Source organism: Legionella cincinnatiensis (assembly GCF_900452415.1).
Taxonomy (GTDB): domain Bacteria; phylum Pseudomonadota; class Gammaproteobacteria; order Legionellales; family Legionellaceae; genus Legionella; species Legionella cincinnatiensis.
Genome location: NZ_UGNX01000001.1, coordinates 3632134 through 3689804 on the forward strand (window position 1 = coordinate 3632134; position 57671 = coordinate 3689804).

Sequence of the window (57671 nt, forward strand, 5' to 3'; positions counted from 1 at the left end):
CAAGATTTTTGGAATGCGCTTTCCCAAGGTAAATCAGGCATCACGCCAATAGAACAAGTGGACTGCACGGGTATGCGCTTCAACTTAGGCGCAGAAGTTAAAAATTGCAACATTAACACTTATTTTCAGCCTAAAGAACTTGATTGGCTGGATCGTTTTGCTCAATTTGCCTTAATCGCTGCACAGGACGCAATAGAGGATGCTAAAATAGAAAACCAAATTGCAAATGCACGGACCGCTATTGTAACAGGCTCCAGTGTAGGCGGCAGGAATACCGAGGAAAAAGCATATTACCGCATATATGGCCAAAAAAATACACGCATACACCCTAATTGTATTCCTAATTCGATGACAAATGCAGGCGCAAGTCACATTGCATTAAAATTTAATATCACAGGACCCGTTTTTACAATATCAACTGCATGCGCCTCCTCAACACAAGCAATTGGCCATGCATTTTGGCTTATTCGTCAAGGGATAGTCTGCCGCGCAATTGCTGGAGGTAGTGAGGCCCCCTTCACTGAGGTCCACCTTCGTGCTTGGGATTCTTTACGGGTTGTTTCATCGGATACATGCAGACCTTTTTCCAATAATCGTTCGGGAATGATTTTAGGAGAGGGAGGAGCTATGATTATTTTAGAATCCTTAGAATCGGCTGAACGCCGTGGGGCACCAATCTATGCAGAAATTATTGGCTTTGGAATGTCCTCTGATGCCTCGCATTTAACCAAGCCTAACTCACTAGGACAGTGTCAGGCTATTTTAAATGCCTTACATGACGCTAATCTTGCGCCAGAAGCGGTAAACTATATTAATGCACACGGCACTGGCACCATTTTAAATGATGAAGTGGAATCAAAAACAATTAATACCATCTTTCCAAAAGCTAAAAATCATTTATTGGTAAGTTCGACTAAAAGCTCGCATGGACATCTATTAGGTGCTACCGGTGCTCTTGAGACAATTGCCACTGTTTTGTCACTAAAACACAAAACCATTCCACCCACGATAAATTTCTTAGAGAAAGCTAATGACTGTGATTTACCTTTAGTGACGAATCAAGCTTATCAACATGAAATTGATTATGCCTTGTGTTCTTCTTTTGCGTTTGGTGGATTAAATGCCGTACTCGCTTTACGTCATTATAGCTCTAGTTAGTATCCATTCTGACAAATATTTACTTTTAGCTCTTATTCACCGTATCATACATAGTATTAGTTTTAAGGAGTAATCAAATGATTTATATATGGATAGCCCGTCTGTTTTAGATAAATTGAATTATACCGATTTTGGATAGGAAGAAACTAGTATTATCAACTGAACAAAAAATGCTAGATGTACGTGATGTTTAAAAATGGAAAAACTCAATGCAAGATTTTATTTCAATCGTTGATACGCTACAAGGACATGTAAAAGATTATCCTAATTGTATCGCCATCAAATTTTTAACACAAAAAGGTTATGAAACAATAACTTATAGTCAGCTTGATCAACAAGCACGTAGTTTAGCTCATCGATTACAGAGCCATGCTCCCTATCATGATGAGCGTGCGGTTATTCTGTTACCCCCTGGATTAAAATATATTGTTGCTTTTTTTGCATGCTTGTATGCTGGTGTGATTGCTGTTCCTGTATATCCACCGAAGAGGAATCAGCATAAAAGTCGAGTGCTTTCTATTCTTAAAGATTCACATGCCAAATTTGTAATTACGAATCAATTTTTCGTCAGTGAGTTTTTAGATTATACAGTTATTGATGTTGACTCAACCAATGAAGAGACAATTGAAAAGTATCTTTTTGAGCCTATTGAGCAAAATAAAATTGCTTTTTTGCAATATACATCAGGCTCTACAAATACCCCTAAGGGTGTATTTATAAATCATGGAAATCTCATCGCAAATATAAAAACGATAGTAAACATACACCCTTCTCATGGTAATGATAGTAACAAGGTTTGTTCATGGCTGCCCCCCTATCATGATATGGGTTTAATTGGATGTATTCTCACTCCCTTGTATAAGAGAGTTGAGCTTATTTTAATGGCACCCGCCTATTTTTTGCATTCACCCATATGTTGGCTGGAAGTAATTACTCAAGAACAAATCACTACAACCTGTGTGCCTAATTTTGCTTTTGATTACTGTGTATCCAAAATAACAGACACTCAAATGAAGCAACTAAATCTAAGTAGCTTGCAATGTATTTATAATGGATCTGAACCTATTCAATTCGATTCAGTGCAGCAATTTATTAATAAATTTTCTGCAGCAGGTCTTTCTCCACAAGCAATACATTCATGCTATGGTCTTGCTGAAGCAACTTTAATGTTAACTGCAAAACAGTTTAGTAACGCGAATAACTCCTTAAAACTTGTCAAATCTGATTTTGAATTAGGCAAAATATCTATTTCACTTGAAGAATCATATGAGTCCACTGTGCGAGTAATAAATTGTGGTAATTGTCAATCCGATCATTCTATACGTATTGTAAATCCTAATACCTTAACTGAATTGCCTGAAAGAACTCTTGGTGAAATTTGGGCAAGTGGGCCAAGCATTGCCAAAGGCTATTGGAATAAAGCAGAACTCACAAAAAACACTTTTGAAAACCAATTACCTAATAATCCTGAGATCTTTTATTTAAGAACAGGCGACCTAGGTTTTATCAACCAAGGTGAGTTATATGTGACAGGAAGAATTAAAGACTTAATTATAATTTGTGGCAAAAATTATTACCCACAAGATATTGAACAAGCAATTACTCAAAGTGATCCTGTATTTGATACACAAAGTGCAGCTGCATTCACAGTAGAAATTCAAGAGAAACAAGAACTCATTGTCATCCAAGAAATTAGGCGCGACGCGATGAGCACTATACAGCCTGAATTACTATTTGCTGAAATCCAAGCTCTTTTATTGGATCAATTTGGATTAGTGCCCTACTCTATCGTGTTAGTGAAACCGTACTCATTGCCTAAAACATCAAGTGGAAAAATTCAACGTTGGCTTGCTCGCAAGGCGTTTCTTGATAAAACTTTAAAAAATATTGCTTACTGGAATAAGAATTCTAGAAATCAAACAGGCACTATTTTTCTGAACTCCTCTACAACTGAAATAAAAAAATGGCTGAATGATTGGATGATGAGGCGCCTTAATATGGAATTAACCGATCATGATTACGAAAAGTCTGTCACTGCCTTAGGGATTAATTCAATTGCTGCAGTCGAATTATCCAATGATTTACAGACTAAAATAGGTCAAAAATTTGAATTATTGCCTCTGTTTGAACAATATACTTTAAATCAACTCATCACCTTTTTGTCAGATAGCTCTCCCATTAACGATTTAAAATGGAATCAAAACAATAAAATCGCAGAGTCCTTAATTGACAGCTCATTAATCAATCAGTTCTCCAAAAACAATGAATCAATTAAGCTAATTGATCCTCCATTAACGTTTGGATTACGAAATTTAATCCAAAACCCTGATTTGAATTTAGACGATGATTTTATTGGAGCTTTAAAAAACATTTACTTTAATGTTAATGAAGGTATATCAAGTAATACTACGGTAATTGATGGAAAAGCCTATATTAATTATTCGGGATATAACTATTTAGGTTTATCTGGTGATCCAAGTATTACTGAAACGGTTATTGCTGCTGTAAGAGAATGGGGGACCTCTGTTTCTGCCAGCCGCTTGGTTTCTGGTGAAAAATCACTTCATGGAAGATTAGAAAAGGCTATTGCTGATTTAATTGGTGCTGAAGATTGCCTCGTATTTCCTTCCGGGTATTCAACCAATGTTTCAGTGATTACACATTTGTTTGGTAAACACGATCTTATTATTCATGATGAGCTTGCCCATAACAGTATAATCCAAGCTGCATTATTTTCTGGAGCAGAGCGTATTGCCTTTCCGCATAATAATTATCAATTTCTCTTTGATTTTCTTGAAAAATATCGTGATCGTTATAGAAAAGTGTTAATTGTAACAGAAGGGATCTTTAGCATGGATGGAGATATTGCTGATGCTCCCAAACTTATTGCCATTAAAAAACAATTTAATGCTTTTTTAATGATCGATGAAGCACATTCTATGGGCGTATTAGGGAAAACAGGTAAAGGTATTCGTGAATATTATCATTTAGATGCTAAAGATGTGGATATTTGGATGGGGACACTCAGTAAATCATTTGCCAGTTGTGGTGGTTACATTGCAGGGACGCATGAATTAATTGAAAATCTTAAGTATACTGCCGCAGGATTTGTTTATTCAGCAGGTATAACTCCTGCAAATACAGCTGCTGCTTTGGCTGCAATTGAGGTTATGAAAAAAGAACCACAACGAATAGACTTGCTTCGTGACAGGCATACTCTGTTATTGTCTTTATTAAAAGAACAAAACATTCCCACAGGGTTAAGCAATAATACCCCAATTATTCCAATTATTGTTGGCAACGATTTAGCAGCAATACAGTTAAGTCATTACTTAAAAGAAAATCATATCTTAGCTTTACCTATTATTTATCCTGCAGTAGAAAAGAATTTGGCGCGGATACGATTATTTGTGAATTGTTTACATACCGATGAACAAATTTATAAAACCGTTAATTTATTGAGGGAAAAGATTCTAAAAGTAAAATTAAAAAAGAGCGCTGCGCAAATAGCATAATTTACTTGTTAAATTAATATCAGTTCGAGATATGAAAGCAAATCATTATCTCTACACGTTTTGTTTGCGTCGTCACTAACATGTTGTGGCTTTAAGATCTGATTCTGTCCCCACGCAATTTAAAAAAAAGGATCCCAGTCACTATTTAGGACGGTTCAACCTAAGGAGGGGCAAAATGCCCCATCGCTAAGGCTTGGTATATTTCTATTAAGGCTTCGAGACAGCGCTTTGCGCTTCCTCAGCCCGAACGATCCAAGTGGAGAATAAATAAAAATCATTTTTTAGTTTAAATTTCGTGGGCATATCTCAGTTCAAGACTTGATCCATCCCCACGAAATTTAAAAATAAGGAGCCACTCCCTATTTAAAGCCGTTCAGCCTGAGGAGGGGCAAAATGCCCCGTCTCGAAGGCCTGATATAAGGCTTAGCGATAGCGCTTTGCACTTCCTCAGCCTGAACGATCCAAGTGGGGAATAAATCAAAATCATTTTTTAGTTTAAATTTTGTGGACATATCTCAGTGCGAGACTTGATCCATCCCCACGAAATTTAAAAATAAGGAGCCACTCCCTATTTAAAGCCGTTCAGCCTGAGGAGGGGCAAAATGCCCCATCTCGAAGGCCTGATATATAAGACTTAGCGACAGCGCTTTGCGCTTCCTTAGCCCGAACGATCTAAGTGGAGATCATTTTTAGAACCGTTCAGCCTGAGGAGGGGCAAATGCCCCGTCTCGAAGGCTTGGTATTAAGGCTTAGCGACAGCGCTATGCGCTTCCTCAGTCCGAACGATCAAGTAGAGATCATTTTTTAGAACTGTTCGGCCTGAGGAGGAGCAAATGCCTCGTCTCGAAGGCCTGGCATAAGGCTTAGCGACAGCGCTTTGCGCTTCCTCAGCCCGAACGATCCAAATAGAGAATAGCTCAAAATCATTTTTCGCCTAAGTACGCATTGGACGTATCATCAAGCTTAAGACTTAAGGGCATTATTTTTACCTATATATCCGTCATCTCACTACCATTGACCTAAGCCACTTGTAGTCGTCCTCGTGCAAGCGCATAGATGTCAACTTGAGGAAAAATCGACTATGGAAGGTGACGTTTAGAACGCATGTGCATGGATGGTTACTATGTAAAACAGAGTTAATAATAAGCTCTTAGCGATGTTGCAACTAAAAAAGCAATTAATGCATACAAAAATCCAAATACCATGTCAATAATGTAATGAAATCTTCCATAAATGGTACTAATTATCAATCCTATTCCAAAAGGTAAAATGTAATAAAATAAGGCCGGTCTTCAATACAAGCAATAATTCGTACCAAGCCCTGGCAATGAATGCACACCGAAACGTCAATGTTAAATACTCGTTTCAGCCGCATCGTCCAACTCATTTTCAAACGATGTGATTCATCCTCACCTGAAACATCTTTGGCTGTTGACTTGCTTTTCTTTTGTTTCGCCTCACTTGTTACCGTCGCTCGATAAGCACTATTCGGTGCAAAAACACCATAAAAACGCGTCAAATGCATTCGCGGTTTCGGAACTAATGCCACTAAACGCACAATAAAATCTAACGGCTCAAATACCACATGTGTTGTACCATTTTTATAAGGCGTCTTCAGTTCATAACGAATCTTACCATCCGGTAGAAATTTCATTCGTTGGGTGGATACTGCAGGCCTTGTTATGTATCGGCACAAACGTTCAACCTTATCTCGCTGATACGATTTCACACTAACCCCTGCGTGCAGGGAAAATCCGCTTGATTTTGCCAAAGACTTACCGAAAATTGATTCCACTTCCTCACCACTTGGCAAGGTCTTGAATATTATTATCTTCCTGCCTTGATAGGGAGCAATCGCAATGCGATAGCTAATCGAACTTCTCTTGAAGGAAATTGATGACATCTTCTTCAAAACCATCCAGAATCAAACCACCCTCCAACCCTCTTTCCAAATAACCTGCTCGTTCAAGTAGGCGTGCCATGCGCTCTATAATCCGCTGAAGCAATAAACTCATCTCCTCAGATGAGGGACTATAATCTCGTGAAATTGGCAAATCGTTCCTTCAGAATCTACCTCATATACGCCAGCTCACTGATGACTAAACTGGATAAAATATTGTTGAGCAGACTGTTGTTTTTTTCAGTAGAAGTGTTGGAGCGATTTCGATTTACTTGCTTTTTGGAAAATGAATTGATGAAATTGACTGTACTTGAATCTTCTTCATAGGTTAGAGCTAAGTTGTTGACTCATTGTATATTCCTTGCTGTATTTTATATTGATGTTGATTTATGTGACAATGAAATCAATCAGGCCAATATATCAACATAATTGCCAGTGTATGGATAATATAATGTTGAGACCCGTCGATTCTTTTCCTTGAGTCAATGGCAGTACCCCAACCATCACAATATGAAGACGAATTGATCAATTTATAAGCTATAATAAAGATGTAGGATATTATTGAAATATAATCAGGTCACTATATGCCACTAAATAGCTTAGAGGAATTTAGACTAATATTATCAAAAGAAAATAAATCAGATTCCGAAATTAATGAATTAAAGGAAATATTGAACAACAGTAATCATCCTTGGGTTAATTACACCCATGAGAATGGAAATAATCTTCTTCATGAGGCTTGTTCTTTAGATAACAAAATAATAGTAAATAGCTTATTAGAGTTTTCATCAGAAGAAGTAAAAGATAAACTAATTAATAAAATAAATAATGCCGGTTTCAAACCTATTCATTATGCATGTGCGTGGTCTTCTCTCGATATTGTATCTAATTTAATTAAAAATAACGCGAATCCTAAAGAAAAAGCTAAAGATGGAACTCCTGCTTATTATTATGCACATGAAACTGGCAATGTGATTGTGTTAAATTATTTGCTAAATGATCTTCCATGGAATGAAGATGAAGAATTATTTTTTAAGCAAGGGGATTTAATCAATAAATTTAAAGATAAATCAATGGATTCGGAGTTTGCATGTAACGCATTATGTTTAGCACATGCTGTGCATAATGAAAAAAATAACAAAGAAAATTATATTAAAAAATTGCTCCTGGCTTCAATAAAGGGAGAATATAAAATTACTTTATCTGATAAATACAATGGAAGTCCCAAAAAAGGAGAAATTTTAATCTACACAGAAGGTAATACTATTTTCTATCAGTTGCTTAATAAAAAGGGGACGAAAATAGAGGGTTCTTTTACACATGAGAATATTAATAAAGATAATATTGATGAATTTAAAAAAATAGTTATGAATTATCTGTATGAACAAAAAATACTTAATCCACCCAGCAACATAGGCCAACGTTTGTCTCTCTATCAATTATATTCAGATGATTATAATCTTGGTAAAAATACAGGAAACATTGCTACGAAAGAGTTATATGTGTCAAATAAAGAAGCTCTTAATACTGCTCCAGAAGCAATTGAAGTATTTAAAAGTTTAGCTAATTTAATGTCAAATAATTGTGAAAATGGCAACATCATAGGACTTAGATTTAATGTACCTACAAAAAATTGTCTTCATATTGTATCGTTAAGAAAAATTAATACGGATAAGGGTGAGAAATACCAAGTTTTTGATCCTAATGATGGTTATCATAAAGCAGTTAACAAAGAAGAACTTTACTTAGAAATTAATAAGGTAATGCAGAGATATTATTATAGTAATAATAATGGTGGGGCAAGTTTTACTTTTAATGTTAGCAACTTAACTAAACGTGCAAAAGGCTTAAATTTAGTCCAAGAAAACAAAGAAAATTATGATAAAAAAACGAAGCATTTGATTTTTCCGGAAGGTGAATTAAAGAATAAAATTCATGAAATACATCGGGATGAACGATTTAATTTCAGAATGTTTCTGAATTTATATAATAATTATAAAAAACATGATAGAGAGAACGAGTTTATAGAGAGTTTAAAAAGCGACTTAGAATGGGTATTAAAATCATTGATAAACAAACCAATTAAAAACTGGAATGAAGTTTATGAATTAATCAAAAAGATGGTAGGAGTGGATGAAATAAAGAAATATTCACAGGATTTAATCCTTGAATCTAGTAGAGCCAAGAATTTAGAATGTTTAAAGGATTATTTAACTTTAATAGAGAATAAGGACGATCTTTTAAATATTTATAAGAAATTTTGCTCCAAAATATTTACTCTTAACACCTGTTTGTATATTCATATTGATGATATTTCTGAATTTGAACCAGTTATAATTCTTTTTAAAAATAAAATAAGTGAGCTCATACAGGATGATAATGAGATAGAAGAGAGTATTAATAAAATAAAAGACACGATTGAAACCATATATAAAAACGTTGAAATTGAGTTCGGAGATGAACTTGATGATGAAGTATCTCAATATCTTAATAAGATGAGAGAATTATTGCTTCAAGTCCAGCCTCAGCCAAAAATAAACCTTAATGCAGAAGAACAATTACCCCAAGTTCAGACTCAAATAAACCCTGAAAATGAAAGTCATTTAAACACATCCTCTATATTTAATTCAAAGTTATCTGAAATAAATAAGATCCGGAAAACGATTAATAATGATCCAAGTCTTTCTGATTTAGAAAAAGATTTTATAAATAAATTTTATACTGAATTAAAGAAGGTCATTGATAATGGTTTAAAAAATAAACATTTGGTTGATAATATCGAAAAGAACATACAGACTTGCCTAGATCAAACAGTAGATGAATCAAAAAAAATACCAAGGACAAGTGGATTTCTTGGATTTATAAATAAAATATTTGAAGTTTTAGGCCGAGAAAAACCTTTTACTAGTGATAATAAAAAAATAATTGACAAAATCAACGATATAAAATCTGCACTGCAACAAACAAAAACTGAGAGCACCTCATCAGACGATCATCAAATCCAGCAAGAGAATACGTTAAATTAAATGGATTCTAAGTCTAAGTAAACATTTTAATAACCGCTTGGTTCCATAAGTTAGGTTGTTCTAAGTTAGATAAATGCCCTGCATTAGGTAAAATGACTAATTGGCCTGGGACTAAGATCATAGCTTTTGCCGCCATCTGAACAATGTCATATAGGAAAATCTTTTATATCATCATCATATGATTCTTGTGCATCAGATAAGGATAATTTTGAATAAACCTCAAGCGAGGCGCAGTTTTCATGGCCTGAATAGGGTGGAATTAATGCATCATCAATGCCTTTTGTCTTACCAATCATTCAATTCAATAAGACTTGGGTTGAGTTATACTCTCTCGCCACATGCTCACGGGCTTGGTGAATTAATTTGCGAATCTCTTGATGCAGCATGGATGATCACTACCATTGACCTAAGCCACTTGTAGTCGTCCTCGTGCACGCGCATAGGTGTCAACTTGAGGAAAAACGGACTATGGAAGGTGACGTTTAGAACGCATGTGCATGGATGGTTACTATGTAAAACAGAGTTAATAATAAGCTCTTAGCGATGTTGCCACTAAAAAAGCAATTAATGCATACAAAAATCCAAATACCATGTCAATAACGTAATGAAATCTTCCATAAATGGTACTAATTATCAATCCTATTCCAAAAGGTAAAATGTAATAAAATAAGGGCGTATGCAAATACCCTGTTGTTAACAAAATCGCAGAAGCGACTCCTGTATGGCCACTAGGAAACGCAGTACCTGCAGCTGAGCCATCCTGTAATAACTTATGCGTTACTCTAAAGATAATACCTTGGCTGCGTCGATCCTTAATTTTTTCAAAAATGTTACGAGGTCCGCACGCTGGAATCATGCTGTGAGTGATGTAACATGAAAAAAGTAACCATAGAATAACAAATTGACACTCATAGAATGCTACAAACTCTTGTCTAAGATAAAAAAATAACGGCACTCCATAAATAAATAAATAAAAAAATAAATAGCATAAATGAAGAAACTCCGAGAGCAAGAGCGAGTTTCCCCGATTATTATGATGAAAATTCATCACCCACAGACAATATTTTTTCTCAAAACGGATGAACTGCTCATCATAATGAATTTTATTAAATGCAGACGTAAGGATCTCTGTTTCTCTATAAAATAAGGGCAACAGCATTAAAGGAAACCAATCGTATACAACTTTTAAAATGCTTGAATCAATCACTTTTAAAAACGGAAAAATTTCCCATAAAATAATCATGCAGTTTATAAAGATATAAAAATGACGTAATTTTTTTTGTTTTGGGTTCGCTATTACTAAAATAAAAGTTGCAAGAGTCGTATAAATAATCACCAGAAGAGCTATCACTAACATAACTTAACCCTAATTGAATGATCTAACATTCTTAATTACCCCATTTGCCACAATTACGCCGATTTATGTTTACTCGCATGATAAATCGTCAAAAAAATTGTTTGTATTATAGTAAGTGTTGACAAAGAAATTAAAAGAATTAATAAAACCCCTGCCCAATAAGAACTAAACAAAGAGGTAATCAAAATCCCAATCATGAAAAAAAGCATTTCTCCACGATTCATAACACGCCAGATTAGTGTTTCATTATCATCAGATACTGCTCCACGATGATTGGCATAAGCCACTATAAACGAAGGTAAAATGACCACAAAGGAAGTAATACAGATTAACTGATCTAAACTCAAATAGAAGGCTTGAATATCGCAAAAGAAATAAGAAAAAATAATTGCGAAATCGACAAATCGATCAATTGTCCCATCAACAAATGCCCCTAAACTCGATGCTTTATTCCGAGCACGTGCAACTGAGCCATCAATCACATCAAAAATACCCGCTAAAAGAAAAAGCAAAATAGCAATAACATAACAATGAAAATAAGAACAAAAAACGGCAACTGCCGCTAATATTAAAGAATTTATTGTATAAAATCCCGCAGGAAAAGGACTATATTTTGCAAAAAACTTACCAAGAAGCATTGAAGCTTTTTGCCAGACCCGTGATTTTTCTTTTATCATGATTAAATCCAATTAAACATATAAAATGATTCGGTTTTATAATAACACGAGAAATAACCATCCTATTTAGCTGTATGATAATAACAAACAATTATACAACCGTCATCTTGTAGGGCAGCACAGATTGCTTGGAAACAATTTATTTTCAAGCTGCTATTTCATTAACTATTTATGATTGTTAACTTATTTGATATTAATACTAAATTGTATAATGTGTAACGAGCATAATTCAAATGAATAAAAAAACAATATTAATTACAGGCGCAAGTCGTGGTATAGGTAAGCAATTAGCAATTCAATATGCCTCTGCAGATGTCAACTTAATTCTGGTTGCAAGAGATCTTAAAAAACTGACGCCTGTTGCTCAATATTGCCAAGAGCAAGGAGCTAATACTATTTATGAAAGCATTAATGTCCAAGATGCCGTTTTGTTAAAAAAATTCATTATTGATGTCGATAATAGAACACCTATTGATTTAGTGATTGCTAATGCAGGAGTCTCTTCAACATTACAAGCTAATTGGCAACCTGAAAAAGAGGAGGACGTTAACCAGGTACTGGCCATTAATTTGCAAGGGACTATGAATACAGTGAATCCATTGATTCCTGGAATGATAGCTCGAAAAAAAGGCCAAATCGCCTTGATGAGCTCCATAGCGGGTTTACGTGGATTACCTCAGTCTCCGAGTTACTGTGCCAGCAAAGCAGCGCTTCATATTTATGGTCAATCTTTACGTGCTTGGCTTATTCGCTATCAAATCCATGTTAATGTGATTTGCCCTGGTTATGTAAAAACAGATATGTCGGATCAGCTTACCGGCCTTAAACCATTCTTAGTTTCATGCGAAAAAGCTGGAAGAATTATTCAAAAAGGTTTACTAAAAAATAAAGCATCTATTGCCTTTCCCTTACCGTTACATTTGCTCATTAAATTATCGCAATTACTTCCCTCAAGACCAGTGAATGCGATTTTAAATCGATTTGAATCCTATATTAATTAACGTGAGTTCGCCGTCAAGGCATGGAAATGCCTTGACGGCGCTAATCGAACGTTATCTCCAAGCTATTGTAATAAATGTTCCATAAATACATCCAGTTTTTCAAAATGCTCAGCCCACGTTGGTGGCGTATAATCAGATAATCGCTGTAATTGAGAAAAACGTTGTTCGCTATTCTCATGAGTATAAGCCTTAATCGTGTTTAACCATGTTAATCCATCTAAGGGATCAATATATTCTGGGATATCTCTGGCTATTTCTTTAAAAACTTGGAGATTACTTGCAATGACAGGTACTTTTAAGGATAACGCTTCAGCTAAGGGCATGCCATAGCCCTCTGCAAAAGTTGGGAACAATAAGGCACGCGCATGACATAAATAATTTACCAATTCATTATCATTTACGAGAATTTCAAGAACAAACTCACGTAAAATCTCACATCTTTCTAAATAATCAACAATATTTTCAAGCTCCCAACCTCTTTGGCCGATAATTACTAAGCGTGGTGTTTTTTCTTTAAGCTGTTCCACTAAACGACGCCAAACTTGTAATAAAAGTAAATGATTTTTTCGAGGTTCAATCGTTCCAAGGATCACAAAATAAGGCTGGGATAAAGGGGGAACTGTTGAGGGTGTCGCCAAATTTAGGTGCAGATCACTTCCTAGCAACACCGCTTGGGTAGGAGGTAATTGTTTCTGTTGAGATGCAGCAAAACTTTGTAGTTCTTCTAAGGTTGATTGAGAATTAGTGAGAATGCCATGCGCATGCTTTATCAGGCAATTGAACATGCCTAAATATTCATGCCCTCTCCCAGGCGAACAATATTCTGGGTAGTACAGAGGAATTAAATCATGGACCATGAATAAACTTATTACCCCAGGAATGTTACTTATATGGGGATAACCATCATATCGAGCAGGCTCAATGTTTAATAAAATTCCCCCTGCTAACTCTTGTTTTTCTTTTTTTGTAACCTTTTCTTTGATTAACAAAAGGATAATTTTAAATCTAAAATATTTTGGCTTTGAATCAATTAATTGCAAAATTTGACTGGTGGTATTTGGTGATAAAATAAGATTAAATTTCCAACAAATGAAATTAAATTGCACAACTCCGCTTACATGATTTTCATAATGCCTTAAATAAGCCATAATCACACGATCAATTCCTGTTGGACGGTGCGCTGCAATAACATTCGATAATAAACGGCTCATCCCGAGCAATATGTATTTCATTATTATGAGGAAAAAATAATTATTTGATGAGGCTCATTCTATTTAAAATTTTTTTAAATTACCACATAACCAGTCTTGGTGATAACAGGAATAATTTGCTATTAATTCAGGGCGAAATTAATTTGCTTCATTACTTTATAAGTTTTAATCGAGGATGCGCAAATAACAAGTTACAGCCGCCTTCGTTTTTTTCATGAAATTGCATGTACTTCTCTCGGCTCAAATCCGCAAGACGTTGGAGTTCATCTGCAGGACTTTTGCGGATAAAAAATAAAGAATTAACTAGCGAATCAATATCCTTATGGTGATGCATCTCATCATTCAAATCCATTCCTCTACTACCATGTACAGTGGTTAATAATGGCATTCCATGAGCCATTGCCTCCACTGTTTTAATATTGATTCCTGTACCACACAGCATGGGGGATACAATCAAATCCATCTGGCTGTAAAATTCTGTAATATTGGGTACATAGCCATGCATGTTTACCCAAGATTTTTTAAAAACATTCATTTTAGAATCGAAAATCCTTTTGGCAACTGCTTGGTTAACTTCTCCAGCAACATGAATTACAAAGGGTAATTCTTCTTCTTTTTGTAAATAGCGATTTATACTTTCCAAAAACTTCTGTACCACAGCCAGATTAAACTGATTATTACTGGCAACAATACCAATATTATCTAAGGAGGAAAATTTTTTATTTAAGAATTTAGGAGAAGTAATGTGAGAAATCACTACCGCGTTTTTCTGACCAGAAACAGTTTCAAAGTATCTCGCCTCTTCATCAGTGATTCCAATGACCAAATCAGCTCTTCTTAAATAAGTACCTTCCTCTTCTGGGGTACATGAAAAGTGGCCTATGGGTAATTTATTAAGACGCAACATTTCGGAACGACTTCCCATTTTGTCATGGGTATCGATTACTTTTAAAATATAATTAGGAATAAATTCAAGCAATTTTGATTGATATATGTAAGAACACAAAATAAGATCGATATCATAACGCTTACATAAAAAATAAATATGCTCTCCAATACCCTCTTTGTACCAACCATCATAGGGAACAACACCAAAACTTACCATTGCCTTATTACAAGGAATAATATCTAAGGTAGTAAATTGACGTTCCATTGCCTGCAAGTCGGCTTTATTATATTCAGAGTTTTCTAACATCACGAAATGAATCTTATGCCCCATTCCTTCAAATTTTTTAATAAGGTTACAGATTCGAGCACGATTGCCATGATTAGCAGGATAAGTAGGAATAGGAGAATAATATAATATATTTAAACGATTTGTTGTGCGTCGATGATAGGCTGCTCTAGGTGGAGTCTGCTCTGCTCGCATCATTGCCACATGCCAGGAAGAACCAAATTTAGAATAATTTTTTAAAGCATAGTTCCACTTTTCTATAAATAATTTTTTATTCTTCTCCAAAAGATTCTGATAGGTAGGTCCATAAGTCTTATGGAGAAAGTGTACTACTTCGGAACTAGGTTGATAAACCACTCTCATTCCTTGCGCATGAGCGTTCATCGCTAAATCTGTATCTTCGTAATAAGCATTTTTATAGCGAGGATCAAATCCCCCCACAGAGTCCCAAAATGATTTTCGAATAAGAATAGAACACCCAGAAATATAATCAGCATCACGTTGGACATTCAAAAAAGAAACATCTCGACGACGACCATACCCAATATTCTGAGTAGTACCATTTTGAAATATTATAGAACCTGCTTCCTGAATCTTTCCGCTTGGACATAAAATCTTAGAGCCAACGATCGCAATACCTTCCTCTGCCTCTATGGTTTGGTATAAACTTTCTAACCAATTAGGCAATACTATAGTGTCGTTGTTAAGTAATAAAAGATAACGTCCTCGAGCTTTTTGTGCCGCATGATTGCAATTTTGTAAAAAACCACTATTTTTATCCGTTTTAATAACAATTAAACCCGGATACAGTACAGCTGCATTAACTGTTTCATCGGTGGAGCAATCATCAGCCAAAATTAGTTCATAATTTATCTTGCCATCGCATGTATTTAAAATAGAGTTTAAACAAGCACAAGTTAATTTCCATTGATTGTAAACGGGAACGATAATAGAAACAGCTATATCTTTATGGACATGAGGAAAAGGGATGGGTTGTGAAGGCTGTCGTTGGCAATGGCGAATAAACGCCTTTAATGAATGTCGATGAGAAATAAAAGAAAACTCATTCCTTAGTAGTGCGCGTATTTTTTTTTTCAAAAAAATAAAATAATCACAAAAATAAGCAATGCAGTCTAAAAAAAAATTGATTAATCTCCAAGTAAAAGAGCTTTCTTTAATTTTGATGTAAAAATTAGGCATGATAAGAATCTGTCTCTATCCGTTGCGCACTTCTTTTTTTATTCATTCACCTTAGCACTGATAAGGTACCATGAATTTATAGTGGATTAAATGTACTCCCATATTCGAGGAAACATTTTCGCTCTTATAATCAATATTTAACACAAAGTTCCAAATAGAAGAGCTCAATTAATAAGTGGAATCATCTTAAATTCCGTATAGATAGTTTTTTTCCAATAATATCATCTCCATATTCTTATTCTTCATTCTAAGTGATACTATTTGAACACTTTGTGTTAGAAAATCATTCTAAGAAGGGAGTCAGAATGAAGATATATGAATTTCGGCAACTATTAAATGAATATGATCAAACATGGTATGCACGTAAATCGATTTATGGCGATCATGAAAGAGCTCAAAAACTAAGACAACATTTAAAAAAATTTGCTAAGAAGCAAGATGATTATGAATTAACTCCTGCCGATATTTTTAAACTACTCCAAAAAATTCCTGAAATCACTGCAACAGACAGTAACTTACAACTCATGCAGTCCCTAAGAAAAAAGCTTGATACACATTATTTATTGGATATCTATGTAGTTTTAAATAATGCTGGAATGATTGATGAAAACAATTTTCCAACTATTTATACTCTTTCATTTGAAAGTCGCTCTCTTTTGCACCGCTTATTTTGTGGTCTTCCATCACAACGAATTCGGGTAAATCGAGAAATCCTTGCCGCAGTTTTAACACTTGCCTCACAACTACCTCATTATTGTGAAATCATTGAGCGGTCTTTACGATTTTTAGAGAGTAAAAATCATCTCACATCCACTGCACTTAATTTACTTACAAACAAAACGAATGAATTGACCACTGTTGTCACGTTATTACAGGAGCTTGATAAAGCCAACTGCCTCAACGATGAATGTTTAAAACATTTTGTACGCCGAGAATCCCTGTATTCGATGGACACCTTAATGTCATTATTGAATCATGCAAAAATTGCCCTCAATGAAGAGTTAATTCAACAAATAGGCACAAATGATCAGCTTCATTATCTCATTGAAACGCTATCCACCTTACTTAGCACGAAAGAGTTTCATTTAAACATAGAACATGTGGCATTACTCTTAAGGCAAGATTTTACTTTTTTCATAGGGAAAAACTCGGTTTTAAAATTACTCTTGAAAAATGACCTGCTAGGCCACCAAGCATTTGACTATGTGTGTACTCATGATGTTTTCTCATTTGGGCAAATATTAGAAATCTTATCGGATAAGTCTTTGTTAAAGGATAATCAAGAAATAATTCATGCGATTATTAATAAGGAGTTTGATAATTATCAATTTTATAAGGCCATTAATTATTTAAAGAAAGCAGATTTATTAGACTCAAACACCCTTACTTTATGCTTTAAATTAATGGGGGCTAAAAGCGATTTATTTAACAAAAGCATTCTTAATTTCTTTGACTTATTCGAGACAAGCCATTTTTGTGTGAATCACGAAGAATTAGACGTTCTCTTATCTTTATCGGGTGCAAATCTACAACGATTTTATGGAGTGCTATCAAGGCTTAGCTCAGGTAAGCTGTTAGATCATCAGTCATTTGCAAAAGCATTGCAAAGGGTCACCGAGAAATTACCTCCTGTTTCAGAATCTATAGTGAGCAAAAAAAGCAAGAAAGAAACGAATACGCCGCGCTCTGAGTTTCTCGTAGATAATAAACACTCTTTCTTCACAAAAGATGATGATTCTTGTGACAGTGGTGGTTTTGGCAAGGTCAAAAAAGGTTATCGTTTTCTCGATTCTAACGAACCTCTGTATGGAATTAAAAAATTAAACGAATCCGATCTTAATAAAGCACAAAAAGCAGCGATTCGAGAAATTAAATATCATCGTTTATTGGGACGAGAAGCATTTTATTTTTCCCACAAAGAAAAAGCACATATTGCTTCTGAATGGCAACGTGAACTCAGTTTAGATCATTATCATGCGCATGAATTGGTATCAATCCCCATAGAGAAAAGATTGCGCTGCTTAAGCTCTGGCTTATCTGATCTCAATACCTTACACCAACACTATCGCATCCATGGAGATGTTAAGTGCCAAAATTTTATTCTTAATTTAAGTAATGAAGCGATGAAGCTTATTGATTTCGGAACCTCCCATAAAAGAGGCTCAACTAAATCGTTTGGATGGACCCCTGCATATGGAGATCCCCATACTTTTGGCGATCATTTCTGCAAAGATTTGTATGCCATGGGGCTTGTAACGATGTATCTATTTCCGGAAATCTATACAATTTCTTTTGAAAATGGCAAAGCAAGCTTCTCTGTTTCTAAGTCTAACTTTACTCTTATCGAACAAGCAATTGTTAATCTTGTTCATGCAATGATGCATTCAGAAACTCACTTAAGATGCACTAGTGAGCGTGCATTAAATTATTGCAATGAGCTCCTCACTCATTTTAATCAAATAGACGCCTCCCTTTTAGAATCCATAGCCAACGCGAGCATTAATCGTGCTCATTCGACTCTTGAGGACAAACTGCGTATGTGATTGACAACTGTTAGGATAAATAACAAAATTAGCAGATTTGAACCATTAAAGATTCTATGAGAATTTATGCATTCTTGTTTGCCTTAATTTATTGCACCTTTATTCAGGCAAATCCTGTGATCGCTTTTGAACGATCAGGTTTCATTTGGACAGCCAATATTGATGGTAGTAATGCTCGAAAAATAACTGCAGGTTATATACCTGAGATTTCACCGGACGGAAAATACATTGCCTATAATAAAGCCGATAATCAATCACCAAACCGCTATCTAGCAATCGTAGAATTGAAATCAGGTAAAGTAACCCAATTGCAACATATACCCTCCCAAAATAATTTTAATCCCGTGTGGTCTCCTGACAGTAAAAGATTATTATTCAATACCTTTATCGATAATAATTGGTATCTAGCCCTAATCAATGCTGATAGCAGTGGTTATCGCCTGCTAAAAAATACCCAAAATAAATACAGCCCCGCCTGGGGTCACGATGGAAAATCTTTTTTGAATCATGACCTTGATGCAATCTATTGGATGAATCTTGACGGCATGCTCCTAAAAAAATGGCCCATCAACACACTTATCCCTCACGGAAGCATGAGTAGTGCCTCACAAATCCACGTCTCTCCAGATGGAAAAATACTACTTATGGATGTAGATATGGATGAAGAAATTCATGAAAAAACCTGGGAAGGGCCGCCCCCAGCCTTATGGACACTTGATCTTGAATCAGGAAAAACCACAAGAATTACTCCCAAAGGAACGCTAGCGTGGAACCCTTTTTGGATTACCTCACAAGAGTTCCTTTTCCTAAAACAAGGCAAAAACAAGCAAACCCTGGCACTATATCGTGGCTCGCTAGAAAATCGTGTAGAGACCTTTTTATTAAACGATGTGCAAGCACCCAGTATTTCACACTAGGTGGTCACGGTTAATGATTTTTTCGGAGAAATGTTCAACGAATGATGCATAAATGACAACGCATAAAGAAAGGTTTCTCCAAATTTTCTTGTCTGGTTCCTCATTCACATGATAGCTTAGGCTTATTAGCTGAAGACAAGAGTTACGTGTTTTTGCTCAATAATAATAAATAAGAAGCGAATGCAATGGAAAAAATGAAAACCCTACTATGCTGCTGTATTTTATTTTTTCAGATATATCAAGTCCATGGAAAAACAACAAATAATTCTTCTGTTGCATCCCATCAACAAAAAATAATTAATTATAAAGAAGATGATTTTATTATAGCTAAATATCACTTTACCAACGGTCAAATCCTAAATAATCTACGCATACATTATATTACATTAGGTACTCCCCAAAAAAACAATCAAGGTGAAATTACCAACGCCATTCTATTTTTACACTGGACTGGTGGTAGCGGGAAAGAAATGTTTGAGCATTTTCAAAAAGCATTATTAACTCCAGGGAAGCCTTTTGATGCCAATAAGTACTTTCTAATTTTCCCAGATAATATAGGTCAAGGACAATCAAGCAAACCGAGTGATGGCTTACGCATGGCATTTCCCCATTATAATTATCATGATATGGTGGAATTGCAACATCAACTGGTTACTGAACAATTAAAAATTTCTCATTTAAAGATGATTGTTGGTACTTCAATGGGAGGTATGCATTCTTGGATGTGGAGTGAATTATATCCTGACTTTATGGATGGAGTCATGCCTATTGTTTCTCTTCCTCACGCAATCGATGGGCGAAATTTATTATGGCGGCAAATCGTTATTAACAGCATTAAAAATGATCCGTCGTGGTGTAACGGTAATTATAAGACTCCTCCTTATGGAATAAAATCAATCTGGCCGTTAGTAGCAATGATGGTTGATGGTGTTCCTCATATGCAACGCATCATTGCCAATGAAAAAGATGCAGCCAACTACATTGATAAAGCGATTTCAGACAGTACAAAACAAGATGCCAATAACATAATTTATGTGATGTCCGCTTCTAAAGATTACAATCCAGAACCTTTGTTACATACCATAAAAGCCAAGATATTTGCTCTGGACTTTACTGATGATGCATTAGACTCACCCGAATTTTATCAAATACCAGGGTTAATGAAGCACGTAAAACATGGGCAATGGACGTTACAAAAAGGAACACCCTTTTCATACGGTCATTTTACTTTGTTACATCCAGAATTATGGATAGACCAAGCAGAGCATTTTGTGCAATGGGTGAATCAATAAAATATTAGGTTGTTGACAATTGCATCACATTGTCTTACTGATAATAGATTCTCGCCTTTTTCTCTCAGCTCTCACCTCTTCCGAATTATCACGTAGATATGCGAGCTTATTTTTTTCAACACTCAGTGTCTGTTCTGTATACGCCCTTGACGTTAAAATACACTGATTCTTAAATTCATCGCCAATATGATTTGCGACATACGTTGATGCTTCAGCGCCTCCATGGCCATCATAAACTCCAAGCAAAAAGGCAGGAGTATTATAAGTTATCGTTTGTATTGCAATACTAATATTATCGCATGAACCCTTTGTTTTTGCTTTGTATGCCAATGCTTTTGCTATTTCTACTTCCGGTTGCTTTTTATTTGATTTTATAATCTCATGTAATGATTGATATAAAAATTGCTCATGATCTCTTTTAGTGTCACTACGTGCGCCATCAGTAAATCCATCACAAGTTGTGATAATTTGTACCTTCCCAATTGCCTCGCGGCTTAAGTTACATTTTTTTGCAAGATCCTCAATACTTGTAATGTCAATTGTTGCTTCAGAATAAACCCCATGTTGCTTGAGCAACTTATCACCAAGAGCACGTGAAATAGCGAGCACACCATCAACCCTATCCCACACAACAGTTCCTCCTGTTTGCTCAATTCGCAGCGCTTCTTCTGGATCCGTAGGTTTATGAGTAACGGAATTTAACCGGACCACTCCTAAGAGATGTTCCTCTTTATCATAAATTGCCGCAAAAGATGCAGCATCCGCTAAAGTTGCTGTAATTAAATTACCTCGCCCATCAAATACTGTCGTCGAAGCAGTGGTTCCATCCGTGTATTCCATCTTTAAAATTTGCTCGTCTAAAGTTCGATAAGTTGTCCATAAGCGTTGGCCAATTTCTTCGGGATTTAATGAACCTAAGAGTTGCTCGAATGTTTCCCATATCAATGCATCTTCTTGAGCTGAGCGCAGGGGAGCATTTTGCATTTCAAAGTAACCGAATGGCATATGTTTATCCTGGTAGCTTACATTTTCAGCTTCAGCTTGGTCGTATTTTCCAGGATGAGAAATAATCGTGGGCACGTTTAATCCTAATTCGAGTCTAATTTGATAATTATAGGTAAATGCAAAGGGAATCTGAGAGTTATCAAATTTATTATTAAAATAATATTAATTTATGATAATTTTTTATTTAAAAACCCAACATAGTTCAAATTAAAATCAAAATGTAGACTTTAAGAAACAATATTGCAATCATTAAGAAACCAAGGATAATAAGTTCTTTTACTCACCGAGGAAGTAATATGCTGTCATTGGATAATGTAAGGTCTTTCTTAAATCAAAAAACAGATTACTTGATTAATTGGAACAGGCCGGGAAGCTTATTTTTTAGCAATCACCGCTACTCAACCCGAGAATTCATAGAACGAGGTTTCGTCATTACCTGCACAGCTGCTGGTGGTTTTTTAGCGTGGAACAAAAGTGAAGAAGGAGGCGTCACCCCATTTGCATTAGGCGCTTCCTTAGCATTTCTTCTTTCTCATACTGTCACTATGTCTCCTTTAATCTATAAAAGATTAAAAGCAAAATGGAGTTGTGAAGAACACATTAAAACCATCAACAGTAAATTGAGTGATGAAGATAAGGATTTTGCCTTATTAGTCAACCAGGTGATCGAGAAAATCACGACTCATGCAACAGAGAAAAGCCCTTCCGCAGTTTGGGGAAAAAGGGATCGCTTGTTAAAAAATCTTGAAACATGGATAGATGAAGAAGAACATAGCATGCTCAATGATGTTTTAAAAAATGAAGAAATAATTTCCCTTTTAGATCACGGTATCTTTCCTCAAGCTGAGCCATTAACGATAAAATCTCTGTAAGAAATCGATGTAGCCCCTATGGCAGTAGCATAAGGGGTTTATATTTTGAGGAGTGTATTTCAGCAAAAATACCGCTTAGTAATACTCAAGAGTTCGTAGCCAAGATGCAGGTTTCAAAAATTCTCTTGTTTTCGAGTACAAAATGTTTGATGAAGTAATAGTGGGTTTTATAAGAGGGGTATTTCGGTTTTTAGGATGGCTTATTATCGATGTAATCTTTGATCTTTTTATTGATCCATTTATTTATTCAACAGGCAAAGTGACACTTAGAGTAATTACTCTGGGACAATGCCGCTTTGATAACCCCTCTAAGCTGACAAAATTTTTCATTTACAGTACTGGGGTTATCATCCTCCTTGCGGGGCTTTATTTAGCGCTTTATATCGCCTTTATATTTATTAAAGATGCCTGAATGCATTATCCAATACATGCATTCTTGGCTTGTACAAACTCTTCTGAGGGCGCATTCATAATTTCGTAAACAGCATCACGTAATTTTTCGGGAACATTAATCGAAAAAATTGGCAGGATGTCTTCTTCATTCTCTTTGTCTGTTGCGAGACAAATGCTTTGCTGTTGTCTTGTAACGCCGTAACTGTCTTTTTGATAATAGGCTACATTTTTTCCTTCTGCCAGGCCAATGCCTCTTCCCTCATCTACATAATAAAATCCTGCTTTCTCAATAAGCTCTTTAATTTTCTTGTATTTCATCACATGATCTGCTTTATTTAAAAGCATGGATTGTAATTAAAAATCACTTAACTCACAATCCTGTTATTTATTTTTTTATTAATAAAAACTGGGCCTTTGAGGGTATAAAGTACGGGGTTTAAGCTAAAGTTTCAATTTTCAACTTGCTTAAAAATTAAAAATGAATAATAGTTGACTCACTTCTACTTATATAGTTACAGAATCTCCTACGCATCACTTCTGGGAAATTCTACTTTTAACGGTTTTTATTTTGCGAGGGGTACCATCATGAGTAGTAAAAATTATAATTGGCGAGCATATTTGGTTTATTCCATCATGATGCTTATTTTACCTGCTATTGCTGATGCCCATAGAGAGCATTTGGAGCGCTATAAAAATGGACCGGTAGAGCGTCCCTACGAACATCACAATTACCAAAATAAGGTGATTAAACACAAAAATACTAATATCAATGTAAATAATGTTAATGTAAACAAAAACGTTAATGTGAATGTTCATAAAGGTGTAAAACCAGGGCATTATTATTATAAAGGAAAGAATTACAATTATTACCATAATGGTAAATATTATAATTACCATTACAATAATAACTATTATGTATATCGCCATAACGGCAGATATTATAATTACTACCATAATAATAACTATTATGTGTATTACAATAATGGACGCTATTACAATTATTTCTATAATGGCATGTATTATTTATACTTTATTAATGGCGTTTATTATAACTACTTCTATAAAGGCAGATATTACAAAACTTGTGTGCCCGTACCTGGAAAACCAGCAGAAATGATATGCCATTAAACCTTCTGGATAATCTAAAGAAATCATACTCTCTGGAGGTTGGCGCCATTAGCCAACCTCAATACTCTTAAAAAGCGGAATTTATTCTGCATATAGCCGTGAATCGTGAGAAAACATTTTTATTAATGAAAAATATTCAGGTGAAGCAAAAGAATAATGTAAAAGTTTCTTGTTCTAATTTAGCGACATAAAAGATACTTCTATGCCCTTTTATGTCGAACTCATGTTAATTTAATTACCTTAGTCATACGGATTAATTTATTAATCTTAATTTCCAACGAGCTGCATTCTGCAACAAGTAAATTAAGCATCAACGATAATAGCTTTTCATCCGGTGGAGATGTCCTCTCAGGAGCGGCAAGTAAATGGCGGCTACGTTTTAAAGCAAAAAGATTTTCTTCCAACTTATTTAATAGGTTACTTAAAAAGAGAAGGCTCTCCTTATCTCTTTCATTGATTTTTACTCCCTCATAAAGAATTAATGCGATTATCGAGGCGTAATAACGAAAAATATGCCGGAAAGATTGCAGAATGTCTGTGGAAACTTGAGTAAATCCAGAATCCTTGCTTATTTCAACTTGGGCCTCATTAATTAAGGTTTGAAAGCGAAGAATCAGGGCTAAAACATTTGATTCGCACTGCATTAAATGTTTGGATAAGTCTGTTGTTGAGTCGTCTATATTGGCAAGGTAGGTAGATAAAGCGGCATATTCGTTTAGAAATTTCTGCATTTCTAAAATGAGCACTTTTGTAGCCCGAGTTGGAAAAAAAAACCGTAATGTAAAGAAGCCGATTAATATCCCAATAATTACATTAGTTGGACGCATAAAGACAAAGGTAAAATCATTATAATTAATAAGACAAATAGCGAGAGTGACACAACCCAAAATTCCAATATAACTTTGTTTCGTTCCTAAAAATAAATACGTATATAAAAAAATCCCTATAACAAATCCAATAATATTCATAAGATAAGCATTATGAAAAAGCAAAATAACAATAAGGCTATATAAGGCACTACTAATGGTGGCGATCGCTCGCATAGAACAGCGAGTCAACGAAGCTCCAATAGTGCGTTGTTCAAATAAAACAATAAATAAAGAAATATAAACCCAGGTGGGCTCAACAATCTCAAAATACGTTGTAATGATTAAAGCGATAATCATGCTGATGGCCATACGTGCGGCCATTATTGTTTTTTCGGAAGTCACTTCCATAAGAAAATTAATCCTTAAGAAAATTATATCTTGATAATGACATAACAAGTTGCTCCAATAGGCAGTGGGTAATGTTTGGCATCATAATCATCGATCTTAATCTGTACCGGAAAGCGCTGAGGCAAAAGTATCCAATTATTAGTACCATTGGTTACTGTTTGTAATTGCGTTTTAGGGTTGGTCATTTGGCGGTTAGCGGCCCAAGCACCAGATACTATCGTGCCATGATATAATTTCGTAGCAAAGTACATACGAGGAATAATGTAGACTTTAGCGCCCGTTTTGACCAGGCGCAAATCAATTTCAGTAAAATTAGCCTGAATGTAAAAATTATCTGTATCTACAAAAGAAAAGATGGGTTTATTAATTTCTATGGGTGTTCCCAAAGATAAATACATATTTTGAATACGGCCATTACTTTGGGCATAAACAGTCGTTTGCTCTAAATTAACCTTGGCATAACGCATTTTATAAATTAATGCTTTAATCTTGTGTTGCAAACTCTGAATATTTTTTTCATCCACGCTAATTTGCTGCTTTTGCATATTCACTTTGGCTAAACTACCACGATCGTCATAGTGCAAATCTTTAACGTTAATTTCAGATATTGCCCCCGATTTTAAAACCGCTTTATTGCGAAGATAATTTAAGTGAATCCTCTTATATTCTTGATCATACTGTATCAGTAATTGTTTATCTTTTTCTAATTGATGTTGCAAACTTTGCAGATCCACTTTCGCAGTATGCACTTCTTCAATGAGCCGATTATAAGTGAGCTTGTAAGGTTCTTGGAAAACAGTAAATAAGGGTTGCCCCTTATGAACATATTGTTCATTTTCCACATATAAATCCGTAATGTATCCACTAACAATCGCAGCTACAGGGCGAACATTGGCGACAACAAACGCATTATTAGTAAAAGGGATTAAAAAAGAGAAAAAGTAATATAAAACTGCAAGTAAGACCAAGGAAAGCACAACTGTATAAGGTTTTAACTTTCGAAACTTTTGTGTTACCATTTTTTAATATTAGTCATGTTATTTTTATGGAAACCATTTAATTGCGCAGCCTGGCAACACTAATTATTTTAGTCATGACAAGTGCGCTAGTAGCATGCATGCCAAGCGCAAAAAATTCACAACTTTCGTCGATTTATATTCCTGCACATCTGAGAGACTCAAGCAATGATGCATTAAATCGACTCCCTTATCAAGCATGGTGGGAAGATTTTAAAGATCCTCTGCTCAATCAATTTGTCGCAAAAGCACTTCTGTACAATAATAATGTGACAATCGCCAAGCGATCGATTCATGTTGCTCAAGCTGAGCTGCAAACCATACGCTTAAATTGGCTGCCTGGATTGAATGTTTTAATGGGGTTTGCCCAAGATCCTGCTTTGGGAAACCCAGGCGTATTTTACGGTGTTCTTCCCAGCTATTACCAGAATTTCGTTGCACTTTATTTTCAGCAAAAAAAAGCAGAATTTATCTTAAAACGTGCTAAAGCCTATTATCTTGGTGTACGTTTGACTGTTATTGGCGAAGTGATGGGTAGTTATTTTTCGCTACTCGCCTGGAATCATCAATTAGCACTATTGAAACAAATCGAACAAGACAATAAAAAGCTTTTAGTAGCATTAAAAATAGCAAAAAAACAAGGCTTAGCGAATAATTTGCAATTATTAACCGTAACCAGCCAATTACAAAGTATCCTAGGACTGCAGAAACAAGCACAAAACAATATCATCGCCAGCGAAAATGCCCTACGTTATTTAATCAATCAGCCACCAGGAAAAATAAAATCCCGTACGTCATTTATGCATTTACCCAGTAAGGCAGTGCCACTAAATAAGATTAATACTCAAGTTATTCTACGTCGACCGGATGTAATGGTAGCTTTAACCTCGCTACTTGCCGCATGTAGTGGCGTCAATATCGCCGAATCTCAACTCCTTCCAGCCCTAACTTTAGATTATTTTTGGGGCAAGGCGAGTTTAAACGGAACATTTAACAATCCGACCCATTCAGCACCTTATGGTGATATGTATGCAACATTTAACTTATCCCCCTCTTTGTTTGGACAAATTCTCACCAGTAAAGCCATTTTTAATAGAAGTTTGGCAGAATATAATAATGTCATCCAAAATGCATTACGCCTCATTGCCAATAGTATCGCCGCAAATGAGAAGCTGATGGCCAAATACAAGGAAGATTATCTCTCTTTAGCAGCCGTGAAGAAAAGATATCAATTGCAACAAGACCTCTATGCTAAAGGCCTTATTAGCCACAATGATTTGCTCTATAGTAGGATAGAAATTAACCAACAGGCATATCAACTCACAATCAGTAAATTAGAACAATTAATCAGTGTTATTTGTCTTTATGAAGAGTTAGCCGCAGGCATACTGTATCAGGAACAGAATACAGCCTAGTTATATACGGTTTATATGGATTGGACAATTGAAAAAACATAATTTTTATTTAATAACCAGAGGCCCCGGAGCAGGAAAAAGTTCACTTATTATCGTTTATTCAGGAGAATGAAAAATGAATACGTCAAAACACATTCCTTTACCCCAAGATAATGAATTACCTCCAGAAACGGTAGATTTATTAAACAGCCTCCCTCCCTTAAATATTCATCGCTTGCTGATTTTAGCACCGAATACGCATAAACCATGGTTGGACTTTGTTGCAGGTATCTATAAAGGAAACTTTGATCCAAAATTACGTGAAATTGCCATTTGTCGTTATGGATTTAAAACTAATTCGGCCTATGAGCTGCATCAACATCAAGCATTAGCTCGAAAAGTAGGAATTAATTCTGAAGAGTTAGAGATTATATGTACGGAACAAAACGTCGTTTCGTTATCTAATGAAGAGAATTTTATTTGCCAGGTAGTTGATGAATTCGAGGATCTGGCAACATTAACCGATGAAACGTTTGCCAAGTTACTTGAACGTTATAGCATCGCTCTCATTATGGAGTTACTCATGATTCTTGGGCATTATAGCTGTGTTTGCCGAGTACTGAACGCGTCCAGAATTCCATTAGAGGCTGTTAGCCCCCTAGAAACATGTGAATCACCACTGAAGAAATAAATAATAAAAATTAAATGGACCAAATTCTTTGTCTTGTCCTAATTTAACGTGAGTTTCGGATAAAGAATCTATTTAGATCCAGTCTCCATCTCAAACCGTTTGGGCTGAGGAGGCATGTAGGGCTGTCTTGAAGTCTTAACACAGAACTTGAAAATTCGTGCTAAGGCTTCAAGACAGCGCTCCACGCTTCCTCAACTCGAACAGGTCAAAGTAAATCCACGTTCGCTTATACGAAACTCACGTTAATTTATTAAGATAAGTCTCTTGCGCATATCGAGTAGCAATAATCGCAATAATGGCCCAAAATAAAATATAGAACGCTGGGGCATACTTATTTCCCGTTAATTCAACTAACGTTAGGGCGACTACAGGTATTGTCCCACCAAAAAATGCCTGACCTATATTGTACCCAATAGATACGCCGCTGGCTCGAATAGCTGTGGGAAACATTTCGGCAAGGATAGTAGGCACTGTAGCATTCAAAGGTGCAAGCATTATGGCTAACAATATTTCTCCTGCAAGTACATGCCACCAAGTGCCACTCAAAAAAAGAATAAATATAGGATAGATAAAAATTAAAATACCGAAAGCACCGAACAAAAAAATCGGTTTTCTACCAAAGAAATCGGATAATAATCCCATAAAAGGGATCAACACCGTCAAAACGAATAAGGCAATAAAGTTAACAACTAACGCATCTTTTAATAAAAATCCTTCTGATTTGACAAGAAAGCTTGTTATATAAGCAATAAGTAAATAATTACTGATAGCCATAATGCTGGTAAAAATAATAGCCAACAATAACTTGCGGCGGTATGCAGAAAAAACAATTTTTACAGGAAGTTCTGTAGTATGCTTGGTATGCAAAAAAGTGCTAGGCTCCACGCTTGTCACTCGTAAATAAATTCCTATGACTCCGAGTAGTGCACCTATCAAATAAGCCAAGCGCCATCCCCAGTCTCTAAGAATATCATCAGCAACTAAAACACTTAGAAAAGAAGCAGTTAATGATCCCAAAAAAATGCCTAGAAAAGCGGTGCTTAATACTAAACTTCCTGCAAAACCTCGTCGATGATCCGCCATATGTTCAATAAGAAAAGTAGTTGAACCAGGAAGTTCCCCGCCCACAGCTATTCCTTGAATTAATCTAAAAAAAACAAACAATAGAGGTGAGGTGATACCTAAAGTATTAAAGCCAGGAATTAAAGCAATACACGCTGTAGAAAAAGTCATAATAGACATTGAGAGAATTAAAGTTTTTCTTCTTCCAATATGATCCGCATAATGTCCTAATAATATCCCTCCTAAAGGACGCATAAAAAAACCTACGGCAAACACACCAAACGTAAGAAGGAGAGAAACAAAGTATATCTTGGATGGAAAGAATAATTCGGCAAATAAGGGAGTAAAATTAGCGTAGAGAAGAAAATCAAACCATTCCAAAGTATTTCCGTATAATCCTGCAAAAATACTTTTTTTCTTATTAAGAGTCATCATATTATTTTTTTTTAATAGCCCTTATTTCTTTTATAGACTATTTTTAATATTTGTTTCCATTCTTTGAACTAAAATAATCTCGCAATCAATTGCGTATCTACTTACAAATCCCAAAAACGTCTTTTTTGAAAACGCCCATAAGTTTCTCCCTAATCAATTGTCCTTTATAATTTTCGAGAGCAATAGAGCAGCAAATTGAGTATTATGTGTTAAGAATTAGAATGCTCCATTCTTAAAACCAAGGGATTAACTTAATCGATTGGATAAAAGTGATATTAATGAGTCAAAAATGAAAATAGTTATCAAAGTCGGAACCCAAAGTATTTTATCAAGTGATGGCACTCCATTTGAACCCATTATGCTCCACTTAGTGGAACAAATTGTCACACTCCAAAAAGCCGGCCATCAAGTTATATTAGTAAGTTCAGGCGCAGTTGCTTCGGGTCGAAAAGTTGCATGTCAATTTTTTGATCGCCAATATGGGAGTTCGATAGGGGAAAAACAAGTTTTGGCGTCCTTAGGTCAATATGAGCTAATGCATCTTTATGCTTCGATGTTCAAAAAATATAATATGCTTGCCTCACAATTGTTGCTTACGAAACAAGATTTTCAAACAAGACAACACTATTTGAATATTTCAAGATTACTACGTGAAATTTTAGAGCATAAGAATATTGTACCCATTATCAATGAGAATGATAGTGTTGCTATTGCAGAATTAATGTTTACTGATAACGACGAATTATCAGGTCTTATAGCTGCAATGATAAATGCAGATAAACTCATCATTTTAAGTAATGTTGAAGGGGTATACACGAAACACCCCAATGAAGCCGGCTCAGAACTTATTTCAATGATCCATCCCCAAAATGATTGGCCTGAAGTTTCCGAGGTAAAAAGCCTTCATGGCAGAGGTGGGATGATTAGCAAACTTGGGACAGCGCGCAGAATGTCGAATTTGGGAGTAACAACGCACATAGCAAGCATTAATCAACACGCGGTAATTATGCGCATCCTCAGTGATGAATCTTTGGGTACTACTATTTTGCCTGCTAAAAAAAGATCAAATATAAAAAGATGGATTGCGTATGGTGAAAAAAAATTAGGAACAATCACTATAAACGCTCACCTTGTCGAAATTATAAAAGAAAATAAGCGAATTATCAGTATATTACCCGTCGGTATTGAAAAATTTACTGGCGATTTTAAGCGCGGCGACTTAATAGAAATACTGACTCCTACTAATGAAAAAATAGGGATTGGACTTGCTAAATACGATGCAATTAAATTAAATGAATATTTAGGTCATTCCGCAAAACCGGAGTTTATTCATTATGATCATTTACATATTTTTTAAGGTGCTCTCATGATTGAAGAAGTCACTAACCAACTTAAAGCAACTAAAAAAGACAGCTATAGCTTAAGATTTGTTAATGAAGAAAAACGAAACCAAATATTATTGGAGCTTGCACAACGATTACGAGATTCTGTAAAGCAAATCATTGATGCAAATAAAAAAGATCTGGTGTTGATGAGTAAAGATGATCCCAAGTACGATCGTTTACTCTTATCTAAAGAACGAATTGAAACGATAGCGTCGGATATTGAAACAGTTGCCTCTTTACCCTACTCACAAACAAAAATCCTAGAACAAAAAAAGCTTCCCAACGGCTTAAGCATTCAGAAAGTTTCTGTTCCATTAGGAGTTGTGGCGATCATTTATGAATCACGCCCTAATGTAACCATTGATGCATTTACATTATGTTTTAAAACAGGTAATGCCTGTGTTTTAAAGGGTGGAAAGGAAGCTCACCATACTAATCTATTTTTGGTTTCATTGATTCATCAAATGCTCAATAATCACAACATCAGTAAAACTATTGCCTATTTATTACCTTTAGAACGAGAAGCAACTCATATTCTTTTGAAAGCCAGTCAGTTCATTGATGTGTGTATTCCAAGAGGAAGTCAATCATTAATTAATTTTGTACGTGAACACGCAAGAATACCTTTTATTGAAACAGGTGCTGGAATTGTTCATATTTACTTCGATCAAAGCGGTGATCTAGAGAAAGGTCGTTTAATTATTGATAATGCGAAGACAAGAAGAGTGAGCGTTTGCAACGCCCTGGACACATTAGTAATCCATAAAGCTCGACTGATTGATTTACCCTTAATCGTAAAGTCGCTTGCTGATAAAAATGTTGAAATTTTTGCCGATCAATTAAGTTACCAAGCACTAAAATCATTTTATCCAAAAGAGTTGCTCCATAAGGCAACGCCAGATGACTTTGGTCAAGAGTTTCTCTCTTATAAAATGGCAATAAAAACGGTTGATTCCGTGCAAGAAGCGGTTAAGCATATTATGGAATATAGTTCTGGTCATAGTGAAGCAATTATTGCCGAAGAGCAAACGACACAAAGTTATTTTCTTGATCATATTGATGCCGCCGCTGTGTATGTTAATGCTTCAACAGCATTTACCGATGGTGGACAATTTGGCATGGGGGCTGAAATAGGAATTAGCACGCAAAAATTGCATGCTCGCGGTCCTATGTCTTTAGATGCGTTAACAAGTTATAAATGGGTGGTCATTGGGGATGGGCAGATTAGATCTTAAATTGTGATAGGAAAACATGCCACAATAATAATCTAATTTGCTTTTGTTCGCCTAAATATTGTATTAATAACTGACTTAATTAAAAAAAGGATTCTAATGCTAATCCGGTTTAAACAAAGGAATGTTTATGTCGCTTTTTGAAATCATTGCCGTGCTCATCACTCTTTCGGCGATGTTTAGCTACATCAATTTTAAACTGTTTAAACTACCTCCGACGATTGGATTGATGGCCATAGCCTTGGTGTTTTCTTTAGGCTTAAATATAAGTGGCATGCTATGGCCTGAAATTATTTCAAATGCCAAAAGCTTTTTGGAGCAGGTTAATTTTAATGCAGCCCTGCTTCATGGAATGTTGGCCTTCTTACTCTTTGCAGGCGCACTTCATGTTAATATTAGTCAACTCGCCGAACAGAAAGTCGTTGTTACTGTACTAGCCCTTATTGGCACCCTTGTATCCACCATCCTTGTAGGTCTGTTAACCTATTGGCTCCTTCATACACTCAACATTCAAATCTCTTTTATCTACTGTCTGCTTTTTGGAGCACTTATTTCTCCTACCGATCCGATCGCGGTAATAAGTATTTTGAAGATTTTAGGTGCACCTAAAAATTTGGAAATGAAAATTGCTGGGGAATCACTCTTTAATGATGGCATAGGAGTTGTACTTTTTCTTGGTATTCTTGAAATGGCCTCAGGTACGCAAGAAATCAGCATCTCACATTTATTAATGCTGTTTGTTACAGAAGCCATTGGTGGAGCCTTATTCGGACTAGTAGCCGGGTATATTACCTATCAAATGTTAAAATCCATAGATAACTATCAAGTTGAAATTCTTATCTCACTAGCCCTGGTGATAGGAGGATATACTTTAGGAGAGCGAATTCATATCTCAGCTCCTATAGCAATGGTAGTAGCTGGTTTACTTATAGGTAACCACGGGCGAAAATTTGCGATGTCCAATAAAACTCGCGAGCACCTGGATACCTTTTGGGAGTTGCTCGATGAGATTCTAAACGCCGTACTTTTCGTTTTAATTGGTCTAGAAGTGCTGGTATTAACCATCAATAAACAATATCTGTTGATTGGGATCATTGCAATTCCGGTAGTCATCCTGGCACGATGGATCTCAGTGGCAATTCCATTAACGTTAATGCGACATCAATTGGACTTCGCACCACACAGTATCAAAATTCTCACCTGGGGTGGTCTTCGGGGTGGAATATCTGTAGCACTGGCTCTTTCTCTACGCGACACAGTTGGAAAAACAAATGAATTTGCCTTCGATGCAATTTTGATGATGACCTATATGGTAGTGATTTTCTCAATTTTATTTCAAGGACTAACTATTGGTCCTTGGGTCAAGAAATTGTATGCAAAAGTTTAAGTGTAATTTGCCAGATTAGCTAATATTATGTAAGTTCGCTATAAAAAATTAACTTACTTTTTTATAGCGAATTGCTTTTAGTTCTTGTGAAAAGGAGCAGCAAATAAGGGATTAGCTTTATCGGCAAGAATTCCACCAGTAATTACCCCATGATAAAAAGGGGATTTCTTATTAATTTCTGATGCATGAAGATTGATTTGATCCCAGCCATGACTTTTTAAATATTCTAAAGAAGTAGCAAATACTACCCTTGGAATATTTGCCCAAACAACAGCGCTTTGACACATGGAACATGGTTCTGCGGTAGTGTATAGGGTAACATTTGACCAATTTACATGGGGATGTTTTTTGATGCAATTATTGATTGCAACCATTTCACCATGAAAAGTCGGATTAACTTTACTAGCATTAAGTCCTCTTGCTAAAATTTTTCCTGTTTTATTATCAACAATAAGCGCAGCAAAAGGAGCTTGGGGATTTTTTTGCGCCAAATCTATCGCAATTTGCATATAGTAATCATCTGATTTTTTGACTTGTGTCGTATTGGAAGCGAAGCACAGTATGTATCCAATCATGAAAAAAATAATAGTAAAATTTTTAATGATTCTCACTTTGTCCTCTTTTATTTATTAGGGAATTTCTGTTGCATAGGCTATTTATATTACAACAGAGAATTTTTCAATCAAGATTACAGAAGCTTAATCCTTAATAAAACCTTAATATTGCATCTTTAAAATCACTCCCATAAAAAATGGTTCATCCATTTGGAATTACCTTGTTGTTTCAAAGTGCTTGGCAACCCTAAACACTTTTCTGGAGAATCGTATGAAGAAAATTGTCATTATCACCCATGCTCCCCAAGGGACCTTAGGTGATCCAAGTTCTGCAGCCAAATTACAGCACTGTCTTATAAATGAGTTCTCTAAGCAAAGTGAGCCAATTGACATCAAGGTGGTTGTCAATGTGAAATCTAAATATGTAGAGCCTGTTAAAAAATTGTTTAAAAGCAATATGCCGTATCAAGTGCTCAATGAATTTAATGAATCTACTTTGATTCCTGAGATTACTGATGCTGATCTCATCATTCTCTACCCTACTCCGCATTTTTTTGATTACTCTACAGCGACGCTCATTGGCAACACCAAGAAACGCGTTCTTGCCCTGGGTGAATACGATATCGATTTAGACTATCAGCACCAATACAGAAGTACTTTTTTTAGTACTGTTGTTGGGTCAATATTCCTTTCTACAGGCGTTGGCGAAAAAAATCTCGGAATTTATCTTAATGAACGAAACCCTTCTTACAAAGATTTATTTGCTCTCATTCATCCAGAAGACTCCTCAAAATTACCTAAAGACTTAAAACAAGGGCAAGGACTGTATTTTGGTTATTTTAATAAAATAGCTAACTCCTGTACGGGCGCAACTCCCGCACGTTTTATTACATTTGCGGCACATAATAATCCCGATCAGAAAGAGATTGATATCATTATTCCCTTGCAGATGAAGGATGCCAGCAATTGCAGTCCAGAAAGTACGATGAACGCATTAAGCGAGAGTAGTTTTGTCGAGAACTTAAAAGGTCTTAAGCAAGTACTCTTAGCTTATTATCCTCCGGCATCCGGTTCTCCACTATACTTGATTTATCATCCGGATGAAGGAACACATTCAGAAATAAGCAAAGAAGAATTTGAAAACCAACAAAATAAATCCGACAAAATTATTCGATTGTTTAATCCATTTCCTTTGCAACAACAGTCCATAGAAGCATTTCTGGAGGTCTCAGAGCCTATTAATCTATTGACTGGCGATCAAAGTATTTCAGAAGCCTTATCTTTTACAAAAACTCCGTTTTATCAGGCCATGTCATGGAAAACAAATTTTTATGAATCCTTGAAAGAAGTGGCACAAAAGAACTCGTTTACGACGCTTTATCGCTGGTTTGAACTCGTTCACGATAAATGTATATCATCGAAAAAACTTGCAGACTTTTACAACAAAAACCAGAAAACACTGAAAAAAGAAACCCAAGATTTTCGCAATTACCTCCTTAAAGAGAAGAACCTATCGCTCAACATTACGGATTACATTCGTTCCATGCTGACCATGCCACCCTATGAACTTTTTAAAACGTTTATTGATAATATGTCTCAAAATTTTAACTATTATGTCAGTGAACAAGGCACATGTAACAAAGCAATCATAGGAAGTATGTCTCTTTTCGATCATCTTAATTTTTATCTGGAAGAAGCAGACACCAATGAAAAAAATAACATGATAAGGTACTTCATAGAACATATAGACCAAATTATCGATGTAAAAACAGAAAGTACGATTCACTTGTTTTCTAAATTAAAATGCATGCACCCAGAAATCAAAATATCCTTATCTTACTCATTCCTTGCCAATATGTTGTGTGCTGAAGGGATAAGCCATACAAGCTCTATTGAATGGAAATGTGACTCCTACATAGAAAGAAATGCGTTAATAGAATTCAAAAAAAATGAAATAGAGTGGCTTAAAAAACCTATGTTAGATATGAATAATATTCCTATCTTCTTGGAATTGATCGAGGAAAGTCAATGTACTGCAAAAGAGAAAGTGAGCTTCCTCCAATTGATCATGAATCATCTTATTTGTTATGTATCTAATTTTTCATCTCATGAAGTCGATTCTTTAATTAAATTTATAAGGCATGAAACAAATCCTGATGTTTTACAACAGATATTTACATTTTTATTCATCACTCCCTGCTCTCAAGATGCAACCCCCTCTATGCTATTTCATAGCAGCAAACCCTGCCCTTACTTTCAAATCCCAGAAAATAAACGCATAGATTTCCTCATGAAAATATTGGTACATCCCCATATCGATAATATTTTATTTAAATTAACTCCCCTAGCGATACAATCTATTTTAGATGAATTACTTTTCTCGAATACTTATGAGAAGCAAAATTTATTTTGGGGCGAAACTGGCAAATGGCTACACCCCCATTTTATTCACCAAATCCTTTCTGTGAGCAGCAAAGAAGAGCAAATGGTAATCACACATTATTTGGAATCAACTTTTAAAATAAGTCCTTATAAAAGAAAGGTTATGATGGATAACATGGAGTATCTCCCCATCTATTTACAAGAGTTCATGAGTTCAACGTGCCTTGTTGATAGCCTTAATTACTCCTATTAATCCAAAAATTGCAGTATTTCGACCAAGTGGACACCATTAACGAAATACTAGCAATATTTTAGTTTCATTAACGTATCTTTTGATGTTAATAATAGATGCAGAAAATAAGAGCTCGCCACACTCCAGGATCGACTGGATTCAATGGGTAACTCTTTGGGGTAACCACTGACATTAATAATTTTTACATTATTTGCTAGCGTTACTGTCGCATCATGTCTGCTACCAAATACATTACCACCATCAGATACAGCTAAATCAACAATGATTGTGCCATTTTTTAGTTTTAGTAAGGTTGACTCTGGAATTAACAAAGGTGCAGCAATCCAGGCTGTCGATGCTGCGGTTATAACAATATCAGCGTCTTTAATTACCTGGTAAATTTTATCTTGTCTCATCGCTAATGATAAATGACGTTCAACAACGACATTATGTACACCTTGTAAACTAAGAAACTGGGATTTGGATACGTCACTCGTTATCATGGTGTGTGGTATGTTGCGTTTAATACATTCTTGAGATGCAGTAGTGCCTGCTTCACCACTACCAATAATTGCAACCTGTTGGACAGGCGCATTAAAGGTTTCAATCGCATGATTCAAGGCTAATCGACCTGCTATTCGACTCATGTCCTTCAAAGAATCCATTGGCGTATTAGCCGGAAAAAGAAATTGATCCAATGAATAATAATCAATTTTAGCCCGTTGATATTCTGCAATATGTTCCGAGTCCTTTTCAAGAATATCCAATAAACCGACCATTTTGGTGTGTGGCTTTATGACCTTGTTTTCTAATTTCTCGCGCGCTCGATCAGGTCGTTTCACGCGCACAATAATATCGATGTCGCTCAATGCTTGGCGATAACTATCAACTTGATCATAGTCAATGTGACGGATTCTTGCCCCTGCCACTACGTAATCCGCATTACTATAACCTGCCCAGACACCCGCAGAATCTTCAACATACACCATAACCCCCAAATTGATTAATTGAGCAACATCACTAGGGATCAATGCCACTCGTTTTTCATTATGGCGAGATTCTTTTACTAAGAAAATCTTAGGTTGCAAATTATTCATCCTCTTTTTAGTTGATATACATAATATTTTTTAATTTCTCATCATACGCTTTTCCTGTATGAATGACAGTTCTTGAATCAGTATTGGAGTGAGGATTAATCCCTTTAATCACGGGAATTATAGCGTCATAATTGGGACGTAATTTATAAACAACAGACAGTCTTCTCTCTGTAGTTGATTTTAAAACTTGGTGAAGCGGTGCCGGGTAATAACTATCAGTCCAAATCTCAATAAACTCACCAAGCATAATAAATAATGTATTGGGAATATAGGGAACAATTTTCCATTCACCACAGACATCTTTTAGCATTAATCCAGGTTTATCTTGAGCAATAATGGTTATTAAGCATAAATCTTTATGGGCACTCATCCCATATTGATCCGTATTATTCGGGTTTGGTGAATGATTTTCAATAGGATAACAATTAAGCCCTAATTGATGATTAGGATGATTGCAATAATCAGTAAAATAATGTTCCCCTAAATTTAAATTCTTAGCAATTGCTGATAAAACATATGCGCCAATATGATCCAAAGAATAGAAACCAGCTTGCACATGTTTTTTAAAGATGGAGCTATGTGCCTGAATAGCCTCTACCCCCAGTACTGAGGTTTTATTCTTTGAGTCATTTAAATAACCTACTTTATATTGTTCACAGGGCTCATATTGGCGATGAGCCAATTCACTAAACTCGCTACCTATTCCTCTATAGCCTAAATAGCGATTATCAGCAGAAGCAATATAGCGTTTTTTTATTGACACATCTAAGTTAAAAAAATGCTCCGCTTCAGAAAAAAGACCTTGTAAATCAAATTGTGCTATTGATGCAAATCCACTAAGAAAAAAAGCCCCATAGGTTTTACATGCCTCATCTATTTTACTATATTCTTCAAGTCCTGACTGTTGATCTTTCGTTTTTGAAATATCAATCACAGGCAGGTTAATGAAACGCTTGTTATGCATGATCGCTCTCGATAACTGATTAAAATAAAAGAAACCTCAATAAAATATCTCTGAACTAAGAGACTTATGGAGGGTAAGTTGTTTCCTAGAAGTAAACAATGGCTTACAATGAATAACATATTTTACTATTTGCATATAATCGATGGGGATGTTAGACGATACAGCACTATTTGTAGCTGTAGTGCAACAAGGTGGATTTAGCCATGCAGCGAGGCATTTAGGCCTATCAGCGGGTTTAGTCAGTCGCCGCATTGCACACTTAGAAGCGAAGCTTGGTGTAACACTTCTTAAACGAACCACAAGACAGTTGCACTTAACATCCGAAGGAAAATTGTTTTGGCAACATTCTTACCGAATCCAACAGGAATTAGACACAGCACTTACCTTAATCCAGTCATCGGCACAAAAACCAAAGGGCCTAATAAGAATCAGTGCGCCCTTTTATTTTGGGAGGCATTATTTAACCCCTCTTTTAAGCCAATTTTTAGAGGATTTTAAAGATATAAAAATGGACTTAGTACTGAATAATCAAAAGTTGGATCTCGTCAAAGAACATCTGGATTTAGTAATTCGTGGTGCAGGTTATATGGATGATGAAACCTTGTTAAAAGATAGTAGCTTACAAATGAGGCTAATAACTAAAGAAAAAATTTGTTTATATGCCAGTGCCAAGTATCTCTTTAAATATGGGGAACCTGAATTGGTAGATGAGTTATTAAATCATAGAATAATCAGTTGCATGAACTCAAACCATTCCAATCAAGAAAAATGGAATTATACGTATAATAACAAACACGGAAGCATTACATTTGAACCTCAATTTAATTGCAACGATATAGACAGCGCTCTTATTGCTTGCATTAACGGATATGGGATAGGTAAATTTACTGATTTTAATGCCAGGATAGCACTACAACAACAGCAACTACAGCCAATTCTTACAAAATATAATTTTGGTTTTTACCATTTGTATGCAATCTATCCTCATCAGCAGGCCTTACCCAAGCGAACTCGACTCTTATTAGACTTTATTATGACCCATCTCCATTCTTCCTAGAGAATACAACCTAAAAATAGTGTCGAATCGTTGAATTAGTCTAAAGATACTTGAAAAAATCATCCGTATCATAGAAGATTTTAGGGGTCGACCTAACACAGCACCTCAGTGCATATTGCTCCCAATTTATGGCAAAAAAGGACAAAGCCCATGCTTAAGAACCTCTTGACCACCGTATCGCTTTCTCTGCTTTTCATGATCTTATCCATGCCCGTTTTAAGTAATACAACAACGATACCCAAAAGTACTGATACCACCGCGACATCCGAAACGGGTATTCCTGCAGATATAGAAGCAGTCATAAGTAAGCCTATGTATAAAAATGCAACATGGGGGTTACGTGTTCTTAATCTTGAAACTGGGAAAGAATTGTTAAATTTAAATTCAGACATTCATTTTTTTATAGGTTCAGTGCGTAAAATATTTAGTGTAGGTGAGTTATTAAATAAAGAAGGTCCCCACTATCATTCCGTCACTACGGTGCATAATGATGGTGTGATTCACCATGGAATTCTTAAGGGTAATCTGGTACTGGTCGCCTCTGGTGATTTGACTATGGGAGGCCGTACCCTTCCCAACGGTAAAATCGCTTTTACTCCATTTGATCATAATGAAGCAGACTCGCTGGGTAATGCACTACTTACAAAAACAAATCCTTTAGCAGGGTATCAAGATTTAGCAAAACAAATCAAAAAATCAGGTATTCATGCAATAGATGGTGACATTATCATTGATGATAGACTCTTTGATGCGTTCTATTTCAGAAATCAATTTTATGTATCTCCTATATTTGTTAATGATAATGTAGTGGACGTCATTATTAATCCCGGTAAAGTCGATGAAAAAGCGAGGGTAAACTGGCGTCCCAAATCGGACGCTTTTAGTGTAGTCAATGAGCTTGTCACTGTACAACCCAATAAAAAGTATACTCTGGAACTAAAACCTATCCTACCTGAGTGTATAGGAAAACCCAATTGTCTTGGCTTAATCAAAGGAGATTTACCAAGCAACTTTTCGCCTCCTTTGACCAATAGCTTTCCCCTGATTCAAACTTATAGAATCACAAAACCAGCTAATTTCGCAAGAACTGTATTCATTGAGGCGCTGCAACAAGCAGGGATTGATGTGTCCAAGATCACAAAAGTCAAAGATAATCCGACACATCTACTCAAACTTAGCCATTTTTATAATGCTAATAATCAGGTTGCCTCTCTTCAATCACTTCCATACCAAGAACATGCAAAATTTATCCTCAAAGTAAGTTACAATATAGGCGCTGATACGAGCCTAATACTTTTGGGCCTCACCAATGGGGAGCGAACTATGACAGGCAGTTTAGCTATGGAGAAAAAACTGCTCCAAGACAAATACAATATTACCTCTTCGGAGTATCATTTCGTTGATGGCAGTGGAGGAGGTAATACGACAGCAACAAATAAAGTCGTTACCCAGTGGTTAGAAATAATGTCACAACAAAAAACGTCTTTCGATGCTTTTTTTAATGCATTACCCATTCTTGCAGTCGATGGTTCATTAGATTTTGTGAAGAATTTCAAAGCGAATCCAACACTCTCGGGAGCTGCGGGCCATGTTTATGCAAAACCAGGATCTTATGTACGGGACACAGAATCTGGAATGATCCTTAAGGGGCAAGCCTTAGCCGGGTATATCCATAGTAAAAATAATCATAAGCTGGTATTTAACTTAGTTGTTAATAATGTTCCGATTAACTCATTGGATGATTTGTTAGAAGTATTTCAAGATCAAGGGGAAATAGCAGCAATTTTGTGGCGTGATCAGTAAACTCTCTCTAACCTGGATTGAAATCGCAATAAGCATAATTAAGGGCAATTTGATCCGAAGACGTCACTTGAGATTGTTTCAAGATACTCTCAGCACGAGACTCACGAATCAATTCAGAAATGAGCTTATCCATATCGATATTTAAATATCCAGCATAGTCTGTAACTATTGGACGCCAAATAGTATTAAGGTAATCCTTTATAGAAAAAAACTCTTCTCCGTTATGAGTAATTCTCGCCTCATTACCTTTTTTTAATACACTATCACGATTAAGAATGAACCATCTATTTTCTGGTAGAAGTAATAACTCCTTTGCTCTTAACTTATGTAAAATACTTATAAAGGTGAGAAGCATTGCCTGCGTAAATACATAGAGCTTTGAAAGTTCTGTGGTATCAGCAATTCTAATCTCAATACGGTAGCCTGCTGATGGATTTGTTGGATCAATTGGTTTCGGAAGAATATCATACCATACATTATATTGACGTAATGTATCTGCTTTATCGGGTAAATGATTACAATAGTGCTTCAATTCACTTAAATTACAAATGTCTAAAGGCAATGGACCAGTACGACTCCCACTTAGAGAATCATTAAGACGAACTCTAAATGATTTATAATTAGTATTTTTATTGGCAAAAATAGGCGATGACTGTGTAATTACAGAGCAAGGCCACATATACACTTGCAGCCAATGACACAATGGAATCAAATGGTCGATGTCATTTACACCAACCCCAAGATTTATTTGATAACTGCAATAAAATAATGGGCCTCCTTGTTCAGCCATGAGAGGTAATGAAGCCAAACAATATGGACTATCAGTTATGACGAGTTCATCACGGCCTCTTCCCGGATGTAACCCTAACAAAAGCAACAAATATCCTTGTTGCGATAAAAAATGATTGGCAGCATTCAAGCTTGTAGAAAGGCTCTGAAACGCCAAATCCAAATTGTGATAAGGTAAGGTAGACAATTCAATTGTAGCCGCATCAAACTCTGTCTGAATCGCAGGATAGCCCTGGGAAAGAAAATAGGATGAAATTTTTTGAAATGCTCTGTTGTTAAAATCTAGACTCGCCTTTCCCGTATTTATATCAATCACATTGGCTTCTAATTCCAATCCAATAGATAGTTCATGAACATCCATATTGATGGCTATTTTATTAAGACAAGTGCTTATAAGAATAAATTAATTTAATTTATTTATCAAATACCTATAATAGAGAAATAGATAAAGAGTATCATTTGCCCACATCTTAACAAACCCTTACTTTATTCATTTTGGCGTGAAATATGCATATAAATTAAGATTATTATTGATAAAAAAATAGGTATCAGCAATATGGAAGCATATACAATAAATACATTCAAAACTCTCTTGCTTGATAGTTTATTGACCGCACCAAAACGAGATGAGTTGAAAGAATACTTTAAAGAAACCTTTGAAATTTATGAAAACCTATTTGCTTGTATTGCAGATGAGCAAGCCTATTACCTGCGTGCTGAGCCTTTAAGACATCCGTTGATATTTTATTATGGCCATACTGCGACTTTTTTTATCAACAAACTGATTCTTGGCCAACACATTAACAAAAGAGTTAATGACCGATTTGAATCAATGTTTGCTGTTGGCGTTGATGAAATGTCCTGGGATGATTTGAACACTGCTCATTATAATTGGCCGACAGTTCAAGAAGTTGCTGATTATCGTAAGCAGGTAAAAATATTAATTGAACAATTGATTGATATAATACCTCTCAGAACACCAATAACCCAGGAGTCTATAGTTTGGCTTATCTTAATGGGTATTGAACACGAACGAATTCATCTTGAAACATCCTCTGTCATTTTAAGAATGATCCCATTAAGCTATTTACATAAATCCCAAAACTGGCCCTCTTGCAAGGAAGTGGGAAATGCCCCAGTAAATCAATTAATCGCTGTAGCTGGTGAGCGTATCTTATTAGGTCGTGGACATGAACACAGCCTCTTTGGATGGGATAACGAATACGGTAACAAAGAAGTTTGGGTCAATGATTTTCATGCCTCACAATTTTTAGTCTCTAACCAAGAGTTTTTACTCTTTATTGAAGCCGGAGGCTATGAAAACTTTGACTGGTGGACTTCTGAAGGAAAACAATGGTTAATGTATACCAAAACAAAAATGCCTCGTTTTTGGCGCTTTGAAAATGGACAATTTTGGCAAAGAAATTTACTTGAAGAAATACCTTTGCCGCTTAACTGGCCTGTTGAGGTCAATTATCATGAAGCTAAAGCTTTTTGCAATTGGAAATCACTTATTGAAAATAAATATATTCGTCTCCCAACAGAGGAGGAATGGACTATTTTACGTAATAAAATTGAGGATAATGTTACTGATTGGCAAGAAGCGCCAGGAAATATCCATCTTGAATACTATGCTTCCTCTTGCCCAATAAATAAATTTAAAAATGGATCGTTCTATGATGTTATAGGCAACGTATGGCAATGGACTGAAACACCAATAGATGCATTTCCAGGTTTTAAAGTACATCCGTTATATGATGATTTTTCCACTCCAACTTTTGATGGACAACACAATCTAATTAAGGGAGGGTCTTGGATTTCAACAGGCAATTTGGCCACAAAAAAATCACGTTATGCGTTTAGACGTCACTTCTTTCAACATGCAGGTTTTCGTTACGTGCAAAGTGAAACACCTTTGCTGCCAGCAGAAAAAATGAATGGCTATGAAACTGATCCGTTAATTGCTCAGTCTTTAGAGTTCCATTATGGAAATGAATATTTCGGAGTAGCTAATTTCCCAGTAGCATGTATTAATCGGTGTAAGGAATTTTTTATTAAAGAGTCGCATTTAAAAGCATTGGATCTTGGTTGTTCAGTAGGTCGTTTTAGCTTTGAATTAGCCAAGCACTTTGAACATGTTGATGCAATTGATTTTTCAACTCGCTTTATCCAACAAGGAGTGCGTTTTAAGGAGGCTGGAATTATTCGCTATGCAATAACTTCTGAAGGTGATTTGGTGGACTATAAAGAATTGACCTTGTCTGATCTAGGTTATGACGATTTAATTGATAAAGTTCATTTTATTCAAGGAGATGCATGTAATCTAAAGCCAATTTTTAAAGGTTATCATTTCATATTTTGCGGTAATTTAATAGACAAACTTTACGATCCAGCCTTTTTCTTAAAATCCATCCGTGAACGCCTTAGACCTAAGGGACTTCTGGCTTTAACCTCTTCCTATACTTGGCTCGAAGAATACACTGATAAATCCAACTGGCTAGGAGGAATTAGAGTTAATGGAGAATTTCAAAAGACCATAGAGGGCTTAAAATCTTTATTAAAACCTCGATTTAATTTGCTTGTCACAGATGATATTCCGTTCGTAATCCGTGAAACTGAGCGTAAGTTTCAGCACTCCATAGCACAATTAACTATATGGCAATTAAAAAAATAAAAATCACGATCCATTTTGTCTCGATTTACATGATTTAGAATCACGAAGAGATATTTTTTGCAAAATTTCCTCGATAGGTAATCCCATTACATTGTAATAGGAACCTTTTATTTCTTTAACAAAAGTATCACGTACTTGTTGAATACCATATCCTCCAGCTTTATCAAAAGGGTCTTTTGAGTCAATATAATTTTTTATCTGTTGTTCTGTTAAGGTATGAAAAGTAATATTAGTTGTCACATAATTAATACACCATTGTTGTTCGGGTAGAAAAATTAGAGCGTAACCTGTATAAACGTCATGAGAATCACCACTTAACATATGCAACATTCTTGATGCATCCTCATAGTCGCGAGGTTTTTCTAAAATATGTTTCTGATAAACCACTGTAGTGTCTGCAGCCAAAATGAGATCCGTATTTTCTAGTGCAACTTGAGACAAAATCGTTTGTGCTTTTTCTCGAGCAAGACGAGTTACATATTCTTTAGCCTCTTCATTTTCTTGCCGAATTTCTTCAATATCAGCAGGCATAACCACTGCTGTCAATCCATGTTTTTGCAATATTTGTAAGCGTCTTGGAGAGGCACTAGCTAGAACAATTTTTAATTGATGATTTGATTTCATGATTCCATTGATGGTTTGATGTTTAAAACATCTATTATTTAAAGTGGTTTTTGCTCTATAATCAACCAAAATATACTTCATTTAAGTATTTTTTGCTGTTTTTATTTCGATGCCTGAATAGATCAAGACCATGAAAATTTATCTTAAAAAATCAAACTGTAGTGCACTTTTAATTTCTTTACAGACTTTCCTGAAAAAAATGAGAGCCCCCCTTAGTTCATTAGATAAGGATGATTGGGAACAGAATATTATTATCACTTTTGATAAAGATATTCCTATCTCCTGCCAACGAGAAACTATAGAGTGTCTTAACCAACTATGTCTTGAGCTAGAACAAAAAAAAATGAACATCAGTCTGAGCTTTAATAAGATAAAAAATATTGATCCAGAGATTAAAAAATATATTTTGATTGACAACAAAGCCCTGTGTAGACACTTAATTTCTGGTTTTGAAGAGTTGATTGTTTCATCGAATGAGTTGACTGAGTATGTTTTAAAAGATATTGAATTATCGAATATATTAAATAGTATTGAAAAATCATTATTTAGCCTCTCTAGCGTTGAATTTATCCCCTTGATACAAACATTTCCAAGCTCCTGTTTTGCTTGTAGTATTTTAATGGTTCTCAAAGAACTTAAACTGATTAACGAACCCACGCGTACTCAAGAGCTCCAAATTTATAAGCAAATTTGGCTAGAACCTGGTAAACAAGCAGATATTGAAAAAGTAATTCTCTATTTAAGCCAATATAAAATAAAAATGATCGGGCTGGATTTTGTAGAAAAAACGGATGATTTATTAGATTTAAGCAATAGGATTAAAAACAGTCGTCCTGAATTATCGCAACATATTATAAATCAATATACCTTATTTCATCAGAATACAAACAAAATAAATCAATATAGTGTACTAAAAATAGAAGATCCTTATTCAATAAATAATGAGTTTTTTAAAGGAGGATTCACCTTTCTTATCTCTCGCTCTTCGAATAGCCAAGGACTTCATGTTTTATTTGCAAGAGTATGGCAAGATCAGTTTCAAGTCATTGATCCTGAAAATGGTGAAATCAAAATGTATCCTTCATTCGAGGAATATTATGACAGTTTTGAAAATTTCAATAAGGCGTTTACAGGAGTAGCATTACATGTTGCTCCTAATTTTTAACAATTCGAGTATAAGAATGAAAATTAAATCCACCTGATTTCTCAAAAGCATAAATGGAACAGAGTATGTGATTTTGTAATAATGGGTTAAGGCATGTAGGCGGGGAACATGAATTGTCAACACGCCCTATTAAAACATATGAATCTCATTAAATAGCGCCCATAGTTTTCCCTTTTACTGCTTAAAATAATCAAATACAGTAATTTTTTGTCCTGTATAAAGATTTTTTGAACAAAACTTAACTTTATTAAGCTTCTCTTAATATTACCTTGATATAATTTTGCCCCTTTTGATGGTTTATTAATAAACAAGGGGAAATAATGAAACATTATTCCAACTCGCCTAAAGATTCGTTTTTTAACACCACTGAGACATCCAAAAAACTGCCATTACTAAGCTTAGAGGCGTATAACATATTAAGCACTACCACTGCTTTTAGTGATATTTCGTCCATAGTTTCTCACTTTAATCAATTGGTAAATAAGGATTCCAGTGTTTTGAAATCTCACCACTATGGTGACGGTCCTCTTAATAATCAAGTGTTTATCAAAGATTTAAATGATATTTTAGCTCGATTAACTGCTGCAGTAAATAATAAGAAACCTTATCAATGTTTGTTTGGAGATGTGGCGATATTAAAAGAGTATTTACAGGTTATTTTGGGGTATTATCAAGAGCAACTGAAGCAAAAGTTACCTGATGCCAAGGCTTATGAACCATCTCCAACTTTTTGGACACTTATGTCATCAATTGCTCGCCATGAAAAGCCATTAATTGATGAGAAAGAGTCACAAGAATTAGCACAATATGTAACCAATCATACTGCGCGAGATGTCATGAAAGAGGACATGCAAAGGATAACTAATATTGTCATGAATCCTTTCATGGAATCCCACCCTAGTACATTTTCTTACTGTTAAGTCTTTCACCTTATGTTCGTAAAAACTTCCTATGGTTAAAAGCGGCTTTTAAGCCGCTTTTTTAGTAACCGTTAAATTTAGATCTTTCATTTTTTATCCATGGAGTTCGTATCATCCCTCCTCTGTGCCTCGTCTTTTAATTACAAGAACAATATCCAGCCTGCTGGTAATGATCCAAAAACCATCTTTTATCGTAATTCATCCTTTAAATATTAAGTACAATGTAATATATTGACAAATCAAGGTGTACATTTAACTAACTCTTTGAGAGCTTAAACATTGCCATGTTCCGTTAAGATAATACTACCTGATTTACAACCTCAGCCTAATCTTGCTGATCAAATATTTATTTCTTCTCTAGACAGCAATAATTTTGATGAACAAGAATTTTTCTCTCAAATTACGCTCACATCATTATCTTTTATTGTCAAAATCGCCAAATTTTCTGTTTATTTTGTCACTCTTTGTGAGAAAAATGAGTACTGTGCACTTTGGAAACAACTTTACTCCGCGTTGGGATTAATTATTACTAAAAATAAACCTTGTGCTCACTCTTTTTTTGCTCATGATGAAGAAATAGTCAATCATTTCACGCTATTGCGGGGTGCCTATTATTTTCATCTTTCTCAACAAGCATTAGATGCAAAAGAAAAAGCGTTTTCTAGCCTAGAACTTTACTGGTTAAATCAAGCAATGAAATTTGCGTCAATTCATGCAAACCAGCGCTATATTCAATTTCTATATCAAAAATTAGAAAGGGTTTCTCAAGAGGAAGCTGAGAAAATTTTAATTGAGGCAATTAATTGTTGTAAGACAAGTTTAACTCAATATGGCAGTTATGCTTACATGATGCTTGCTGAAGCTTTTTTTCGTTATGCAGTATGGGCACAACAAACTGGCAATTTAAGTCGTACAAAATCAGCCATTAGCGCGGCAGTTAAGGCCTGTATCAAAGCTGAAAATTATTTAAGCCAAAGCATATTCTCTATTCACAATGCCAGTTTAGGAGAAGGCATAAAAATGAGCAATTCTCTGGGTTTAGAAAGCCCACAAGAAGCCCTTTTATTTTTAAATAATTGGGTAATAAACAACCTACAAGAACAAGAATTAGTAGCAGTACCCTAGCCTCTCATGGCCGTTTCTCCAGCACTTTCTTTTGGCAAAAATAGATCCTACTCTCATTTTATGATTATTGTTTTCACGGAAGTATGGGTTGAAAAGAATAAATATAATCGTTACCATGTCAAATAATTTCTATACAAATAGTTTGTATAGAAATTACATAGAGTGTTATTTATTAGTAACTAACTAGTCAATAGAACTATTGAAATATCCTCAACACAGTATTGGAAATAATGCCCAATACACCAATTACTAGCACTCTCCGCAATAATTAACAAAGGAGGATTATCAAAATGGATAATCAACGTAACAACCTTTTAAATTTAACTAAGAATGCTGCGCAATTGGCTTGTTCCTCGGATATGGGAGAAATTTATTTTAAAAGTAATGGAGTTTTAACCTTGGGAGTAGAAATTGAACTCCAGCTCATCAATTCTGAAGACTACAATCTATGCTCAAGAGCCACCGAAGTGCTGAATGCGACCGCACACCTTGAAAAAGTTAAACCAGAGTTTTATTTGAGTACTATAGAAGTGAATACAGATAAATGTATTACTGTTCAGGAAGTAGCAGAAGATCTTCATAAAACACTTGCTTCACTACAACATGCAACACAAGAGTTAGGAATTTTATTTGCAACCACAGGCTCTCACCCATTTTCTAAATATTCTGATTGGATTGTTTCCCCAACAACTCGTTATCAAGAACTCATTGATCGTAATCAATGGCTTACACGACGTATGAGTGTCTATGGATTACATATTCATCTAGGTATGTCTAGCGGTGAAGACTGTATTCGTTTTAACAATTTTTTTATGTATTTTTTACCTCATTTATTAGCCCTTTCTTCAAGCTCCCCCTTTTGGCAAGGAATAGATACAGGGCTTGCTTCTTATAGACCAACCACTTATGAAGCACTACCAACAGCAGGACAACCCTATCAAGTCAAAACATGGCAAGATTTTGAAAATCTTTATAAAACATTAAAGTTATGTGGTTCAATTAACTCTCTTAAAGATTTATGGTGGGATTTAAGACCCAGCCCTGGTTTTGGAACACTAGAAATTCGTGTGTGTGATGGCGCAGCGACTCTATCAGAAACACTTGCTTTAGTTGCCTTGGTTCATACTCTTGCTCATTGGTTTGCTGATAATGGAAGTTGGCTTGAAGCAGTAGCTTATCCTCCTTATTGGCTTTCTCGGGAAAACAAATGGAGGGCCATTCGTTATGGCTTAGATGCTGAATTATTAATGAATACGGAAGGTAAAACTAAGTTAATGCGCGAAGATATTAATGAATGGATTGAAAAATTAAGTCCATACATCAAAAAATTAGGCTATCAAAATTATTTCTCTAACCTTAATGTAATCATGGACTCTGGTACGAGTTCTGAACGCCAACGCAATGTATTTTCTCAGAATCGTTGTATTAAAGATATTGTGAAGCACAACATCAGCGAATTCTTACTGCAAAAGCCTCTGTACAAACACGAATCAATTATTCCATGTCCCTAGTGAGATACTCACCACCCAATAAAAACCAAGCCGAGGAAAACATCGATGAAACACATAACCTATACCTCAAAAAAGTTGGGAAATATACTCATTAAAAGTAAATTAAATCAGTATACAATTTACTCAAGTAGATTGGAGGCCCGATCCCTTAACCAAGATGAAGAGTGTTTTTTAATCGATAAATACAGTCAACTTTTAGGAAATCCTGAAAATATAAACCTGTTTGGCGAAGGAAAAATTTGGCACTCTGCTGCTATAAAAGAATTCATACAAAATAAAACCAAATGTTGGAATTCGGGTAATAAATTCTCCGTGTTTTCAATTTACCATTCGAGTACTCAAGAATTTATTGGCTATCTCCATATAAAACACTCTTTAAACGATTTTGCCACTATAGGCATAGGGCATCAAAATGTCGCCGAAATGGCTTATATCATTGATCAAGCATTTTGGGGAAAAGGTTATGGCACTGAAATTGCAATTTTAGGAAAAAAATTTATTAAACACATTATCTCTGAGAGTGCCAATGAAACTTTAGAAAAAAACATTAAAGAAATTGCTGCTACAGTTCACCCGTCAAATGAAGGCTCAAAAAGAATTTTACAAAAGACCCTAAAACACATGGAACAAGAAGAATTTACCAAGTTTGGTGGCCAACCTCGTCTATTATTTTTTAAACCATTAAAAACTGATATTACCTTAGTAGATAAATCTAACACGTTAACTGCAAAATTATAAACAGGGAGGAGCTATGTGTGGTATTGCTGGGGAATTCCAATTCAATAAAAAAAACATCCCTCTTTTTAATCTAGAAAAGGCATTACTTAAGCAGCTTAACCGGGGACCCGATGATGGTCAAATATACTTCACGAAAAATATGGCGCTTGGACACAGAAGACTAAAAATATTTGATCTCTCTAATCGTGGCATGCAACCCATGGTTGATTCAGATTTAGGCTTGGCACTTGTATTTAATGGAGCAATCTATAACTTTGTAGCACTACGCGACGTTCTAAAATCTAAAGGATACTCCTTTGTTTCAAATAGTGATACGGAAGTACTTCTTAAGGCCTATCATGCTTGGGGAAAAGACTGTGTTCATCGTCTTTGTGGTATGTTTGCTTTCGCAATCTGGGAACAAGCTACAGGTAAATTGGTACTTGCACGGGATCGTCTAGGTATTAAACCTCTTTATTACAGCACGGATGTAAATCATGGGTTCAAGTTCGCATCCACCTTACCTGCCTTAATTGAATTTGGTGATATCGATACCTCAATCGATAAAATTGCGCTTCATTATTACCTCATGTTTCATGCTGTTCCAGAACCCTTGACCATTTTATCCGGGGTAAAAAAGCTTCCTCCAGGCTCTCTAATGACTATCCATCCTGATGGCCACATTGAAGAAAAGCATTACTGGGAGTTAACATTTGATAATACAAAAACCGATCATTATCATGATGAAAACTACTGGATAAAAGAAACTTATGAAGCGTTAAAATCAGCAACTCATCGCCAATTAGCCGCAGATGTTCCAGTTGGCATTTTACTTTCAGGAGGATTGGACTCCTCATTGCTCGTGGCCATGGCTGCCAAACTTGGACATAAAAAAATTCAAACATTCTCCATTGGATTTGACAGCTCAAAAGAGGAACAAGGAGATGAGTTTTTGTATTCAAATCTTGTTGCTTCGAAATTTAATACCCAACATCAGCAAATGTTTATTTCAAATAAGCAGTTAGCGTATTCCTTGGGAAATTGTATTTCTGCCATGTCAGAACCCATGTTAAGTCATGACAATATTGGTTTTTATCTTCTTTCTCATGAGGTTGCCAAACATGTAAAAGTAGTCCTTTCAGGCCAAGGCGCAGACGAGATTTTTGCAGGATATCATTGGTTTCAAAACATACACTTAAATCCGACATTACCCTCCCAATCAGCACCAATTATTTTTGACAAAGTAGCTGATCGCTCTTTTAAAGAATATCAGCAACTCGTAACCCTTGACTTTCAAACGACATTTCATGCTTCTGATTTTTTAATTAGACTTTGTGAAAAAAATAACTCTAAAAACCCAATAGATAATCTACTTAAATATGAAAGTACCTTTGCATTAGCAAATGGACCATTAAGTCGAGTTGATAATATGACCATGGCAGCAAGCCTTGAAGCAAGAGTTCCATTTTTGGATGAAAAAATGCTTAAACTCGCAACGTCTATACCCATTCAATTTAAATTACCTCAAGGAGGTAAATACATTTTAAAACAGCTCGGAAAGAAAATGCTCCCGAAACAAATTGTAAATCGCCCTAAAGGGTATTTTCCTGTTCCAGCATTGAAATATTTAGAAGGAAGCACTTTGGAACTCATGCGTGATGTACTTTCTCCTGACAAGATAAAGCAAAGAGGAATTTTTAATGCGCAAGTAGTTCAAAACCTATTTACAAATTCACCCAAAAATTTTACTCCTTCAGGTATTTCTAAGCTGTGGCAAGTTGGTTTGCTTGAATATTGGTTGCAACAACATAAATTATAAACAAAACACATCATTTTCAGGTTGCTGGCTCATAAAGTGGTCAGCTAATAGAGAAAAGGCCACTAGCACAGCTCGTGGCCAATAATAACCACAGGCATCAAACACCACCTCCAGTTCAAATCTTCATTAAGAGCTCTTTATATTGCTCTTCATTAAAACCTACTGCCACTGTTTTGCCATTGTGCATCAAGACAGGTCGTTTTATGAGTGAGGAGTTTGCGATAATAAAGTCTATTTTCTCTGGAAGACTTAAGGCTTCATACTGATCTTTATATTTTCGGTACGTCATTCCTTTTTTATTAATAGGAAGTTCTCCAGAATAATCACTCCATGCTTTTATTTGTGCTTTTGTGGGTGGGAATTTTTTGAAATCGATAAACTCATAATCAATTTTATTGTTCTCTAGGAAGAGACGCGCTTTTTTTACCGTATCACAATTGGGTATTGCAAACATTGAAATCATTTTATCTAAAGAATTAAATTGCTAGCCATCACCACATTTTATAACGTTGTGATCATTTCTTCTAGGAAAATAGTACTGTATTCAATCATTTGTTACCAAAGCTTCGAGACAGCACTTCGTGCTTCCTCAGCTCGAACGGACCAAGGAATGATTACTTTTAGGAAAATAGTACTGTATTCAATCACTTGTTACCAAAGCTTCGAGACAGCACTTCGTGCTTCCTCAGCTCGAACGAGCCAAGGAATGATTTCTTCTAGGAAAATAGTACTGTATTCACTCATTTGTTACCAAAGCTTCGAGACAGCACTTCGTGCTTCCTCAGCTCGAACGAGCCAAGGAATGATTACTTCTAGGAAAATAGTACTGTATTCAATCAATTGTTACCAAAGCTTCGAGACAGCACTTCGTGCTTACTCAGCTCGAACGGACCAAGGAATGATTACTTCTAGGAAAATAGTACTGTATTCACTCATTTGTTACCAAAGCTTCAAGACAGCACTTCGTGCTTACTCAGCTCGAACGGACCAAGGAATAATTACTTTTAGGAAAATAGTACTGTATTCAATCACTTGTTACCAAAGCTTCGAGACAGCACTTCGTGCTTCCTCAGCTCGAACGGACCAAGGAATGATTACTTCTAGGAAAATAGTACTGTATTCACTCATTTGTTACCAAAGCTTCAAGACAGCACTTCGTGCTTACTCAGCTCGAACGGACCAAGGAATAATTACTTTTAGGAAAATAGTACTGTATTCAATCACTTGTTACCAAAGCTTCGAGACAGCACTTCGTGCTTACTCAGCTCGAACGGACCAAGGAATGATTACTTTCTTAATCCGAACTCACATTAAAATAAGAATTTTAATAGCCACCTTTGAGAGCTCCCGTATTACATGGTGCTAATACGGGAGACCCTGTTTGTATTCATTCGACAACTTTAATTACATGCCGTGAGTATTTTATTGCCTCTATTGTAAGTACATAATCCGAAAAAGTTGTTCGCGTCTCCGTTAAGAGGTTGTTTGTCGTATAAAGCGAAATAATAGGAATCAAATGTATCCATCGTCGTACCGCCCGCACCAGTAGCTCTATTTTGCCACCATGCATAATAGCCTTGTTCATTGGGTAAAGAGGCATTAGGATTTTGTCCTGCGTTATACTGACTAGGCCATCCCTCTTCCGTGACTACCACAGTTTGAGTATAGGCAGCTTTAATAGCATTATATCGGTTATAAAATTGTGATTCTGATGGCTCTGGAAAACCTGGTTGTTCTGGTGACCAATAAGGATAAATATTGGCGCCGACAAAATCTAATTTTGGAATGATTCCATAGGGGTCATATGTAGAAGCAGGAGACTGAGCGAGCTTTAAAAGAGCCCCATCTTGCTGGGCTGTAGAAAGCAGTGCCGCGGAACCTAAGCTGTTTCTAATCGTGGTAAGATCGTCAGAAATATGGTGTTGTACCAGGTCATTAGGTGTCGTAAAATTCCAGTTATAAATATCTTCATTTCCTACAACAATCCCAATAATACAATTACTACCGTATTTATTGAAACTGTCAATAGCAGCTTGAACTTGTTGTGCTCTAGCAGTATCACACCAGGTGGAACAGTTATCCTGAGCCGGATCAAACTCATAAACGCCTAACAGTAATTTCACACCCATAGGACAAGCTATATCAGCCATAGTGGCAGTGCTTTGTCCATTTACTGTAGAAACTATGGAATAAAATGTTTTAACGACAGTAAAGCCATTCTTCTTAGCGGTCTGAAAGTCTTTCGTCATTTCATTTTTCATAGTCTGGATATTATTTTGTATTTGGGCATCTGTGTAGACTTTACTGTGTGCAGGATCGTAATTGATACCACGAGTAATAGCCCATGAAGAAAATGCACTTAAAAAGAGCATACAACCAACTACTTTTTTCATATAGAACTCCATTTATAGAACGTTTAATCTTCCGCAACTGCTAAAATACCCCACCCCACTACCTCTTGCGGCTTACTCACTTGTCCTCACTAAATCCTACAAACATGGAGAGATCAAGACTAGGATGAGCAGTTACCATCTTACATCTATTTTTTATTTTGCCTTCGTGAACGAAAAAAATTGCCGTGAACAGAACACAGGAAACCCCGGGCATCACCCGGGGAACGAATGCTCAGTTTATTAATGCAGGCTCCACTAATTAAATGCCACCCACCATAGGTTAACCCAGGGAACCACCCCAAACACTGGAGTAGGAACACAACTGGTAAATTTGCCTTCAGCATTTAAAGTGCATTGATATATATCACCGAATAAAGAAGTTGCAGTACCGAAATCTGCCACATAAGCGTATTGGGTTCCACCAAATGTTTCAAAAGCAACTGTTCTTGGACTCCAATCAAGTACCCCAGCACCCGGTGTTTCTGAACATTGATTAAATGTCCCATCAGAATTTAAGCTGCAGCGAAATACATCACCATTATCATCGGAGACATAAGCATATGGATTCGCGCCAAATGTTGCAAAAGTTACTGACTTAGGCAACCAACTAGGTGAGCCAGAGAGGGGGGTAATAGTACACATATTAAATGTGCCGTTTGTTGCACCACCGGAGTTTAAACTGCATTGATACACCTCACCATTATCACTTGCTACATAAGCATATTGAACTCCGCCTATGGTCGTAAAAGTGGTCGATACAGGTATCCAACCAAGCGTTGAAGAAGTCGGCGTAGGATTACAGGTATTAAAAGTTCCATCACCATTTAAACTACATTGGTATACATTGGCAACATCATCCGATACGTATGCATACTGAATCCCATTAATTGTTGCAAACGTTATTCCTGACGCATAAGTATAAACAGTTCCTGCTGGCATTAACGCATTACAGATATCGAATGAACCCTCTGGGTTTAAAGTACATTGATAGACGATACCAGTTGGCCAAGATGCAACATAAGCGTATTGAATACCATTCACAGTCGCAAAAGCTATGGACTCAGGAACCCAGCTAGGTACCCCCGCAGTATGTGCAGGCCCGCATCCATCCAATGTACCATTGGCGTTTACATGACATTTATATACAATGTGGTTGAAACCTGATGCCACATATGCGTATTTTTGCTTAGTAAGAGCAACAGTCAGAATCTCACAACTAGTACCAGAACCCACACCACTTAAACAGAGTTTGATGCTGACCGGCCCAGGTGCACCTAAAAGAGTAAGATTTGCCGGAACTGTATCACTAACAGAAAAAAGATAATACCCATTATTAGTTGGATTACTATGAGCCACAGTATATCCCGGAGTCAGTATTTTAATTCCCGCTTTAGGGTAAGTCCAATTTGGTGTCACAGTAGTAATGGTTAATGTGTCTACATAAGGTGAAACTTTAAAAAAATTTCCAGGACGAATAATTGAGTTCTTGTTTTCAGCCCAACCTGATTGTCCGTAGAATAAGAAAAAAGCTATACCTATCAACAATATCCTTTTTATCATAGTTTAAATTCCTTTATTTGAAGCAAGCTACATTAGTGATTGATAGTACAATGCAATCAAACAATAGCTCAAGTTTTTTATTAGGATTACAGAGTGT

Annotated in this window: 46 protein-coding genes (1 of these 46 running past the window's edge); 25 read left to right on the plus strand and 21 right to left on the minus strand. The window is 35.7% G+C overall.

From position 1 onward, the window contains the following. Together DYH34_RS15900 and DYH34_RS15905 are read left to right on the plus strand one after the other, a co-directional pair. Positions 1-1158: the 3' portion of a beta-ketoacyl-[acyl-carrier-protein] synthase family protein gene (locus DYH34_RS15900; protein WP_058463735.1), read on the plus strand. Its footprint begins 63 nt before the window's first position; the window shows 1158 of its 1221 coding nt (coding positions 64-1221); the start codon falls outside the window, past its left edge; it ends in the stop codon at positions 1156-1158. 209 nt (positions 1159-1367) lie between these two features. Then, positions 1368-4673, plus strand: coding sequence for an aminotransferase class I/II-fold pyridoxal phosphate-dependent enzyme (locus DYH34_RS15905; RefSeq protein WP_058463734.1), 3306 nt, complete (start codon positions 1368-1370; stop codon positions 4671-4673). Between the two features lie 1252 nt (positions 4674-5925). On the opposite strand, the gene DYH34_RS15910 is transcribed toward DYH34_RS15905, so the two are convergent. Next, positions 5926-6591 carry a transposase gene (locus tag DYH34_RS15910; RefSeq protein ID WP_083502703.1) on the minus strand — a complete coding sequence of 222 codons (666 nt, stop codon included), beginning with the start codon at positions 6589-6591 and terminating at the stop codon, positions 5926-5928. After that, positions 6542-6727, minus strand: a complete 186-nt coding sequence (locus tag DYH34_RS18120) for a hypothetical protein (protein ID WP_131775190.1) — start codon at positions 6725-6727, stop codon at positions 6542-6544. Before DYH34_RS18120 ends, DYH34_RS15910 begins: the two co-directional genes overlap by 50 nt. 430 nt (positions 6728-7157) lie before the next feature. On the opposite strand from DYH34_RS18120, the gene DYH34_RS15915 reads away from it, so the two are divergent. Next, the gene (locus DYH34_RS15915) at positions 7158-9599 is read left to right on the plus strand and encodes an ankyrin repeat domain-containing protein (protein WP_058463732.1); all 2442 of its coding nucleotides are present in this window, start codon (positions 7158-7160) and stop codon (positions 9597-9599) included. Between the two features lie 13 nt (positions 9600-9612). Here the strand turns inward: DYH34_RS15915 and DYH34_RS15920 are convergent, their stop codons facing one another. The 4 genes from DYH34_RS15920 to DYH34_RS15935 form a co-directional block, all read right to left on the minus strand. Then, on the minus strand, positions 9613-9735 hold the full coding sequence (locus DYH34_RS15920) for an alpha/beta hydrolase (RefSeq protein WP_238589424.1): 123 nt from the start codon (positions 9733-9735) through the stop codon (positions 9613-9615). Between the two features lie 10 nt (positions 9736-9745). After that, complete coding sequence (locus tag DYH34_RS15925; protein WP_174905305.1) at positions 9746-9895, minus strand: hypothetical protein; 150 nt, start codon at positions 9893-9895, stop codon at positions 9746-9748. A 227-nt stretch (positions 9896-10122) separates the two neighbouring features. Continuing rightward, complete coding sequence (locus DYH34_RS15930; protein ID WP_058463731.1) at positions 10123-10956, minus strand: phosphatase PAP2 family protein; 834 nt, start codon at positions 10954-10956, stop codon at positions 10123-10125. Between the two features lie 53 nt (positions 10957-11009). Beyond that, a complete protein-coding gene (locus DYH34_RS15935) occupies positions 11010-11633 on the minus strand; it encodes a CDP-alcohol phosphatidyltransferase family protein (protein ID WP_058463730.1) in 624 nt (207 codons plus the stop codon). A gap of 233 nt (positions 11634-11866) precedes the next feature. Between DYH34_RS15935 and DYH34_RS15940 the strand changes: the two genes are divergently transcribed. Further along, positions 11867-12634 carry an SDR family NAD(P)-dependent oxidoreductase gene (locus DYH34_RS15940; protein WP_058463729.1) on the plus strand — a complete coding sequence of 256 codons (768 nt, stop codon included), beginning with the start codon at positions 11867-11869 and terminating at the stop codon, positions 12632-12634. Between the two features lie 62 nt (positions 12635-12696). Here DYH34_RS15940 and DYH34_RS15945 read toward each other — a convergent pair whose 3' ends face one another. Together DYH34_RS15945 and DYH34_RS15950 are read right to left on the minus strand one after the other, a co-directional pair. Next, a complete protein-coding gene (locus DYH34_RS15945) occupies positions 12697-13845 on the minus strand; it encodes a glycosyltransferase family 4 protein (RefSeq protein WP_162263045.1) in 1149 nt (382 codons plus the stop codon). 151 nt (positions 13846-13996) lie between these two features. Continuing rightward, positions 13997-16219: a glycosyltransferase gene (locus tag DYH34_RS15950; RefSeq protein ID WP_058463727.1), complete on the minus strand. Its 2223-nt coding sequence runs from the start codon at positions 16217-16219 to the stop codon at positions 13997-13999. Positions 16220-16524: 305 nt separating this feature from the next. On the opposite strand from DYH34_RS15950, the gene DYH34_RS15955 reads away from it, so the two are divergent. The 3 genes from DYH34_RS15955 to DYH34_RS15965 all read left to right on the plus strand — a co-directional run bounded on the left by DYH34_RS15955 (position 16525) and on the right by DYH34_RS15965 (position 20971). Beyond that, positions 16525-18762: a protein kinase domain-containing protein gene (locus tag DYH34_RS15955; RefSeq protein WP_058463726.1), complete on the plus strand. Its 2238-nt coding sequence runs from the start codon at positions 16525-16527 to the stop codon at positions 18760-18762. Positions 18763-18818: 56 nt separating this feature from the next. Beyond that, positions 18819-19679, plus strand: coding sequence for a TolB-like translocation protein (locus DYH34_RS15960; RefSeq protein WP_083502702.1), 861 nt, complete (start codon positions 18819-18821; stop codon positions 19677-19679). Positions 19680-19864: 185 nt separating this feature from the next. Beyond that, positions 19865-20971 carry an alpha/beta fold hydrolase gene (locus DYH34_RS15965; RefSeq protein ID WP_058463725.1) on the plus strand — a complete coding sequence of 369 codons (1107 nt, stop codon included), beginning with the start codon at positions 19865-19867 and terminating at the stop codon, positions 20969-20971. 24 nt (positions 20972-20995) lie between these two features. On the opposite strand, the gene DYH34_RS15970 is transcribed toward DYH34_RS15965, so the two are convergent. After that, on the minus strand, positions 20996-22051 hold the full coding sequence (locus tag DYH34_RS15970) for a PP2C family serine/threonine-protein phosphatase (protein WP_238589423.1): 1056 nt from the start codon (positions 22049-22051) through the stop codon (positions 20996-20998). A 221-nt stretch (positions 22052-22272) separates the two neighbouring features. Here DYH34_RS15970 and DYH34_RS15975 point away from each other — a divergent pair, with 221 nt between their 5' ends. Further along, on the plus strand, positions 22273-22848 hold the full coding sequence (locus DYH34_RS15975; protein WP_058463724.1) for a hypothetical protein: 576 nt from the start codon (positions 22273-22275) through the stop codon (positions 22846-22848). Between the two features lie 142 nt (positions 22849-22990). Continuing rightward, entirely contained in the window at positions 22991-23260 is a 270-nt protein-coding gene (locus tag DYH34_RS15980; RefSeq protein ID WP_058463723.1) for a hypothetical protein, read from the plus strand. A gap of 5 nt (positions 23261-23265) precedes the next feature. On the opposite strand, the gene DYH34_RS15985 is transcribed toward DYH34_RS15980, so the two are convergent. Beyond that, positions 23266-23559 carry a hypothetical protein gene (locus DYH34_RS15985; RefSeq protein WP_065240091.1) on the minus strand — a complete coding sequence of 98 codons (294 nt, stop codon included), beginning with the start codon at positions 23557-23559 and terminating at the stop codon, positions 23266-23268. 267 nt (positions 23560-23826) lie between these two features. Here DYH34_RS15985 and DYH34_RS15990 point away from each other — a divergent pair, with 267 nt between their 5' ends. After that, entirely contained in the window at positions 23827-24369 is a 543-nt protein-coding gene (locus DYH34_RS15990) for a hypothetical protein (protein ID WP_058463721.1), read from the plus strand. Between the two features lie 221 nt (positions 24370-24590). Here DYH34_RS15990 and DYH34_RS15995 read toward each other — a convergent pair whose 3' ends face one another. Then, positions 24591-25586 carry an FUSC family protein gene (locus DYH34_RS15995; RefSeq protein WP_058463720.1) on the minus strand — a complete coding sequence of 332 codons (996 nt, stop codon included), beginning with the start codon at positions 25584-25586 and terminating at the stop codon, positions 24591-24593. Between the two features lie 23 nt (positions 25587-25609). Next, positions 25610-26605 carry an HlyD family secretion protein gene (locus DYH34_RS16000; protein ID WP_058463719.1) on the minus strand — a complete coding sequence of 332 codons (996 nt, stop codon included), beginning with the start codon at positions 26603-26605 and terminating at the stop codon, positions 25610-25612. A gap of 98 nt (positions 26606-26703) precedes the next feature. On the opposite strand from DYH34_RS16000, the gene DYH34_RS16005 reads away from it, so the two are divergent. Together DYH34_RS16005 and DYH34_RS16010 are read left to right on the plus strand one after the other, a co-directional pair. Next, positions 26704-28017, plus strand: a complete 1314-nt coding sequence (locus DYH34_RS16005) for a TolC family protein (RefSeq protein WP_058463772.1) — start codon at positions 26704-26706, stop codon at positions 28015-28017. A 115-nt stretch (positions 28018-28132) separates the two neighbouring features. Continuing rightward, the gene (locus DYH34_RS16010; protein WP_058463718.1) at positions 28133-28687 is read left to right on the plus strand and encodes a carboxymuconolactone decarboxylase family protein; all 555 of its coding nucleotides are present in this window, start codon (positions 28133-28135) and stop codon (positions 28685-28687) included. A 237-nt stretch (positions 28688-28924) separates the two neighbouring features. Here DYH34_RS16010 and DYH34_RS16015 read toward each other — a convergent pair whose 3' ends face one another. After that, positions 28925-30181 carry an MFS transporter gene (locus tag DYH34_RS16015; RefSeq protein ID WP_058463771.1) on the minus strand — a complete coding sequence of 419 codons (1257 nt, stop codon included), beginning with the start codon at positions 30179-30181 and terminating at the stop codon, positions 28925-28927. A 292-nt stretch (positions 30182-30473) separates the two neighbouring features. On the opposite strand from DYH34_RS16015, the gene proB reads away from it, so the two are divergent. The 3 genes from proB (at position 30474) to DYH34_RS16030 (ending at position 34188) form a co-directional block, all read left to right on the plus strand. Then, positions 30474-31541, plus strand: a complete 1068-nt coding sequence (gene proB, locus DYH34_RS16020; RefSeq protein WP_058463717.1) for a glutamate 5-kinase — start codon at positions 30474-30476, stop codon at positions 31539-31541. Positions 31542-31550: 9 nt separating this feature from the next. Then, positions 31551-32804 (plus strand): glutamate-5-semialdehyde dehydrogenase, encoded by a 1254-nt coding sequence (locus DYH34_RS16025; protein ID WP_058463716.1) that lies wholly within the window; start codon positions 31551-31553, stop codon positions 32802-32804. A gap of 127 nt (positions 32805-32931) precedes the next feature. Beyond that, positions 32932-34188, plus strand: a complete 1257-nt coding sequence (locus DYH34_RS16030) for a cation:proton antiporter (protein ID WP_058463715.1) — start codon at positions 32932-32934, stop codon at positions 34186-34188. A 77-nt stretch (positions 34189-34265) separates the two neighbouring features. Here DYH34_RS16030 and DYH34_RS16035 read toward each other — a convergent pair whose 3' ends face one another. Then, a complete protein-coding gene (locus DYH34_RS16035) occupies positions 34266-34799 on the minus strand; it encodes a nucleoside deaminase (RefSeq protein ID WP_058463714.1) in 534 nt (177 codons plus the stop codon). 214 nt (positions 34800-35013) lie between these two features. Here DYH34_RS16035 and DYH34_RS16040 point away from each other — a divergent pair, with 214 nt between their 5' ends. Continuing rightward, entirely contained in the window at positions 35014-37377 is a 2364-nt protein-coding gene (locus DYH34_RS16040; protein ID WP_058463713.1) for a hypothetical protein, read from the plus strand. Positions 37378-37424: 47 nt separating this feature from the next. Here the strand turns inward: DYH34_RS16040 and DYH34_RS16045 are convergent, their stop codons facing one another. Beyond that, complete coding sequence (locus DYH34_RS16045) at positions 37425-38444, minus strand: Rossmann-fold NAD(P)-binding domain-containing protein (RefSeq protein WP_058463770.1); 1020 nt, start codon at positions 38442-38444, stop codon at positions 37425-37427. A gap of 16 nt (positions 38445-38460) precedes the next feature. Further along, positions 38461-39417, minus strand: coding sequence for a 2OG-Fe(II) oxygenase family protein (locus DYH34_RS16050; protein ID WP_058463712.1), 957 nt, complete (start codon positions 39415-39417; stop codon positions 38461-38463). Between the two features lie 148 nt (positions 39418-39565). Here DYH34_RS16050 and DYH34_RS16055 point away from each other — a divergent pair, with 148 nt between their 5' ends. After that, positions 39566-40474: a LysR family transcriptional regulator gene (locus DYH34_RS16055; RefSeq protein WP_238589420.1), complete on the plus strand. Its 909-nt coding sequence runs from the start codon at positions 39566-39568 to the stop codon at positions 40472-40474. A gap of 150 nt (positions 40475-40624) precedes the next feature. Further along, a complete protein-coding gene (locus tag DYH34_RS16060) occupies positions 40625-42277 on the plus strand; it encodes a D-alanyl-D-alanine carboxypeptidase (protein WP_058463710.1) in 1653 nt (550 codons plus the stop codon). Positions 42278-42284: 7 nt separating this feature from the next. Here DYH34_RS16060 and DYH34_RS16065 read toward each other — a convergent pair whose 3' ends face one another. Then, positions 42285-43427 (minus strand): glutamate-cysteine ligase family protein, encoded by a 1143-nt coding sequence (locus tag DYH34_RS16065; protein WP_058463709.1) that lies wholly within the window; start codon positions 43425-43427, stop codon positions 42285-42287. 195 nt (positions 43428-43622) lie between these two features. On the opposite strand from DYH34_RS16065, the gene ovoA reads away from it, so the two are divergent. Continuing rightward, a complete protein-coding gene (gene ovoA / locus DYH34_RS16070; protein WP_058463708.1) occupies positions 43623-45740 on the plus strand; it encodes a 5-histidylcysteine sulfoxide synthase in 2118 nt (705 codons plus the stop codon). Positions 45741-45743: 3 nt separating this feature from the next. Here ovoA and DYH34_RS16075 read toward each other — a convergent pair whose 3' ends face one another. Continuing rightward, positions 45744-46364, minus strand: a complete 621-nt coding sequence (locus DYH34_RS16075; RefSeq protein WP_058463769.1) for a Maf family protein — start codon at positions 46362-46364, stop codon at positions 45744-45746. A gap of 130 nt (positions 46365-46494) precedes the next feature. Between DYH34_RS16075 and DYH34_RS16080 the strand changes: the two genes are divergently transcribed. From DYH34_RS16080 to DYH34_RS16110, 6 genes are all read left to right on the plus strand, one after another. After that, positions 46495-47529 (plus strand): hypothetical protein, encoded by a 1035-nt coding sequence (locus DYH34_RS16080; protein WP_058463707.1) that lies wholly within the window; start codon positions 46495-46497, stop codon positions 47527-47529. Between the two features lie 320 nt (positions 47530-47849). Next, a complete protein-coding gene (locus tag DYH34_RS16090; protein WP_058463705.1) occupies positions 47850-48449 on the plus strand; it encodes a hypothetical protein in 600 nt (199 codons plus the stop codon). A gap of 279 nt (positions 48450-48728) precedes the next feature. After that, positions 48729-49574, plus strand: coding sequence for a DUF5630 domain-containing protein (locus tag DYH34_RS16095; protein WP_058463704.1), 846 nt, complete (start codon positions 48729-48731; stop codon positions 49572-49574). A gap of 290 nt (positions 49575-49864) precedes the next feature. Further along, positions 49865-51085 (plus strand): carboxylate-amine ligase, encoded by a 1221-nt coding sequence (locus DYH34_RS16100; RefSeq protein WP_058463703.1) that lies wholly within the window; start codon positions 49865-49867, stop codon positions 51083-51085. A 45-nt stretch (positions 51086-51130) separates the two neighbouring features. Further along, complete coding sequence (locus DYH34_RS16105) at positions 51131-51823, plus strand: GNAT family N-acetyltransferase (protein WP_058463702.1); 693 nt, start codon at positions 51131-51133, stop codon at positions 51821-51823. 13 nt (positions 51824-51836) lie between these two features. Continuing rightward, positions 51837-53621: an N-acetylglutaminylglutamine amidotransferase gene (locus DYH34_RS16110; RefSeq protein ID WP_058463701.1), complete on the plus strand. Its 1785-nt coding sequence runs from the start codon at positions 51837-51839 to the stop codon at positions 53619-53621. 115 nt (positions 53622-53736) lie between these two features. Here DYH34_RS16110 and DYH34_RS16115 read toward each other — a convergent pair whose 3' ends face one another. The 3 genes from DYH34_RS16115 to DYH34_RS16125 form a co-directional block, all read right to left on the minus strand. Further along, on the minus strand, positions 53737-54084 hold the full coding sequence (locus DYH34_RS16115; RefSeq protein ID WP_058463700.1) for an arsenate reductase family protein: 348 nt from the start codon (positions 54082-54084) through the stop codon (positions 53737-53739). Between the two features lie 937 nt (positions 54085-55021). Next, the gene (locus DYH34_RS16120; RefSeq protein WP_058463699.1) at positions 55022-56014 is read right to left on the minus strand and encodes a glycoside hydrolase family 17 protein; all 993 of its coding nucleotides are present in this window, start codon (positions 56012-56014) and stop codon (positions 55022-55024) included. 255 nt (positions 56015-56269) lie between these two features. Further along, on the minus strand, positions 56270-57574 hold the full coding sequence (locus DYH34_RS16125; protein ID WP_058463698.1) for an isopeptide-forming domain-containing fimbrial protein: 1305 nt from the start codon (positions 57572-57574) through the stop codon (positions 56270-56272). Positions 57575-57671: the final 97 nt, after the last annotated feature.

Excerpts from the sequence above, each read along its gene's own strand:
- DYH34_RS15955 (WP_058463726.1), top strand. The coding sequence starts at position 16,525 with ATGAAGATATATGAATTTCGGCAACTATTAAATGAATATGATCAAACA.
- DYH34_RS16090 (WP_058463705.1), top strand. The coding sequence starts at position 47,850 with ATGAAACATTATTCCAACTCGCCTAAAGATTCGTTTTTTAACACCACT.
- DYH34_RS15965 (WP_058463725.1), top strand. The coding sequence starts at position 19,865 with ATGGAAAAAATGAAAACCCTACTATGCTGCTGTATTTTATTTTTTCAG.
- DYH34_RS16010 (WP_058463718.1), top strand. The coding sequence starts at position 28,133 with ATGAATACGTCAAAACACATTCCTTTACCCCAAGATAATGAATTACCT.
- DYH34_RS15985 (WP_065240091.1), bottom strand. The coding sequence starts at position 23,559 with ATGAAATACAAGAAAATTAAAGAGCTTATTGAGAAAGCAGGATTTTAT.
- DYH34_RS16065 (WP_058463709.1), bottom strand. The coding sequence starts at position 43,427 with ATGGATGTTCATGAACTATCTATTGGATTGGAATTAGAAGCCAATGTG.
- DYH34_RS16080 (WP_058463707.1), top strand. The coding sequence starts at position 46,495 with ATGAAAATTTATCTTAAAAAATCAAACTGTAGTGCACTTTTAATTTCT.
- DYH34_RS15960 (WP_083502702.1), top strand. The coding sequence starts at position 18,819 with ATGAGAATTTATGCATTCTTGTTTGCCTTAATTTATTGCACCTTTATT.
- DYH34_RS16115 (WP_058463700.1), bottom strand. The coding sequence starts at position 54,084 with ATGATTTCAATGTTTGCAATACCCAATTGTGATACGGTAAAAAAAGCG.
- DYH34_RS15905 (WP_058463734.1), top strand. The coding sequence starts at position 1,368 with ATGCAAGATTTTATTTCAATCGTTGATACGCTACAAGGACATGTAAAA.
- DYH34_RS16075 (WP_058463769.1), bottom strand. The coding sequence starts at position 46,364 with ATGAAATCAAATCATCAATTAAAAATTGTTCTAGCTAGTGCCTCTCCA.
- proB (WP_058463717.1), top strand. The coding sequence starts at position 30,474 with ATGAAAATAGTTATCAAAGTCGGAACCCAAAGTATTTTATCAAGTGAT.
- DYH34_RS15945 (WP_162263045.1), bottom strand. The coding sequence starts at position 13,845 with ATGAGCCGTTTATTATCGAATGTTATTGCAGCGCACCGTCCAACAGGA.
- DYH34_RS15980 (WP_058463723.1), top strand. The coding sequence starts at position 22,991 with ATGTTTGATGAAGTAATAGTGGGTTTTATAAGAGGGGTATTTCGGTTT.
- DYH34_RS16015 (WP_058463771.1), bottom strand. The coding sequence starts at position 30,181 with ATGACTCTTAATAAGAAAAAAAGTATTTTTGCAGGATTATACGGAAAT.
- DYH34_RS16040 (WP_058463713.1), top strand. The coding sequence starts at position 35,014 with ATGAAGAAAATTGTCATTATCACCCATGCTCCCCAAGGGACCTTAGGT.
- DYH34_RS16060 (WP_058463710.1), top strand. The coding sequence starts at position 40,625 with ATGCTTAAGAACCTCTTGACCACCGTATCGCTTTCTCTGCTTTTCATG.
- DYH34_RS15995 (WP_058463720.1), bottom strand. The coding sequence starts at position 25,586 with ATGGAAGTGACTTCCGAAAAAACAATAATGGCCGCACGTATGGCCATC.
- DYH34_RS15910 (WP_083502703.1), bottom strand. The coding sequence starts at position 6,591 with ATGGTTTTGAAGAAGATGTCATCAATTTCCTTCAAGAGAAGTTCGATT.
- DYH34_RS16110 (WP_058463701.1), top strand. The coding sequence starts at position 51,837 with ATGTGTGGTATTGCTGGGGAATTCCAATTCAATAAAAAAAACATCCCT.
- DYH34_RS15930 (WP_058463731.1), bottom strand. The coding sequence starts at position 10,956 with ATGTTAGTGATAGCTCTTCTGGTGATTATTTATACGACTCTTGCAACT.
- DYH34_RS15975 (WP_058463724.1), top strand. The coding sequence starts at position 22,273 with ATGCTGTCATTGGATAATGTAAGGTCTTTCTTAAATCAAAAAACAGAT.
- DYH34_RS16000 (WP_058463719.1), bottom strand. The coding sequence starts at position 26,605 with ATGGTAACACAAAAGTTTCGAAAGTTAAAACCTTATACAGTTGTGCTT.
- DYH34_RS16030 (WP_058463715.1), top strand. The coding sequence starts at position 32,932 with ATGTCGCTTTTTGAAATCATTGCCGTGCTCATCACTCTTTCGGCGATG.
- DYH34_RS16125 (WP_058463698.1), bottom strand. The coding sequence starts at position 57,574 with ATGATAAAAAGGATATTGTTGATAGGTATAGCTTTTTTCTTATTCTAC.
- DYH34_RS16105 (WP_058463702.1), top strand. The coding sequence starts at position 51,131 with ATGAAACACATAACCTATACCTCAAAAAAGTTGGGAAATATACTCATT.
- DYH34_RS15950 (WP_058463727.1), bottom strand. The coding sequence starts at position 16,219 with ATGCCTAATTTTTACATCAAAATTAAAGAAAGCTCTTTTACTTGGAGA.
- DYH34_RS16050 (WP_058463712.1), bottom strand. The coding sequence starts at position 39,417 with ATGCATAACAAGCGTTTCATTAACCTGCCTGTGATTGATATTTCAAAA.
- DYH34_RS15925 (WP_174905305.1), bottom strand. The coding sequence starts at position 9,895 with ATGATTGGTAAGACAAAAGGCATTGATGATGCATTAATTCCACCCTAT.
- DYH34_RS16100 (WP_058463703.1), top strand. The coding sequence starts at position 49,865 with ATGGATAATCAACGTAACAACCTTTTAAATTTAACTAAGAATGCTGCG.
- DYH34_RS15940 (WP_058463729.1), top strand. The coding sequence starts at position 11,867 with ATGAATAAAAAAACAATATTAATTACAGGCGCAAGTCGTGGTATAGGT.
- DYH34_RS15920 (WP_238589424.1), bottom strand. The coding sequence starts at position 9,735 with ATGGCGGCAAAAGCTATGATCTTAGTCCCAGGCCAATTAGTCATTTTA.
- ovoA (WP_058463708.1), top strand. The coding sequence starts at position 43,623 with ATGGAAGCATATACAATAAATACATTCAAAACTCTCTTGCTTGATAGT.
- DYH34_RS15990 (WP_058463721.1), top strand. The coding sequence starts at position 23,827 with ATGAGTAGTAAAAATTATAATTGGCGAGCATATTTGGTTTATTCCATC.
- DYH34_RS16005 (WP_058463772.1), top strand. The coding sequence starts at position 26,704 with ATGCCAAGCGCAAAAAATTCACAACTTTCGTCGATTTATATTCCTGCA.
- DYH34_RS15935 (WP_058463730.1), bottom strand. The coding sequence starts at position 11,633 with ATGATAAAAGAAAAATCACGGGTCTGGCAAAAAGCTTCAATGCTTCTT.
- DYH34_RS16055 (WP_238589420.1), top strand. The coding sequence starts at position 39,566 with ATGTTAGACGATACAGCACTATTTGTAGCTGTAGTGCAACAAGGTGGA.
- DYH34_RS16025 (WP_058463716.1), top strand. The coding sequence starts at position 31,551 with ATGATTGAAGAAGTCACTAACCAACTTAAAGCAACTAAAAAAGACAGC.
- DYH34_RS16120 (WP_058463699.1), bottom strand. The coding sequence starts at position 56,014 with ATGAAAAAAGTAGTTGGTTGTATGCTCTTTTTAAGTGCATTTTCTTCA.
- DYH34_RS15915 (WP_058463732.1), top strand. The coding sequence starts at position 7,158 with ATGCCACTAAATAGCTTAGAGGAATTTAGACTAATATTATCAAAAGAA.